The sequence below is a fragment of the Dawidia soli genome (genome assembly GCF_018598185.1).
GTDB lineage: Bacteria > Bacteroidota > Bacteroidia > Cytophagales > Cyclobacteriaceae > Ohtaekwangia > Ohtaekwangia soli.
Genome location: NZ_JAHESC010000006.1, coordinates 115344 through 173014, shown reverse-complemented (window position 1 = coordinate 173014; position 57671 = coordinate 115344). Strand labels below are relative to the sequence as shown.

Annotated in this window: 58 protein-coding genes (1 of these 58 only partly in view); 26 read left to right on the top strand and 32 right to left on the bottom strand. The window is 49.6% G+C overall.

Annotated features, from left to right (window positions below; genetic code table 11):
* Positions 1 to 91: 91 nt before the first annotated feature.
* The 3 genes from KK078_RS06435 to KK078_RS06425 are packed head-to-tail and all read left to right on the top strand — an operon-like array spanning position 92 to position 2053.
* Entirely contained in the window at positions 92 to 427 is a 336-nt protein-coding gene (locus tag KK078_RS06435; protein ID WP_254089425.1) for a helix-turn-helix domain-containing protein, read from the top strand.
* A complete protein-coding gene (locus KK078_RS06430; protein WP_254089424.1) occupies positions 424 to 1350 on the top strand; it encodes a hypothetical protein in 927 nt (308 codons plus the stop codon). Before KK078_RS06435 ends, KK078_RS06430 begins: the two co-directional genes overlap by 4 nt.
* On the top strand, positions 1274 to 2053 hold the full coding sequence (locus KK078_RS06425) for an ATPase (RefSeq protein WP_254089423.1): 780 nt from the start codon (positions 1274 to 1276) through the stop codon (positions 2051 to 2053). Before KK078_RS06430 ends, KK078_RS06425 begins: the two co-directional genes overlap by 77 nt.
* A 135-nt stretch (positions 2054 to 2188) precedes the next feature.
* On the opposite strand, the gene KK078_RS06420 is transcribed toward KK078_RS06425, so the two are convergent.
* The 5 genes from KK078_RS06420 to KK078_RS06400 form a co-directional block, all read right to left on the bottom strand.
* Positions 2189 to 4090: a ubiquitin-activating E1 family protein gene (locus KK078_RS06420; RefSeq protein ID WP_254089422.1), complete on the bottom strand. Its 1902-nt coding sequence runs from the start codon at positions 4088 to 4090 to the stop codon at positions 2189 to 2191.
* On the bottom strand, positions 4074 to 4577 hold the full coding sequence (locus KK078_RS06415) for a DUF7665 family protein (protein WP_254089421.1): 504 nt from the start codon (positions 4575 to 4577) through the stop codon (positions 4074 to 4076). Before KK078_RS06415 ends, KK078_RS06420 begins: the two co-directional genes overlap by 17 nt.
* Complete coding sequence (locus KK078_RS06410) at positions 4574 to 5050, bottom strand: hypothetical protein (RefSeq protein WP_254089420.1); 477 nt, start codon at positions 5048 to 5050, stop codon at positions 4574 to 4576. The genes KK078_RS06415 and KK078_RS06410 overlap by 4 nt, the downstream gene beginning before the upstream one ends.
* Before the next feature lie 347 nt (positions 5051 to 5397).
* Positions 5398 to 5859, bottom strand: a complete 462-nt coding sequence (locus KK078_RS06405) for a hypothetical protein (RefSeq protein ID WP_254089419.1) — start codon at positions 5857 to 5859, stop codon at positions 5398 to 5400.
* Between the two features lie 4 nt (positions 5860 to 5863).
* Positions 5864 to 6970, bottom strand: coding sequence for an XRE family transcriptional regulator (locus KK078_RS06400; RefSeq protein ID WP_254089418.1), 1107 nt, complete (start codon positions 6968 to 6970; stop codon positions 5864 to 5866).
* 865 nt (positions 6971 to 7835) lie between these two features.
* Here KK078_RS06400 and KK078_RS06395 point away from each other — a divergent pair.
* From KK078_RS06395 to KK078_RS06385, 3 genes are all read left to right on the top strand, one after another.
* Positions 7836 to 9170, top strand: coding sequence for an NAD(P)-binding domain-containing protein (locus KK078_RS06395; RefSeq protein WP_254089417.1), 1335 nt, complete (start codon positions 7836 to 7838; stop codon positions 9168 to 9170).
* A 119-nt stretch (positions 9171 to 9289) separates the two neighbouring features.
* Positions 9290 to 9871, top strand: coding sequence for a sigma-70 family RNA polymerase sigma factor (locus KK078_RS06390; RefSeq protein ID WP_254089416.1), 582 nt, complete (start codon positions 9290 to 9292; stop codon positions 9869 to 9871).
* 61 nt (positions 9872 to 9932) lie between these two features.
* The gene (locus KK078_RS06385; RefSeq protein WP_254089415.1) at positions 9933 to 10130 is read left to right on the top strand and encodes a hypothetical protein; all 198 of its coding nucleotides are present in this window, start codon (positions 9933 to 9935) and stop codon (positions 10128 to 10130) included.
* Positions 10131 to 10177: 47 nt separating this feature from the next.
* Here KK078_RS06385 and KK078_RS06380 read toward each other — a convergent pair whose 3' ends face one another.
* From KK078_RS06380 to KK078_RS06350, 7 genes are read right to left on the bottom strand one after another with little or no spacing between them, the layout of a single operon-like run.
* Positions 10178 to 11083: a phosphatase PAP2 family protein gene (locus tag KK078_RS06380; RefSeq protein WP_254089414.1), complete on the bottom strand. Its 906-nt coding sequence runs from the start codon at positions 11081 to 11083 to the stop codon at positions 10178 to 10180.
* Positions 11084 to 11137: 54 nt separating this feature from the next.
* Positions 11138 to 11671 (bottom strand): sigma-70 family RNA polymerase sigma factor, encoded by a 534-nt coding sequence (locus KK078_RS06375; protein WP_254089413.1) that lies wholly within the window; start codon positions 11669 to 11671, stop codon positions 11138 to 11140.
* 59 nt (positions 11672 to 11730) lie between these two features.
* Positions 11731 to 12225 (bottom strand): GNAT family N-acetyltransferase, encoded by a 495-nt coding sequence (locus KK078_RS06370; protein WP_254089412.1) that lies wholly within the window; start codon positions 12223 to 12225, stop codon positions 11731 to 11733.
* Positions 12226 to 12262: 37 nt separating this feature from the next.
* A complete protein-coding gene (locus KK078_RS06365; RefSeq protein WP_254089411.1) occupies positions 12263 to 13324 on the bottom strand; it encodes an ArsO family NAD(P)H-dependent flavin-containing monooxygenase in 1062 nt (353 codons plus the stop codon).
* Entirely contained in the window at positions 13324 to 14373 is a 1050-nt protein-coding gene (gene arsB, locus KK078_RS06360; protein ID WP_254089410.1) for an ACR3 family arsenite efflux transporter, read from the bottom strand. Before arsB ends, KK078_RS06365 begins: the two co-directional genes overlap by 1 nt.
* On the bottom strand, positions 14370 to 14996 hold the full coding sequence (locus KK078_RS06355) for a low molecular weight phosphatase family protein (RefSeq protein ID WP_254089409.1): 627 nt from the start codon (positions 14994 to 14996) through the stop codon (positions 14370 to 14372). The genes arsB and KK078_RS06355 overlap by 4 nt, the downstream gene beginning before the upstream one ends.
* A gap of 46 nt (positions 14997 to 15042) precedes the next feature.
* Positions 15043 to 15372 (bottom strand): ArsR/SmtB family transcription factor, encoded by a 330-nt coding sequence (locus tag KK078_RS06350; protein WP_254089408.1) that lies wholly within the window; start codon positions 15370 to 15372, stop codon positions 15043 to 15045.
* Between the two features lie 177 nt (positions 15373 to 15549).
* Between KK078_RS06350 and KK078_RS30760 the strand changes: the two genes are divergently transcribed.
* The 5 genes from KK078_RS30760 (at position 15550) to KK078_RS06330 (ending at position 21197) form a co-directional block, all read left to right on the top strand.
* Positions 15550 to 15852, top strand: coding sequence for a DUF6660 family protein (locus KK078_RS30760; protein ID WP_394370548.1), 303 nt, complete (start codon positions 15550 to 15552; stop codon positions 15850 to 15852).
* A gap of 61 nt (positions 15853 to 15913) precedes the next feature.
* A complete protein-coding gene (locus KK078_RS06345) occupies positions 15914 to 18085 on the top strand; it encodes a TonB-dependent receptor (protein WP_254089407.1) in 2172 nt (723 codons plus the stop codon).
* 6 nt (positions 18086 to 18091) lie between these two features.
* A complete protein-coding gene (locus KK078_RS06340) occupies positions 18092 to 20005 on the top strand; it encodes a heavy metal translocating P-type ATPase (protein WP_254089406.1) in 1914 nt (637 codons plus the stop codon).
* 357 nt (positions 20006 to 20362) lie between these two features.
* Positions 20363 to 20758 (top strand): MerR family DNA-binding protein, encoded by a 396-nt coding sequence (locus KK078_RS06335; protein ID WP_254089405.1) that lies wholly within the window; start codon positions 20363 to 20365, stop codon positions 20756 to 20758.
* Positions 20759 to 20813: 55 nt separating this feature from the next.
* The gene (locus tag KK078_RS06330) at positions 20814 to 21197 is read left to right on the top strand and encodes a hypothetical protein (RefSeq protein ID WP_254089404.1); all 384 of its coding nucleotides are present in this window, start codon (positions 20814 to 20816) and stop codon (positions 21195 to 21197) included.
* Between the two features lies 1 nt (position 21198).
* Here the strand turns inward: KK078_RS06330 and KK078_RS06325 are convergent, their stop codons facing one another.
* Complete coding sequence (locus KK078_RS06325) at positions 21199 to 21528, bottom strand: YnfA family protein (RefSeq protein WP_254089403.1); 330 nt, start codon at positions 21526 to 21528, stop codon at positions 21199 to 21201.
* 785 nt (positions 21529 to 22313) lie between these two features.
* Here KK078_RS06325 and KK078_RS06320 point away from each other — a divergent pair.
* Positions 22314 to 22724, top strand: a complete 411-nt coding sequence (locus tag KK078_RS06320; RefSeq protein ID WP_254089402.1) for a DUF6943 family protein — start codon at positions 22314 to 22316, stop codon at positions 22722 to 22724.
* Positions 22725 to 22755: 31 nt separating this feature from the next.
* On the opposite strand, the gene KK078_RS06315 is transcribed toward KK078_RS06320, so the two are convergent.
* Genes KK078_RS06315 through KK078_RS06300 form a run of 4 tightly spaced genes read right to left on the bottom strand, consistent with a single transcriptional unit; the run spans position 22756 to position 24317 of the window.
* A complete protein-coding gene (locus tag KK078_RS06315; RefSeq protein ID WP_254089401.1) occupies positions 22756 to 22905 on the bottom strand; it encodes a hypothetical protein in 150 nt (49 codons plus the stop codon).
* Between the two features lie 19 nt (positions 22906 to 22924).
* Complete coding sequence (locus KK078_RS06310; RefSeq protein ID WP_254089400.1) at positions 22925 to 23155, bottom strand: hypothetical protein; 231 nt, start codon at positions 23153 to 23155, stop codon at positions 22925 to 22927.
* The gene (locus KK078_RS06305; RefSeq protein WP_254089399.1) at positions 23152 to 23556 is read right to left on the bottom strand and encodes a DUF5675 family protein; all 405 of its coding nucleotides are present in this window, start codon (positions 23554 to 23556) and stop codon (positions 23152 to 23154) included. The genes KK078_RS06310 and KK078_RS06305 overlap by 4 nt, the downstream gene beginning before the upstream one ends.
* Entirely contained in the window at positions 23556 to 24317 is a 762-nt protein-coding gene (locus KK078_RS06300; RefSeq protein ID WP_254089398.1) for a hypothetical protein, read from the bottom strand. Before KK078_RS06300 ends, KK078_RS06305 begins: the two co-directional genes overlap by 1 nt.
* 213 nt (positions 24318 to 24530) lie before the next feature.
* Between KK078_RS06300 and KK078_RS06295 the strand changes: the two genes are divergently transcribed.
* From KK078_RS06295 to KK078_RS06285, 3 genes are all read left to right on the top strand, one after another.
* Positions 24531 to 24737: a hypothetical protein gene (locus KK078_RS06295; RefSeq protein WP_254089397.1), complete on the top strand. Its 207-nt coding sequence runs from the start codon at positions 24531 to 24533 to the stop codon at positions 24735 to 24737.
* Positions 24738 to 25612: 875 nt separating this feature from the next.
* Positions 25613 to 26188 (top strand): RNA polymerase sigma factor, encoded by a 576-nt coding sequence (locus tag KK078_RS06290; RefSeq protein WP_254089396.1) that lies wholly within the window; start codon positions 25613 to 25615, stop codon positions 26186 to 26188.
* A gap of 2 nt (positions 26189 to 26190) precedes the next feature.
* A complete protein-coding gene (locus KK078_RS06285; protein WP_254089395.1) occupies positions 26191 to 26916 on the top strand; it encodes a hypothetical protein in 726 nt (241 codons plus the stop codon).
* Between the two features lie 12 nt (positions 26917 to 26928).
* Here KK078_RS06285 and KK078_RS06280 read toward each other — a convergent pair whose 3' ends face one another.
* From KK078_RS06280 to KK078_RS06270, 3 genes are all read right to left on the bottom strand, one after another.
* Complete coding sequence (locus KK078_RS06280; protein WP_254089394.1) at positions 26929 to 29352, bottom strand: CHAT domain-containing protein; 2424 nt, start codon at positions 29350 to 29352, stop codon at positions 26929 to 26931.
* 311 nt (positions 29353 to 29663) lie between these two features.
* Entirely contained in the window at positions 29664 to 31637 is a 1974-nt protein-coding gene (locus KK078_RS06275) for a PKD domain-containing protein (protein ID WP_254089393.1), read from the bottom strand.
* Positions 31638 to 31752: 115 nt separating this feature from the next.
* Positions 31753 to 32727 (bottom strand): hypothetical protein, encoded by a 975-nt coding sequence (locus KK078_RS06270; RefSeq protein ID WP_254089392.1) that lies wholly within the window; start codon positions 32725 to 32727, stop codon positions 31753 to 31755.
* Positions 32728 to 32772: 45 nt separating this feature from the next.
* On the opposite strand from KK078_RS06270, the gene KK078_RS06265 reads away from it, so the two are divergent.
* Entirely contained in the window at positions 32773 to 33102 is a 330-nt protein-coding gene (locus KK078_RS06265) for a hypothetical protein (RefSeq protein ID WP_254089391.1), read from the top strand.
* A 32-nt stretch (positions 33103 to 33134) separates the two neighbouring features.
* Here the strand turns inward: KK078_RS06265 and KK078_RS06260 are convergent, their stop codons facing one another.
* Positions 33135 to 33677 carry an EF-hand domain-containing protein gene (locus KK078_RS06260; protein WP_254089390.1) on the bottom strand — a complete coding sequence of 181 codons (543 nt, stop codon included), beginning with the start codon at positions 33675 to 33677 and terminating at the stop codon, positions 33135 to 33137.
* A gap of 387 nt (positions 33678 to 34064) precedes the next feature.
* Between KK078_RS06260 and KK078_RS06255 the strand changes: the two genes are divergently transcribed.
* The 3 genes from KK078_RS06255 to KK078_RS06245 are packed head-to-tail and all read left to right on the top strand — an operon-like array spanning position 34065 to position 39838.
* Positions 34065 to 35201: an efflux RND transporter periplasmic adaptor subunit gene (locus KK078_RS06255; protein WP_254089389.1), complete on the top strand. Its 1137-nt coding sequence runs from the start codon at positions 34065 to 34067 to the stop codon at positions 35199 to 35201.
* Positions 35202 to 35234: 33 nt separating this feature from the next.
* Positions 35235 to 38387 carry an efflux RND transporter permease subunit gene (locus KK078_RS06250; RefSeq protein ID WP_254089388.1) on the top strand — a complete coding sequence of 1051 codons (3153 nt, stop codon included), beginning with the start codon at positions 35235 to 35237 and terminating at the stop codon, positions 38385 to 38387.
* Positions 38384 to 39838 carry an efflux transporter outer membrane subunit gene (locus KK078_RS06245; RefSeq protein ID WP_262898605.1) on the top strand — a complete coding sequence of 485 codons (1455 nt, stop codon included), beginning with the start codon at positions 38384 to 38386 and terminating at the stop codon, positions 39836 to 39838. Before KK078_RS06250 ends, KK078_RS06245 begins: the two co-directional genes overlap by 4 nt.
* 112 nt (positions 39839 to 39950) lie before the next feature.
* On the opposite strand, the gene KK078_RS06240 is transcribed toward KK078_RS06245, so the two are convergent.
* From KK078_RS06240 to KK078_RS06220, 5 genes are all read right to left on the bottom strand, one after another.
* The gene (locus KK078_RS06240) at positions 39951 to 40361 is read right to left on the bottom strand and encodes a hypothetical protein (RefSeq protein ID WP_254089387.1); all 411 of its coding nucleotides are present in this window, start codon (positions 40359 to 40361) and stop codon (positions 39951 to 39953) included.
* Positions 40362 to 40586: 225 nt separating this feature from the next.
* Positions 40587 to 41954 carry a sensor histidine kinase gene (locus KK078_RS06235; protein ID WP_254089386.1) on the bottom strand — a complete coding sequence of 456 codons (1368 nt, stop codon included), beginning with the start codon at positions 41952 to 41954 and terminating at the stop codon, positions 40587 to 40589.
* Positions 41951 to 42634 carry a response regulator transcription factor gene (locus tag KK078_RS06230; RefSeq protein ID WP_254089385.1) on the bottom strand — a complete coding sequence of 228 codons (684 nt, stop codon included), beginning with the start codon at positions 42632 to 42634 and terminating at the stop codon, positions 41951 to 41953. The genes KK078_RS06235 and KK078_RS06230 overlap by 4 nt, the downstream gene beginning before the upstream one ends.
* A 72-nt stretch (positions 42635 to 42706) precedes the next feature.
* Entirely contained in the window at positions 42707 to 43120 is a 414-nt protein-coding gene (locus tag KK078_RS06225) for a response regulator (protein WP_254089384.1), read from the bottom strand.
* 5 nt (positions 43121 to 43125) lie between these two features.
* Positions 43126 to 43707, bottom strand: a complete 582-nt coding sequence (locus KK078_RS06220; protein ID WP_254089383.1) for a CHASE3 domain-containing protein — start codon at positions 43705 to 43707, stop codon at positions 43126 to 43128.
* Positions 43708 to 43928: 221 nt separating this feature from the next.
* Here KK078_RS06220 and KK078_RS06215 point away from each other — a divergent pair, with 221 nt between their 5' ends.
* On the top strand, positions 43929 to 44336 hold the full coding sequence (locus tag KK078_RS06215; protein WP_254089382.1) for a GNAT family N-acetyltransferase: 408 nt from the start codon (positions 43929 to 43931) through the stop codon (positions 44334 to 44336).
* Here KK078_RS06215 and KK078_RS06210 read toward each other — a convergent pair.
* The 6 genes from KK078_RS06210 to KK078_RS06185 form a co-directional block, all read right to left on the bottom strand.
* Positions 44333 to 44548 carry a hypothetical protein gene (locus KK078_RS06210; protein WP_254089381.1) on the bottom strand — a complete coding sequence of 72 codons (216 nt, stop codon included), beginning with the start codon at positions 44546 to 44548 and terminating at the stop codon, positions 44333 to 44335. The two genes, KK078_RS06215 and KK078_RS06210, sit on opposite strands and share 4 nt — an antisense overlap.
* Positions 44549 to 45340: a DUF4249 family protein gene (locus KK078_RS06205; RefSeq protein WP_254089380.1), complete on the bottom strand. Its 792-nt coding sequence runs from the start codon at positions 45338 to 45340 to the stop codon at positions 44549 to 44551.
* Between the two features lie 12 nt (positions 45341 to 45352).
* Complete coding sequence (locus KK078_RS06200) at positions 45353 to 47605, bottom strand: TonB-dependent receptor (RefSeq protein ID WP_262898604.1); 2253 nt, start codon at positions 47603 to 47605, stop codon at positions 45353 to 45355.
* 181 nt (positions 47606 to 47786) lie between these two features.
* Positions 47787 to 48476, bottom strand: a complete 690-nt coding sequence (locus tag KK078_RS06195; RefSeq protein WP_254089378.1) for a LytR/AlgR family response regulator transcription factor — start codon at positions 48474 to 48476, stop codon at positions 47787 to 47789.
* A complete protein-coding gene (locus KK078_RS06190) occupies positions 48473 to 49549 on the bottom strand; it encodes a sensor histidine kinase (protein WP_254089377.1) in 1077 nt (358 codons plus the stop codon). The genes KK078_RS06195 and KK078_RS06190 overlap by 4 nt, the downstream gene beginning before the upstream one ends.
* A 66-nt stretch (positions 49550 to 49615) precedes the next feature.
* A complete protein-coding gene (locus KK078_RS06185) occupies positions 49616 to 50116 on the bottom strand; it encodes a DinB family protein (RefSeq protein ID WP_254089376.1) in 501 nt (166 codons plus the stop codon).
* 143 nt (positions 50117 to 50259) lie between these two features.
* Between KK078_RS06185 and KK078_RS06180 the strand changes: the two genes are divergently transcribed.
* From KK078_RS06180 to KK078_RS06155, 6 genes are all read left to right on the top strand, one after another.
* A complete protein-coding gene (locus KK078_RS06180) occupies positions 50260 to 50511 on the top strand; it encodes a hypothetical protein (RefSeq protein WP_254089375.1) in 252 nt (83 codons plus the stop codon).
* A 45-nt stretch (positions 50512 to 50556) separates the two neighbouring features.
* The gene (locus KK078_RS06175; RefSeq protein ID WP_254089374.1) at positions 50557 to 51468 is read left to right on the top strand and encodes a hypothetical protein; all 912 of its coding nucleotides are present in this window, start codon (positions 50557 to 50559) and stop codon (positions 51466 to 51468) included.
* A gap of 138 nt (positions 51469 to 51606) precedes the next feature.
* Complete coding sequence (locus tag KK078_RS06170) at positions 51607 to 52230, top strand: RNA polymerase sigma factor (protein ID WP_254089373.1); 624 nt, start codon at positions 51607 to 51609, stop codon at positions 52228 to 52230.
* Between the two features lie 86 nt (positions 52231 to 52316).
* Entirely contained in the window at positions 52317 to 53387 is a 1071-nt protein-coding gene (locus KK078_RS06165; protein WP_254089372.1) for a FecR family protein, read from the top strand.
* Positions 53388 to 53617: 230 nt separating this feature from the next.
* The gene (locus KK078_RS06160) at positions 53618 to 56986 is read left to right on the top strand and encodes a TonB-dependent receptor (protein ID WP_254089371.1); all 3369 of its coding nucleotides are present in this window, start codon (positions 53618 to 53620) and stop codon (positions 56984 to 56986) included.
* A 20-nt stretch (positions 56987 to 57006) separates the two neighbouring features.
* Positions 57007 to 57671: the beginning of a RagB/SusD family nutrient uptake outer membrane protein gene (locus KK078_RS06155; RefSeq protein ID WP_254089370.1), read on the top strand. 940 nt of this gene lie beyond the right edge of the window; only the first 665 of its 1605 coding nucleotides appear in the window; it begins with the start codon at positions 57007 to 57009; the stop codon falls past the right edge of the window.

The window sequence follows — 57671 nt, the reverse complement described above, 5'->3', positions numbered from 1 at the left end:
ACATTTTACACACTCTTTACACACTTTGTGTGTATGGACTTGCATTGCTATATCTCTTTCATTTGTCCTTATCAAACTATAAAAGTTACATATGGCAACAGCAAACATTGTTACAATCGAAGATCTCGAAGTCTTCAAAAAGAGCCTTCTCCACGACCTGGTCAACCTCATCACCGAACGCAAAAACACCCCTTCTCGCGAATGGTTAAAATCCCGCGACGTCCGGCGCATCCTCATGATCTCCCCCAACACCCTGCAACAGCTCCGCGAGCGCGGCAAACTTTCGTTCACCAAAATCGGCAGCATCTACTACTATGCCTATGCCGACATCGCCAAAATGCTCGAAGAAAACAAAGCCCCCACACGAGACGAATTCGCAGCCCAATTTGATGATGAGGCACCGATAAAACCTCACAGAAAGGCATGAACTACATCTATCTCATCAGAGATTGGATGCAGGTCATGCGCGAGGACGACCGGACCAAGACCCAGCACTTCGCCCTGTACATGACGTTGTTCCAGGAATGGAACTACAAATTCTTCCGCAACCCCATCACCCTCAATCGGGAGAACATCATGGCACAGGCAAGAATCGGCACAGTAAACTTCTACATCAAGACCATGAAGGAGCTTGCCGAGTGGGCCTACATCCGGTACGAACCGTCCTACGATCCGCGCCAAGGCAGCCGCGTCTACCTTCACGTATTTCGTGATGGTGACGATAATGGTGCCAGTATAGGTAGCGATAATGGTGGTGATATACCTGGCGATACAGGTGGCGATAATGGTGACCATAATGGTACCGATATAGGTGACCGTAATGGTGGCCGTACAGCTAGCGATAGAGGTGACCATAATGGTAGCAGTATAGGTGACCGTAATGGTGGCGATAATGGTCGAGAGACGTTATATAAAACAAATACAAACACTACAAACAAGTTAAACAGTATAAACTCTTATGGCACAAGCAATGAAAATTCAAATTTTGTTAACGATCGGGGGGCGGACCCGTACGCGCAAGCAACTGGTACCGGTAATCATTTTCGGAAAAAAGAAACTTCCGGGGGGCGGGGGGCCGGCCGCGGCCACGACATCCCGGCCTCAGTCCAGGAAGCCCAGGAATACTTCCTCGCCCAGCAGTCCACGACCGACGAAGCCGAAAAGTTCTGCAACCACTACCAGGCCAACGGCTGGCTAATGGGCGGCCGCACGCCCATACAGGACTGGCGTGCCCAAGCCCGCAACTGGATCAAAAACGCTATCAAATTCACCCATGAAAACCGAAGCACCCAACAACCGAAACCAGGTCCCCTCAACAACGGCCCAAAAAATTACGGGGAGCCCTTCTGATCCACTTACTCCGTCCAGCGTTCCCCCTTCCGGGGGAACCGCTGTCGGGCTGGCTACACCTCCCGCCGGCGCCGACGCATTGCTCGAAACAATCGGCGGCTACAGCTTCCAATGGCTTATTCACAACCTGGAGGCCCATGGCCGCAAACAGTTCGGCCCAAGTTTCGCCATCCGCCAGACAGATCACAACCTCATGCGCCGCCTCTTGGTATACTTCCTGGCAGACGCCAACAAAGCCTCTCAGTTGGGCATTGATCTTCACAAAGGCATTTTCCTTACCGGCCCAATAGGCTGCGGCAAAACCACCCTCATGAGCCTAATGCGCCTTATACCCGGCCCCGACCAAAACTTCACCATCAAGCCCACGCGCGACATTACCTTCGAGTTCATCCAGGACGGCTACGAAGTCATCCACCGCTACAGCCGTCTGTCATTCCATGCTCATGGCCCACGTACATACTGCTTCGACGACCTGGGTGCCGAGCAAGCCTTGAAGTACTATGGCAACGAATGCAATGTCATGGCCGAAATAGTCCTTTCCCGCTATGACTTCTACAAAGCCTTCAGCATGCTCACCCACTTCACTACCAATCTTACAGCCAGCGAAATCGATGCTATGTACGGCCCACGCGTTCGTAGCCGCATGCGCGAAATGTTTAACCTCATCTCGTTCGACGACAGGCATAACGACTTAAGACAATAACCGCATTGCACGGGACTCGTCATCCAACTGATCGTACCACCCAACATTTCCCCACAGGGGAGACGCCCGGCGGTACGATCGGAGTACCTCTTTCCTTCGCTCACCGAAAGTTAGATAGGCAACACCGGGCCCCTTTTAAGAATCAGAGATACGCAAGCCAGAAACAACGACCACGCGTTCCCGTTCACGATTTATTGAAAATTGACTATCCTTTTCAACAATGAACTCACAAAGGCCAGAAAACATCTCAGTGGTATATTGTCCCACTACCTCGTAGCTAAAGCTCTGCAATTCTCTTATCGAAAAATACAGATGTGAAAGCTTTACGCCTTGATGATACCCTCGCAATACCTCTGCAATTTCGACACACGCAGCTGCACACCCGGTGAAGGCAGATGCAATTCCTAGAGTGTAGCCACATCCCACAATGTCCTTTGACAGTTTCTCCAATACAGGTGAAGTGTTGTGCACCGAGGTATTGGCCCAAAATTCCGATGGCTCTAAAGCGATGTTTGGAAAGGCGTTGAATCGCACCATATCGAAGTTCAGTCCTGCGCCAAGGCCGCAATCAAGAACAGCCTTAAAATCAGCGATCCTAAAACTTCTTCTTGCTGCTATATTATCAAGACCGGCAAGTAAGATCTGAGGATCTTGTTCTTGCCGAACATAATGGGCATCATACTTTCTCTCTACTATTCGTGTTGTAATTCCGCGTCGTTCAAGCCAGCCCGCAACAATTCTTGTCTTTGGTTTTCCTACACTTTCAAATTCAGAAAGCATTCCCGAGTCTAAATTCCCCAACACTACTTTATCATCGTCTTGAAGCTTGACCTCCAATTCGCCTGGCGTCTTAAAAGGAAAGTGTCCTATAACCCAGGCGTAGGCCTGGCCCAAGTGTCCCAGTCCCAAAGCCCATATTTTGTTTGGGAACGAATGAGGTATTGGCCCCTGCGCTTCTGAACCATTCCATTGTAGATCAGGTCGCCACAGAGAAATACCAGTGACTTCTTGTCCAATACTCATATCGAAGTTCGCCACGCGAAGAAATATTGCCCCAACGATCAATGCACCGCCGAAAATACCTCCTAGAGGAAAACTTTGATCTCCAGGGAGGGTGATTTCGCTCGCCATTGGTGGAAGTATACCGGCCGACCAGTTATTCACTAACAACCCCCAACTTCCATCGGCGGCGGGCACGTTGCCTAGCGTCACCACAGGACAATCAGTCGGGGCTGTCGTAGGATTGACGATCGCTCCCAATTCCATAGCAACCAACGCGAGGTTATTTTGTTTATAGCCAGGCAAAAGAGCTTTTGCATCATTTCTTACTTTTACAAAAACCCCACCTTTAAAACATCGCTTTCCCGCGTTGACCATAGTCAACAGTGCGGCCTGTTCAGATATTGATGATAGAATACTATCCTGGCAAACTATTAACAGCCTATACTCCCGCAACATATCATCAATCTCAGCAAATACGTCCTGACCAAGCATCGCTAACATCGGATCCCGTTCTAAGAACGCAACGGCTAGCCTACTAACAGAATCCCTCTTCATATCAAGAGGTTTCCTAACGTGGAATTTTTCCGTAAAGTGATGTGACGTCCATCGAAATCGATTACCCTGATATTCGTAAGTGCCTACGCTATTAAAATCGCAGACGGCAGGTTGCGCAAAATGCGGTACAATTAAAGCCAAATGACCTTTAATTTTTACCATCGGATTTTCTTCATCAATACCACTCTGTCTTACACTTCCATAAGGATGAGTGTGAACGTCTGCCCTAACGACAAGCCCGTTATCGACACAATAATCCGAAAGCCTTATGAAAGCACGTTGAGTCAAATGTACGCCGCCGGTATCGAAGGAGCCGGGTTCCAGCTCATCGTAATACAATGCCGCAACAATTTCATTTGATCCTTCCTTTGAGAGTAAGAAAGCGCCGCTCTCGGTTTCTCCGTTTCCCCTTAACCTTAATTGTATGTATAGTTCATCCCAAAAGGCTTCAGTCATTACCAATTTATCCTTGTACCCCATGATAGTTTTCTCCGTTTAAAATTTCATGCACTATGGCCAAGTACTGGTCGATCCGGGAAATGCCTGAGCGCCAAGCTACAGCCGGAAAATTTTGCACCCACTCTGGATGTGAAGTTACGCCTCCTCTATCCCAAGGAGCATAGAGTTGGTCAGGTACCGAGAAATTAGACTTGAAGCCTTCGCTAAATGGTCCGGTCACTTTCGGCCAGAGGCAATTTTCCAATCTGCTATTTTTAACTACATCCCAAAAGCAACCAGCCGGTGCGGCGACGTTATAGTTGTCAACGCGAATTTTTAAAAAATACCTTTCAGGAGCAGGGTCCGGTCGGGTCGCGGCAGCAATCCAGAAGGTAGAGAACGGCCATTGCTGGCCGTTCTCGTCTTCTACATTTTTCAAACGATGTTCACCCCAGTAGCCAAGAATTTCGCCCTGGCGATACTCCGGGAGCTGCAAATGAGCTTCAAACAATAATCTATCGGCTGTCATCCTGCAAATGCATTAGGGTCCGCTAGATAAAATTTGATTCCACAGACAGGATAGTCTGAAAAGTACCCGACCGGATAATTACGGTTCACCTTTGAGTTTTGGTCCTCCGTCTCGTAAAGCTCGAGGTTATTGCCGGCAGGGCCGTCTATACATAAACCCTCAATCGCGTCCTTTCTGACGTGCTTAATTAGCTTAGACGGTGGATAATCTCCACTGAACACCTTTCCTGCATAAATAATGGAAACGCGAACTTTTCGACAACGATGGATCACAAAAGCTTTCCGCTCTTTAACCTTAGCGTCCTTCGACAGCTCTTCCGGCTCGTCAAGCAAATAAACTTCTTGGTCTTCTAAGTTGTCGTCTAAACCGACAGTGTTGGGTGATGCTATTTTGATCAGCTCACCAATTTTGGCATGCTCGTCCGAGGTGACTTCCTTTACCACCTTGGACGGCAAATAAACTACTACTTTCATAGCGTTGTTTGTTTGGTCCATTAAATCGACATCCGAATCGAATGACATGCCTTGCATGCCCCGATAGACTTCATCGGCTCTTTGGTCCACCTGAACATAGGTGCTCCTTTTGAAGGCTTCGGGGAATCCTCTTAAGTGGTATTCTTTACCGTTTAAGTGTAAAAGAGGCCCGCTTGGCACCGAATGCGGCTTAGGCGCACTCTGATTTGGACAATAAGGGAAGATCGCGTACTTTTGAATTGCAAATGATTATCAAGTACTCTCGGTTTACCAGACCGGGTGATCTACTTAGAGTCAAACCAGGGGGCCAAACGGTCTCCTGTTTTTTTTATGTTTATGTTAAATGTTTACGTTAAATCACCCCTTCCTAGATCGTCTAGCCAGGGTGGCAAATTCTCAAATTCGTTCAACCAAAAATCTTCGGGTCTACCAACTACGACGTGTTCTCCTTGACGTTCCAGATCGCTATCCTGGAGAACCTGCACATTCATCTGACTAGCAATACCTGCCAGAAAAGGATCAGCGCTGAGGAGCCGCATTTCGTTTACTATACAGTAGTATAATACAATAGCGTCATCTGCGGTCAAGCCTCGTGAATATTTCCGTTTGTATTCGAAGATGATCGTACCAGGAACTTCTTCTTCATCGATAATCTGTATATACCCCATCCACTTATAGGGCTCAAGAAAACTCCGTATGCTACCGGGCAGATTCAACCATTCCGTCTCCAGTACAAAGAACTCGTGTTCTACACCGCCCCCCAGGAAAATCGAGAAAAGCGACTCAGCTCGTCTAGCCACTGCTTTCATTTTTTTACAATGCAATTAGTTCGTTAAACATATCTACACTACCTCCAAGTTGTTCATATTTATCTTGCCCAATTTTGTTTTCAGCGACCGCCCTATAAAGCAACTGTTTGTGTCTTAAGGCCGTCTCATCACCACTGAAATTAACTATACTCTTTCCATCCAGCTCTTCAAGTATTAGTCGTTTCTTTTCCCACGATATAATATTGGCGAAAGCAGCACTTACAAGAATTGCACGGATCGAAATCCCATATTTTTGCTTAATTAGATTTAATTCCTGGAGGCTTATCCCACTTCGTGCCTGCCCGAGCTCACGCCACAGCAGCTCCTTGGGCAAAATCAGCATTGACGCAAAGGCATTACAAATACTCTCAACCACTTCATATTTCACGTGCTTGGGAATTTGCAAGATCAAGTGACCGAGCTCGTGCAGAGCTGTGAAACGCTTCCTGGTTACTTCCTCTATGGCACTATTCAGAACCACAATCGGGTTCCCGTCATAACGAGCACTCAATCCTTCGAATCCTGCAGGTCCTCTGAACTCGACAACCTTAACGCCACGATTTTCAAGCACACCGACGACATTGGCAAAGGGATTTTCATATATACCCCATTTTCGACGAACTTCAAGCGCAGCTTCTTCGGCTTTGTCCTTGCTGTCTATATCGCCCATGCTTTTAACCGGGTTGACGAACTCGATCTTACTATCCAGAATATCTTCAAGTTCGAGAACGTACCGAATTTTGTCGAACGCTACGTGCTTCACCATATCTAAGATCTCATCGTCCAACGAAGCCTCTCGTCTGTACTGAACGCTCTTTTCAAAGCTGGAATCAATGACTTTAAAGCCATAGTTAAAGAGGTCAAATGGCTTAATTTCATTGAACAAGGGCTCAAAGGGAAATTCTAATGCTTTGGCTATTCTTCTCACAACGGCCGTACTTGGACTTGTAGTGTCTTTTTCGTAGCTGGCGAGAGTTTGCCTTGTCACATCGATTTCCTGAGCCAACACATCTTGCGATACTCCGCGGAGCCGCCTTACCATGGCGATGTTGCTCCCGAGGGTGCAGGGGTCTGTTGACGTTTCCATGACTGTTGATGTTGTTTCGGCCATAATTAGCTTGTACTGATATCGGATTTACCTATTTTTTTAGTGATACCACAAAGATGTATGATAAAACTAACATAACCAAAATGAAAAATAATTCAATGTTAGATTTTAATTGTAAACAACTGAAATACAACAGATTGACATAAAACATTTTTTGTAGATCGACGCAATAGTTTGACTCTATTTACCATTCCCATCGACTCCAGCTGCACATTGTCCAATGCCGCCATCCTGCGCTGGCCAACGCCACCCCACCGCACATGCCCACCCGCCCTGTGCCTCCTTCGGCAGGCATCAAGGTAGATAAGGAGCGCTTGCGCGCGGTTGGTTGTGGGGCCGGCACAAAAGGCCCGCCAGGCGCTCCACTTCGTTCCGCCCCTGTCATGCCTTTTGTCCGTCCCCGCTGATAGTATTTGAATGGCGCCGCTTCGCTCTGCCGCATATTGCGGTCAGCTTTGACACAACCACCCGTGCTCGCGCGGTCTTGTCCTGCCCTTATTTTCTGCGGGGGGACCGCAGAGGCAGGCCAAGACCAGGTGTTGGTGCGCGCCTTGATCCTCGCCGGCTCCCCCCGCACCCCCCACTCGCCGGCTCGGGCGCGCAAATACCAAATGCAGTTGCTTACGCCCATGGGGCCGGCACAAAAGTCCTGTCAGGCGCTCCACTCCGTTCCGCACCTGCCAGGCCTTTTGCACGGCCTGAATGTATTGATTTGGCTCCGCTTCGCTCTGCCTAACAACCAAGGCAAGCGTTGCGACACAGTAGTAGACGCCGCCCCTTCCATTGCACGGAAACCCGTAATAATTTTCTCAAATCCTGCATCTTTTTCCGGAAGCTCCGTCTTAACAGTAGCACAGCATATAAGACAATGGAAACAGCAAAATCACTTCCCGTAGCGATCATCGGCGCAGGCCCCGTCGGGCTGGCCGCCGCTGCCTACCTCACCGTCAGAAACCAGCCTTTCGTGCTGTTCGAGGCGGGAGATACCGTCGCTGCCAACATCCTCACCTGGAAACACATTCGCGTATTCTCCCCCTGGCGTTATAATATCGACAAAGCCGCAAGGCAGCTCCTGGAGCAAACCAGCTGGCAAAGCCCCGACGACGAGGCACTGCCCACCGGCGGCCAGCTTTACAAGCAATACTTCAAACCCCTGGCCGACCTCCCAGCCCTCGCACCTCACATCCACCTACAAAGCAAAGTAGTGGCCATCGGCCGCACCGGCCAGGACAAAATGAAAACCGCCGGCCGCGAGCGTCTGCCCTATGCCGTCCAGGTACTTCACAACAACCAGGTCGAGCAGTTCCTGGTCAAAGCCGTCATCGACACATCCGGCACCTGGAACTTCCCGAACCCCATTGGCTCCGGCGGCACGTTCGCCATCGGCGAACAAGAGCACCGCGACAAGATCTTCTACGGCATCCCCGACATCCTCAATACGCACGCCGAACGCTATAAAAACAAGAGCGTTCTTGTCGTCGGCAGTGGCCACTCATCCATCAACGCCGTACTCGAGCTTGACAAGCTCAAAGAACAATACCCCGACACCCAAATCCACTGGGTACTTCGCAAGCAAAACATCCATGACGTATACGGCGGCCAGGAGAAAGACGCCCTCGAAGCACGCGGCGACCTCGGCATTAAAATCGAGCAGCTTGTAAATGACGATCGCGTTAGCGTCTATACCCCGTTCCATATCCAGCAGGTAATAAAGACCGGCGACGCACTCACTATTGTCGGCCTACAAAACGGCATCAAACTCGCGCTTCCCGGCATCGACCAGGTCATCAGCAACACCGGCTCACGCCCCGACTTCAGTTTCCTGCGTGAAGTCCGCCTGAGTATAGATCCTTCCCTTGAAAGCGTCGCACAGATTGCCGAACTCATCGATCCCAACATCCACAGCTGCGGCACCGTCCGCCCGCACGGCGAGAAAGAACTCCGTCACCCCGACCAGGACTTCTACATCGCCGGTTCCAAAAGCTATGGTCGCGCCCCCACCTTCCTCATGGCCACCGGCTATGAGCAAGTGCGCTCTATCGCCGCTGCCATAGACGGCGACCTCGAAGCCGCAGCCAACGTTGAACTTGATATGCCCGAAACCGGCGTCTGCAGCGTCAGCAACGTCCAAACCGCCACCGCGTGCTGCGGCGCTCAACCCGAGCCACAGCAAAAGCCCGCCGTCGCCTCATGCTGCGGATAAATACAACACAGGGTACGACGTTAAGTCCCGCTATCCACGCATCGCTGACGCTTGCTTTCGCTGGCATCAGCGATGCCTTTTACATTTATAGTGCAATGATCGATTAAGATATCCTAAGCATGGAAGTAGCCGAGATATACACACATTTCCGCCAAAGCCTGTTTGCCTACATCCGCAGCAAAACACGCTCAAAGGAAGATGCCGAAGACATCTTCCAGGAAGTCTTCATGAAGATTTCCAACAACGTAGATAAGATCTCGCACGAAGACAAACTCCCCAACTGGATCTTCCGCACCACGCGCAACGCCATCATAGACTACTACCGCGCCAAAGCCGCCACCCCAAACGTCCCGCTGGACGACACCGCCACCACCGACAAACCCATAGAAGAAGACATTGACTCCACCCAAGGCCTCGACCGCTGCATGGGCTGCATGATTAGACTACTTCCAGAAGAGTATAAAGACATTCTCATAGACGCCGAACTCAACGGCATCCGCCAGAAAGAACTTGCCGAAAAGTACGACATGCCATACCCCACGCTACGTTCTCGCGTTCAGCGAGGCCGCGAACGCCTCAAACAGCTGTTCTACAACTGCTGTCACATCGAAGCCGACAGCCGCGGCAACATCCTCGAAGCACACGGCCGCGCAGACTATCACAACCCCTGTCATAACTGCATAAGCAACCAGCAAAAATAGTCTCGTCGCCGCTGCATCATTTTAAAAAACCTCCGTCTTTATAATTGAAAACAGTAAGACCATGGATACATCACTCGAAAACATCCCCGTCATTACCAAGACCAAACCAGCTCCGCGCACGATCGAAGCCCCGGCATCTTCTTGCTGCACGCCAAAAGTAGAAGCCGCTGCCTGCTGCGAGCCTAGCAAGGCGCCGGAAGAAAACAACGGCGCATGCTGCGCTCAACCAACAGACGGCACAGAATGCTGCGACAAGTAACAGAAGCAAGGTGAGGATCAAAACGATCCTCGCCTTGCGTAATATTGTTATCGGCGCACCAGCTTTGGCGACACCGCGTTCCATTCCGCCACAGCCTCGCGAAGATCCTTCTGAAACACCGGGTTCTGCAAATAGTACTGAACCATCTTATACGACAGCTGCCGCGACGCCTCATTATCACTCGGATAGTGAATTCCCATAATCTCCCGCGAGCGCCTGATCTCTTCTGCCAACGCTATAAAATTCTTCCGTTTCTCCGGCACCACCTCGCTCCAGGTAAAGGCCTGCACAAATGCCCACAACGTATGCCCACTCGCAAACGACGGCGAGTTGATCTTCGTCAGTGGCGCCAGCTTCGGCTCCAGATGATAGGGCCGAGGACGAAACAACGTATACTTAATCGTGAACTCCATCACCCGCATATCCTGCATCACACCCTGCAGCAGCTTCGCCACTTTCGGCAGATTCCTTGCGTTCACCTCGTTTCCCATTAGCTCACTCCCCTCAAAAAACAAGTTCGCCAGGTTTTCTTCGTACGACGGATGCGAAGGCACCAGGTTTATCCATGGCCAGTATCCAATGTCGCCCAGGAACCGTACCCGTTTCTCCTGCTCGCTTGTTCGCTTCGCTTGCAGGTCTAGCATATAGTCCAGCTCCTTCCGCACCTGGTCCGAGCTGTTAGCAGGAAACTTCACACTTTCACGAAGGGTTTTCACTTGCGCATCTGTCAGGTAGTACGGCTTTACCAGCAGATACACAATCGCACTACTATATTCCGCCGGCGGATACTTAATCGTATCCATCCACGCTCGTGCCGGGTTCACCGCCGCGCTAAACGCCTGTAGTTCTTTATAGTGATCACTTACCGGCTCGAGTGGCTGGTGGGATTTCTTCTGTGCAACAGCCAGCACACCGGCCGCCAGAAACAAAACAAATAGACTGATTTTTTTCATCTCGTAAACATTTTTGCTCACGAGACGTCGCCCCCTATCGAAAAGACGCAAACTTTAACAACACTTCGATCTATTCTCGCACACAATCACATTGCCGTAAGAATCCAGCTTTATAATAAGCGTTTCATCCATCCTTTCTTTTAAAATCTGCCGCGCACGCTGCACCCGCGACTTCGCTCCGGAGTACGATATACCCAGCCGCTTTGCCAGCTCCAGCTGCGGCATCTTCTCCACGTCCGCCAGCTGCAACGCCTCCCGGTATTTATCCGGCAGCGACGCCATCAGATTTTCCAGGCACCGCGTCACGCACTCATTAAAGTTTGGCGCATCATTCTCCCAATCCAGGTCACTCGCATGCAGGCTCCGCGATTGTTTTCTAAAATGGTCTATAATGGCATTCTTCGTGATCTGATATATCCAGTTCGTGAGCTTATCCCGCTCATGCAGCTGCCCGATCTTGTTCTGCACCTTGATGAACACATCATGCACAATATCCTCCGTCAGCGACTTGTCCCGTACCCGCTTATACACAAAACCTTTCAGCTCCTGCTGGAAAAAATTCAGATTAATACCCACGGTCGATTCCATAGCTATCCTTTAATACTGTTCCACTTCCTTACGACGCAGACCCATTCCAAAAGACGCAACTAAATCCCAACAATTTCACTCCTACGCTCAAACAACACCGTATTCCGCCATTTTCCATCCATTTGCGCAATCCGCTCCCGGTATCCTATTTCCCTAAAACCTGCCGCCTCGTGCAGTTTAATGCTCGCCGTATTCTCCGGAAAGATCGACGCATACAGCGTCCAGATTCCCGCCGCCTCACTTTGTTCCACCAGGTGCCGCATCAGCGTCGTTCCAATGCCTTTTCCAGCATGCCCAGGATGTACATAGATCGTCACTTCCACAACACCCCTATACACCTCTCGCACCGACACCGGCTGCAATCCTGCCCAGCCTACTACCACGCCATTGTCAATGGCAACCCATAGCAGGTGCGCATGAAATTTCTTCAACCACGAGTCAAAGTCGGGCACTGTCGTCTCAAACGTCGCGTTACCCGTCGCAATCCCCAACCCGTATATTTCACTCACCGCAGCCCAATGGCTCCGCTCAAAAAGACTTATAGATACACCCATATTTGCTGTATTGACTTTCCAATAGGCTTGACTTCCCTCACTGCGCCAAAGCCACACCAAGAAAGGCCTTGATCTCGTCTACCGTCGCCTTTGCAGTTCGCCCCACGCCGATCAATGTTGCCGACGCGAAGCCCGTCCAGTTTCCATATCCCACCAGCCAAAGCCCGTCCATCAAATTCGCTCTTGTCCCAGTCGTGTCAACCTTGCCTTCCGCATTGATCACATTCAGCCCCCGCAGATGCGACAGCGAGTTCTTAAATCCCGTGCAAAAGATCACCACATCGATCTTCTCTTCATGGCCATCTGCCCACACCAGCGAATCTTCCGTGAAGCGATCGAAAGGTCGCACGCTTTTCAACACCTTCCTGCCACGCGCTTCTTTTACAGAATCTACCATCACAATGTCACCCAACGACGGTGGCTTATATTGCTTTCCTTGCTTCTGCGCTTCATACACCTGCGTCGCCGCATCAAAAAGAAAGCGCCCATCCACATGGTCAGGTAAAAACCTCGGTTCCTTTTGCGTAATCCACAATGCACCTGTCACCCGCGATACCTCTGCCAATATCTGCGCGCCCGAGTTGCCTTCACCAACCACCGCCACCCGCTTTCCGGCAAATTGCTCCGGTGCAAAGTATTGGCTCGAATGCAGCACCTGCCCAGTAAACAGCGCTCGTCCGTCAATCTCCGGCATATACGGATTCATAAATGATCCCGTCGCACTCACCAGCGCCCGACAGAAGTATGTGCCATCCGAAGTATCAACCTTATACTCATCACTTTCTCGCACCACCTGCCCAACCGTCACCGGTCGCTTAACCACCAGGTTGTATTTAGTCTCATACAGCTTCAGGTATTCAAGCGTAACTTCCCGAGAGGGGTAATAATCACTACCTCCTGTCATAATCATACCCGGCAGCGAGCTCCATTGCGCAGGCGAGAACAGACGAAGCGACTTCCACGCATGCAACCATGATCCACCTGGTTCCGCCTGGTTATCCAGTATCACATACGACAAACCAGTCCGCCGCAGATAGTATCCCACCGCCAGGCCGCTTTGCCCGCCACCGATCACTACCACGTCGTACCGGTTCTCCATCACGATGCCGTTTTCGAAGTATACAATTTGTTTCTAAACCAAAAGGCCAGGTTCACCAGCAAGATCAGCGCCGGAACTTCTATCAGTGGTCCAATCACCCCGGCAAACGCTTGCCCCGAGTTGATGCCATACACACCCACAGCCACAGCGATCGCCAGTTCAAAGTTATTCCCCGTCGCCGTAAACGACACAGAGGCATTTTCCTCATAGTTCGCCCCCAGCCGTTTCGACAGCAGGAAGCTCAACACAAACATCACAAAGAAGTAGATCACCAGCGGCACCGCTATCCGTAGCACATCCAGCGGAATATCCACAATCATCTTACCCTTAAAGCTAAACATCACCACGATCGTGAACAACAGAGCAATCAAGGTCAACGGACTGATCTTCGGTATCACCCGCTGCACATACCAGTCTTCACCCTTTATCTTTTTAAATAGATATCGCGTCAAAAAGCCAGCAATAAACGGCACACCCAGATATAAGAAGACACTTTCTGCAACATCACTCATGCTCACATCCACCACTGATCCGCTGATCCCAAAAAACGGAGGTAGCACCGTAATGAACAGCCAGGCAAACACACTATAAAAGATAACCTGAAACACACTATTCAATGCCACCAACCCCGCAGCATACTCCTTGTCACCTTTCGCCAGATCATTCCACACCAGCACCATCGCTATACAACGGGCCAACCCGATCAGGATCAACCCCACCATATACTCCGGTTTATCTCGCAGGAATACAAGCGACAATACAAACATTAACACCGGCCCTATGATCCAGTTCAAAACCAGCGATAAACTTATCACCCTCACATTCTTAAACACCTTTCCCAGGTGTTCATACCGTACCTTCGCCAACGGCGGATACATCATCACGATCAGCCCCAGCGCGATCAACACATTCGTCGTGCCCACCTGGAAGTTCGCCATGAGCTTTTCCATCGGCAGAAAGTTACCGAGTGCCACGCCGATCGCCATCGCCAGAAAAATCCACAGCGTCAGGTATCGATCCAGGAAGCCGAGTTGTTTTTTATTGCTCATGCTTTTTTCACTTGTGAGAATGCAAATAAGATCTCGCGACCAATTTCCCGCACACGCTCCGCGTATTTAGCCGCCTCCAGCTCAGTGCCGTCAAACGCCTTAGGGTCATCATACCGCAGTGCGATACGTGCCGACGAGCCTAACACCACCGGACAATTCTCGTCAGCATGCGAACACGTCATTACCGCCGCAAAATCTTGATTATGATTAAACGGATCGTCGTATGTTTTCGAGAAGGCAATAACCGCCGGGGCATCGTCGGCAAATCTTACCTCGTAAACTGGGTTGTCGCCGTCCTTCTGTACCGTGATCTTAAAGCCCGTGTCCTGCATCGCCTTCACTGCGCGAGGATTAAACGCCGTCGCCTCCGTCCCGCCAGAGTAACAAGATACGTCCGGTATCCCGTAGTAGTGCGTTGCCGCCTGTGCCCAGAGTTGTGACAAATGACTTCTGCGAGAGTTGTGTGTACAAATAAAATTGAGATACACGGGCTTACCGCTATTCACACGATCTTGCATAAATTGCGTCAACTCGCTTATTACCGGCTTCCGCTCAGCAGGTATCTGATTAAACTCCGCAGTCAACTGCGAAACAGTTTTAGAGAGGTTAGTGGTAAGACTCATATTGTATTATTGTAATATTACGTTATGTCTAGACAAAAAAAATGACTCAACAGCAGTCATTCTTCTTTACATACTTTGAGAACATGTTAATGAATATGTCCCGTGCTTCTTCCCACACCTTTTCGTCGATGCAGTAGTTCACCTTTGGCCCTTCGATCTCTCCCTTGATGATTCCGATTTGTTTTAACTCCTTCAAGTGTTGTGTAATCGTTGACTGTGACAGTGGCAATACATCAACCAGGTCGTTGCAAATACACGTATCATTCGCCAGTATATACTCGAGGATCGCCACCCGTGCCGGATGGTCGAATGCCTTCGCCAGGGTCGCTACTCGGTTTTGGCGTTTCTTAAATAAGTCAGACTTAGTTATACCCATATTGTTATAACGCAATATTACGTTATGATGTTATATATCACAAACACGAACTGCCTCGTTCTGTCAAAATGGGCTGGAATGTCTCAAAAACGCATATTATCATTTTGTAACGATGGCCGATACGGCCAATTCAAACATCAAAAAGCGCCAGAATCATAGAATTTGCTAAATTTGACCGTGCGCATCGTTTATCTCATATTCACATTCTACCTGGCAGCTTTGTCAGTTTACCCGTGTTATGACGACGACTGCTGCGGTCGCGACGAAATAGCTTGTTCAGAGGAACACGATCAGGACGATGATGACGCCCAGACCCCATGTACACCTTTTTGTGCCAGCCGGTGCTGCACATTCCACATCTCTTTTCCCGTCAAACCAGCTATTTATACGTTGTCGGCCACTTCTGAGCTAAACGACGCATATCGGCCATCAACCGCCCCCACTGTTGCCTTGCCCATCTGGCAACCTCCCAAAGTGTAAGCATCCTTCCTCGCTCGTTTCACGAGCCTCTTATTCATTTCAATTCTTTTAACAAAAGTCTATGCGTATACTTTGTATAATCGCCATTACCTTCATTTCATCTATATCCTTTGCCCAGTCCACGTTCCGCGCTATAATAAAAGACAAAGAGTCCAGCGAACCGCTCCCCGGAGCATCCGCCCAGATAGCAAACACTGGCTTAGGAGCCACCGCCAACCAGGACGGGCTGCTTGAAATACAAAACATTCCCAACGGCACATACACCATCGAGTTCAGCTTCGTAGGACACGAGTCCCACACGGCCACGTTCACATTTCCCCTCACGTCGTCGGCAGCTATAGAGATCTCCCTCGAGCCCGGCGAAGAGGAACTCGAAGAAATCGTCGTCTCTTCCACACGCAGCAGCCGCACCATCGCCGACATCCCCACGCGCGTCGAGTTCATCGCCGGCGAAGAGCTCGGAGAGAAAGGCAACATGAAACCCGGAGACATCCGCATGCTCCTCAACGAAAGCACCGGCATCCAAACACAGCAAACTTCCGCCACCTCTGCCAACGCTTCCATCCGCATCCAGGGCCTTGACGGCCGCTACACCCAGATCCTCAAAGACGGCTTTCCACTATACGCCGGCTTTGCCGGCGGTCTCGGCCTGCTACAAACCCCGCCGCTTGACCTGAAGCAAGTCGAAGTCATCAAAGGATCATCGTCTACGCTATACGGTGGCGGTGCCATTGCCGGCCTTGTAAACCTAATCAGCAAACGCCCCACCGACGAGCGCGAGCTTCGCCTCTGGGCAAACGGCACGTCTGCCAAAGGCCTCGACCTCAACGCCTACTACGGCCAGTCGTACGGCAAAGCCGGGCTCACACTCTTTGTCGCCCGAAACAGCAACGAGGCCTACGCCCCTTCCGACATCGGTCTCACCGCCATCCCCGAGTTCCAGCGCTACACCATCAACCCCAAGCTCTTCTTAGAGCTCAGCGAAAACACCCAGCTGGACATCGGCGTAAACTACATCACCGAAGATCGCATCGGTGGCGACATTAAATATATAGAAGACGGCGCCACTGCCGACCACACTTTCTTTGAAAAGAATAACACCGATCGCGTGTCCACACAGCTGTCTTTCTCCCACGCATTTAGCGAGACCGTAAAGCTCAACGTTAAAAATAGCATCAATCATTTCAAGCGTGACCTCATCTCACCCGGTTACGAGTTCAAAGGCTCACAAAACAGCACCTTCTCCGAAGTCAACATATCGCGCCAGGCCGATGCCAGCGAGTGGGTTGGCGGTGTTAACCTGTGGACCGACAACTTCTCCGAAACCCAGCTCACCGCCACGCCATTGCGTGACTATGATCAGACCACCTTCGGTGCCTTTGCTCAAAACAACTTGAAACTCTCCGAAAAGTTTCGCCTCGAGTCCGGCCTCCGTGGTGACTATGTTATAGACTATGGCTTTGCATTTCTGCCCCGCGTCTCCATTCTTTACAAAGCCTCGCCCGCGTTCTCATCCCGTCTCGGCGGTGGCCTCGGCTACAAAGCTCCGAACATCTTCACCGAGCAAAGCGAGCGCCTGCAGTACATGAACGTCCAACCCATATCAACCAAAACCAACAAGCTCGAGCGCAGCTACGGCGCAAACTGGGATTTGAACTATAAAACATCTCTCGCCGATGGAGCCATCGGTTTCAGCGTCAACCATCTATTCTTTTACACCTATCTCAACGATCCCCTCTTCCTGGCCGAATCCTCCCCCGACCAATACCAATTCGTAAACCTCCCGGGCTATACTGACAGCAAAGGCACCGAAACCAACGTCAAGTTAGAGTACGCCGATTTCAAACTCTTCATCGGCTATACCTACACGGATACCAGGATCCACAACAACGGCACCAGCCAGCAAAACCCGCTCACAGCCAAACATAGACTGAACAACGTGCTTATGTATGAGGTAGAAGAAAAATGGAAACTCGGCCTCGAAGCCTACTACTTCAGCCCTCAAACACTAACCGACGGTACCAAAGGCAAAGAGTATTGGATCTGCGGCTTCATGGCCGAAAAACTCTGGGAGCGCTTTTCGCTGTATATCAATTTCGAAAACTTCCTCGATGCTCGCCAAACCCGTTTCGATTCCATCTATACCGGTACCCTCACAAATCCGACCTTCCGCGATATTTACGCGCCCGTAGACGGATTCGTAGTCAATGGCGGAATAAAACTAAATCTTTAACAGGCGATGAAAGATCAGATTGCAAGCCGGGCAACAAAGCCAGTGGTTAAGTCTTCCATCGGCAAAGAATGGCTGATGGCCATATTCAGTGTCTCAATGTTAGGCATCGGCCTCATGCTCGATACCTGGATCAAGCCCGCGTGGTTCTCCTCCTGGACGCGGCTCATTTGGTACGTGATTGCGTACGCATCCGTTGGCGTGCCCGTCCTGATTAAAGCCATAACGCTTATAGCGAAAGGCCAGATTTTCACTGAATTCTTGCTCATGAGCATTGCCACCATCGGTGCCTTCTATATTGGCGAATATCCCGAGGGTGTTGCCGTCATGGTATTTTACGCCATCGGCGAGCTTTTCCAGGACGCCGCCGTCAATCGCGCCAAGCGAAGCATAAAAGCTTTGCTCGATGTCCGCCCCGCCACCGCTTCGGTGTACCGCAATAGCACGTACGTTGAGGTTGATCCCACCCAAGTACAGTTCGGTGAAACCATCCAGATAAAGGCAGGCGAACGCGTCGCCCTTGACGGCGAAATGCTAAGCGAAGGCAGTTCCTTCAACACTGCCGCCCTCACCGGCGAAAGCAAACCTACATCTATCAACAAAGGTGAGACCGTCCTCGCCGGCATGATTAACGAGGCGAGCGTCGTCCAGGTCAAGGTCACAAAGCTTTTCAACGACAGTTCTCTCGCCCGTATTCTCACCCTCGTACAAAACGCACAGGGGCGTAAAGCGAAAACAGAACTCTTCATCCGCAAGTTTGCAAAAGTTTATACGCCTATTGTCGTTTTTCTGGCCATTGGTCTCACATTGCTCCCCTACTTCTTTGTCGAAGATTATAACTTTCATCAGTGGTTATACCGCGCACTCATTTTCCTTGTCATCTCATGTCCCTGCGCGTTGGTTGTTGCCATACCTCTCGGATACTTCGGCGGCATCGGCGCCGGTAGCCGCAACGGCATTCTGTTCAAAGGATCAAGCTACCTCGACCGCATGACTCGCGTAGATACCGTTGTAATGGATAAGACCGGCACCCTCACAAAAGGAACCTTCAAAGTTCAGCAAGTTGTTAGTAAAGGCCTCGAAGAAAAGACATGGCTACCACTGGTCGCGGCGGTCGAGAAACAATCCACGCATCCCATTGCCAAGGCCGTTGTCGAATATGTCAAAGACGCCCAGCTCCCCATACCTCAACAAGTGGAAGAAATCAAAGGTCATGGTTTAAAAGGTATAGCAGACGGCAAAGAAGTACTCGCTGGCAATGCAAAATTACTTCGCAAGTTCAACATCCCCGTCGAAGCTGAACTTGACGACGTCGTCGAAACTATCGTCGTTGCTGCCGTTGACGGGAAACTCGCGGGTTATATCATCATTGCTGACGAGATCAAAGAAGATGCCCAACGAGCAATAAAGCAAATGCACGCCCTTGGCATAAAGACAATCATGCTCAGCGGCGACAAACAGGCTGTCGTGGACAAAGTAGCTGCAACCCTCAACATCGATACCGCCTTCGGCGACCTCCTCCCCGAAGACAAAGTAAAAAAGGTAGAGGAAATAAAGAAGGGTAAGAAAGAAGCATTGGCCTTTGTCGGCGATGGCATCAACGACGCACCTGTCTTAGCGATCAGCGATGTAGGCATTGCCATGGGTGGCCTCGGCAGCGATGCCGCTATTGAAACGGCTGACGTCGTCATACAGACTGACCAGCCGTCCCGCATCACCACCGCCATCATGATCGGCAAAGCCACCAACCGCATTGTCTGGCAAAATATCGGCTTCGCCTTTGGCGTCAAGATCATCGTCATGGCCTTGGGCGCCTGGGGAGTTGCCTCTATGTGGGAAGCAGTATTCGCCGATGTAGGTGTAGCACTGTTGGCAATTTTAAACGCTGTCAGAATTCAACGAATGGCCTTTGAAGACAAGTAGCTCAGCTACTTGTTTTCTCAGTGGCGTTATTGTCTTTACAATCGCAGTCCGCCCTACACGAAGACGCCCTTCTCTTTTGCAAAAAGTAAACCAGCAAAGCGACTGCAAAAAGTGCAAGTATTAAAATTGCACCTCGCTCCAGGTAAACCGTCATCGTGCCCACAGCGCCCAAGCCCAACAACAAGGCCACCGGCGGAAGAATGCAGCAAAGTCCGCAAAGGCTCAAACCTGCCAGGCCCAGTACTTTAGTAACTTTTTTCGAGTCCATGATCGTAACTTTCAGTATTTTAGTGAATCATATCCCAAAGTAAACAGTGAAGTCCACTCCACTGTCAAGGGATTTTAACAAGAAAAGTTATGCTGATAGGAGAAATCGTAAAACGCACGGGCCTGTCTCGCGACACCATTCGCTTCTATGAAAAAGAAGGATTGATTAAGATGTCCAAAAAACAACGCCGGGAAAACAACTACAAAGAGTATCCTGAAAACGTTGTTGATCGGCTAATTCTGATCAAGAGTATCCAGGATCTTGGTTTTACATTGAAGGAAATCGACACCTTCTTCAGCCTCTGGCAGGAAGAAGATGCCTCCTGCGAAAATCTTGTTTACACCCTTGAAAACAAGCTCGTTCAGATCGACACTCAAATACAGAAGCTGACCCAACTCCGTGGCCGCCTTGTTTCTTCCCTGGACAACTGCCGCCGCAACAACTGCGAATTTGAAAAATCAGTACCCACCTGCATTAAATGCTGATATAAATCCTGGTTTTAAAAAACCGTGGAGTATACTCCACCTCGTTATCGTTTGTATGAAAACAATCATTCTCTCCGCTGTACTCGCGACTACCGCAAATGCAGTAGCTGGTCAAACAAACGATAAACAATCCATGAACTCAGCCCCAGTAACATGTAAACTCACTACCCCCGAGTTGCAACAACGTAAGAAAACAGTCATCGCCGAATTAAAAGGCCTTTTATTGGAGAGAACCGAAACTCTCAAAGGAGTGAAATACAAGTTTGAAAATTCCGATAAGATGATCGACCTGGTCGCGAACTTTATAAAGACCGAGCGCATGTGCTGTTCCTTCTTCGACTTCAATCTTTTCGTCTCAGCTGACAATGGCTTTATGTGGCTTGAGCTCTCCGGCCCCGAAGGCACAAAGCAGTTCATTAAAGACGAGATCGACTTTTGATCTATCCGCGTGGCGCATAGTATATGATGCAGACGCCCAACAGCGCAACCAGCGCTCCTATCACGTCGTATCGGTCAGGCGAGTAGTTGTCGAACCGATACGCCCACAGGAGAGACATTGCAATAAAAAAGCCACCATACGTCGCATAAACGCGCGCGAAGTTTGCCGTCTGTAGTGTGGCCACAAACCCATAGCCCACAAGTACGGCTCCGCCGATGATGCCGTACCACACTGATTTTTCCTCCCTCACGTACTGCCACACCAACCAGCCACCACCGATTTCACAAACCCCGGCAATGATGAATATCGTCCACGACTTTAAGATCTCCATAAGTATCCCCTTATAATCTGGCATTAAAATACAGCTTCTTTATAAATCAATGAGCCGTTTTACGAATTCATGTTCACCTCTTTAGCGTAAGCATTTAAACACAGACCAAAGTTACGGGCGTGCGGATCAGAAAGCTACAAGGGTTCGCTGGCGCCCGCTCAAAAGAAAATCTCCACCTTCCGCCACCTCACATGCCAGCCCTTCCTTCAGGTAGTATTTTCTTTTGGCGGCCCTTGCATCTTTCCGACCGGTCCCGTGTGGCCGGTCCATGTTTAAATACATCTATCGTTTACCGATTGGCTCCCGGTGGTTGCTGGTCGGCGTTGCCCCTCGTCGTTGGGCTGCATTCAGTTTTCACTTCGGCCCTTCTCGTCGTTATCGCCACGAGTTTCTACTCGTGCGTGCCTTCTGGCTTGAAGTCTGTATTTCAGAGCTCCCTCGTTAGGGGGCTCTGCCTTTCCTTATCGATACTTAGTTTGGTTTCCCAAAATGAATAGATAAAAAGCAAGCCGATATTGTCGGCAGAAAGAAATCAAAGAGTAGCCAAAGGTGTGCCTGCGGAAGGGCGGAAGTCAAGGTCAAGCCCTCCGGGTTTTGATAAAAAATAGTTTTAGGAATGCGGCGGCTTCGAACGATAACGATACAGTTTCAAAAACTATTTTTTATCAAAAACCTTGACTTCCGCCCTTCCGCAGGCAGTGAATCGGCTTCTCTTTTCTTTTTTTCCTTTTTCTTTTCTCTGGAATTGTGTGCGGGCCCGCGGCAAAATTTAAATGCCGCAATCCATGAAAATCAAAACACACCGAATGACAAAGGAATATTCCGGAGAGTATTTCTTCATCCTGGCCAAAGGAAACAACGCTGGGAAGCCACTTGCAAAACCTTGCCCCAATTGCTTCGTATTCCTGGCCAAAGACGCAGTTGAAAAAGAGCAATTTTACTGGCTCTGTTATGGTCTTTGGGAAGGAGGCTTCTTCCGCCAGTTTTTAACCGGCTCAGTGATTCCGTTTATTCATCTCGACAATCTTCGCCAGGTGATCACAACAGCAGCAGAGAAAGTAGCCGGCGAGGCTGAGAGTATTAATAAGATTATGAATATGATAACGCTACTTACAAAGCACCACGATACCTTATATGAACAGTTGAATTTGATCAAACGAGCGAAGCGTAGTTTGATGTATAAGATTCTGAAATAAAAAAAGCCTCCCATTGGGAGGCCTTTTCATTTTAACGCGAGCGAGTCTTTTTTCTGATCCATTCCATCGCCAGCGATACCAGGAAACTTACGATAGCCCCTATGGCCGAGAGCACGATTGTTTCGATGGCGTTCACCAGGTGGAGCGTGGCCAGGATGGAGGAGAGGGTTCCTCCAATCATACCCGCCACAGCGCTTTCGCTACGGCCCGTCATCATCGAGCTCACTCTCCTTGACGACGGCCGTCTGGCTTACGGCGGTCACTACTGTGCCCGCTACGGCGATATACCCCGCCAGTGTTATTACAGCTGCCGGCAGCGCCACGGGCGCAGCAAGCAGCGCACCGCTGGCTGCAGCCAGGGCCAAACCAACAGCCCGCAGTGTCTTGAAAAACTTTGGCGTGGGCGCCTGCATTCTTTGAATTACATTCATTGTTCTTTCGATTTAATCGTTATAAAAACTTTTTCTTTTCGATCCAGGGCAGCAATCACCAGGTCTTTCAACTTCTCGTTTGCCGCCCGCGATTGGCTACCGCGTCCGGGGCCGGTGATTGTCGTAACAGGCGCAATGCAGCCCAGCAGCTCCTTTTGTGCGTCGTTCGCCGGGTGGATCAATATTCCGCTCCGGCCGGGTACGTCCACAACCAGGAGGTGGTGCCCCCGCTTTTGCGTGTACCGCTTTCGCACTTCATACCGGCCCTCCGGTATACACGAAACACTTCTGCGATTGTCCCGCCACGGCAGCTCAATAGAGGGACAGACCAGCTGCCCCTCGTGTTGAATATGGCCGTTCGTTCCTTCCGGATGGTATACCCGATTCAACTCCAGCTCCATTAGGCACCTCCGTCAACAGCTACCAGCGTTAGGGCATTGTACGCGCCATTTTTGAGCGTATACATCGCGCCGTTGACAACCTGGTAGAATTCCACACCAAACGCCAGGAAGAGCGGCCGCGCGTCCGTTTCGCCAAACGACAGTTCCAGCGAAAGCGCAGCCTGTTGCGCGATCCCCAGTGTTAGTTCCGCACTTGTTGCCGTGTCTGTCCCGTAGTCCTCGTTCTGGAAGTCGATAGATGCACATCCAGCCACCAGCCGCACGTGTGTCGCACCTTGTGGTGCGGCAATCATATTTGCCGGGATGAAGGCCGGTATGTCGATCGTCGCCCCGCCACCGACGCGGTCGATGTTTGCGGTGTAAGGCGCAAAAAATGTCCGGTTCAGCTTCGCGTTTTCGTTGAATTCAAATCCGCGCAGCAACTCGGCCTCGCCGTCGATCACATTGCGCTCGCCGCGCAAGTTGGTCGCATCCGCCTTGATCACCTTCATCATCTCCGCCGTTAGGCGGCTGGGCATCCGCCCGTCCGAGGTGTTGATTGTCAGCGCTCGAAACGCTGTTCGGAGCAGCTTGCCGGCGGTGCCGGCCCTGCCGAACTCCGAACCGTTCTCGCGCGTCCGTTGAAAGGCGGGGTCGCTCTTAATACGTTCGCCGTCCACGCCGCCTTTAGTCCGCGCCAGGAACCCGTCCTGCGCGGTTTTGTAGAAGCTCACGCCTCCCATTTGGCCTACCAGTTTAATTAGGCCTTCTTGTCTTGCCATTTATTATTGTTTCGTTGTCCGTCCTGTTTACATGCCCAGGTCGGTTAGGCCGTCGTTGCAACAACAGCCACAAAAGAATAATGAAAGGCGCGGTCATCAAACGAGCAGGTTCCGTTTCAGGTCGTGTTGTGCCAATTCTTCCTAAATCTTCCGCTTGCTATATTACCCGCCGTCGTCCAGGATGGCGTATACCAACAGCATAGATAAAGTACCATGGAACTCAAACGCGCAGTTATATACTCAAAAGATATAGAGCTCATCACCGGCAAAAGCGGGCGGTACGCCCGTAAGATCATGGCCAGGATGCGCAAGAAGCTGGGCAAGGAGAAACACCAATTAATATCGCTTGGGGAGTTTTGCGCGTATATGGGCCTTCCAGAAGGCGAAATACTTGCGTATCTATCAGGCTATACGCAATGACGGCGGGCAAGAGGTTTTGACGTTTCCCTCAAAAAAACACCCTGCTAAACACGTTAAAATCGTCTCATTTTCGTACATTTATATACACGAATCGATGGCCCGGATTAGATGTATTTTGCGTGTGTCCATTCTGTGTCCATCGCCGTGAGTTCCTTGCAAATGCTTGAAGGTCAATATTTAAGGGAGAATGTTATCATCATCTCACCCCGACCAAAACAAGAAAGCCTTTTCCGCCTCCGGCGGAACGGGCTTTTTTATTTTCCGGATGTCCAAGCGCCTCGCTTGAGCATCCGGAAAATAAAAAGGCCCGCAAGTGAGCGAAGCGAACGGAGGCTTTCTTGTTTTGACTCCCGCCCCCAACGATCACCGAAGGTAATCATCTCACCTTCACTTGAGCATCCGGAAAATAAAAAGGCCCGCGAGTGAGCGAAGCGAACGGAGGCTTTCTTGTTTTGACTCCCGCCCCAACGATCACCGAAGGTAATCATCTCACCTCGCTTCAGCATCCGGAAAATAAAAAGGCCTACAAGTGAGCGAAACGAACGGAGTTTTGACTCCCCCACGATCACCGAAGATAATCATCTCACCTCGCTTCAGCATCCGGAAAATAAAAAGGCCCACAAGTGAGCGAAGCGAACGGAGGCTTTCTCGTTTTTGACTCCCACCCCAAAATGATCACCGGGAGATAATCATCTCATCTCCAACATCGATTTGGTTCAAAGGGATACCGAATCTATCTTTATAACCGCAGTTGAAATATGAAACCAACGCACTGTCAGCCCATGGCGACGCCTAATTTATATACGTACTTCTGATAGCCATTCTATAGCCAACACGACTACATTCATAACCACCGCAATTTCAGAACTATTTTCATGGAACGGAAGAAGCCACATGCCGACCAGCGCTATATCGACGGTATACGCGAGAACAACAGTGAAGTGATTCGGGATATCTATAAAAAATTCTCCGGCAAAGTAGTTGCCTTTATTCATAAAAACAGCGGAGACACCGACGAGGCCAGGGACATTATACAGGAGACCCTGATTACCATCTACCAGCAAGCGAGCAATAACCTGACGCTAACCTGCCCGTTCGACGCTTACTTTTTCCTGCTTTGCAAACGCAAATGGTTTAATAAATTAAAAGAGAAAAAAGGGGTAACAATTACAGAGGAGGCTTTATCTGTTCACGACGACAGCCTGCAGCATGTGTTGGAAACAGAAACTTTTGAAGCAAAAACCGATCTTTTCGAGTCCAAATTCAAGGAACTGGGAGATAAATGCCAGGAATTGCTTCGTTTGTCCTTTACGTTATCCTCCCTGGAAGAGGTGGCCAGCCAACTAAACGTGACCTATGGGTATGTCCGAAAGAAAAAATCATTGTGCATGGGAGCACTGACGGAACTGATTCACAATTCTCCTGTCTACAAGGCGTTAAAAAACAAGTGAGTATGAACGAGGAAATCTATCTATCCTTTGATCGCTACCTGGCCCATGAAATGTCCGCGGACGAGCGCGCTGCGTTTGAGTCAGCATTAGCATCGGATACGGCGCTTGCTGAAAAGTTGCGCATCTATCAGGAAATCCAGGCCACCGTCGGCCCTCGCTACCAACGGGAAGAACAGGAAATTGCCTTCCGGAAAAATCTGGAACGAATCGGCCACGAGCAGCTCGTGGAAAAGACCGGGCGGACGGTAAAGATGACCTGGCATCTATGGGCCGCTGCCGCCAGCATCGCGCTCATTTGCGCCTTCTACTTTTATACCTCTTCTTCCACGCCGGAATATAGCACGTACGCGCAGTACGAACCCCTGGCGCTGGCCGAACGGGGCAGTGAAGACGCTTCTATTCTAAAGGCACAACAGGCTTTTAACAGCCAGCGATATGAAGAAGCGGTGGCTGCGATCGACACGTTATTGATACATGATCGTCAGAATGACGCGCTCCGGCTATACAAGGGGATATCGCTGCTCGAGCTCGACCGCGTGGAGGAGGCCAATAGCCTGTTTACGGAAGTAAGCCGTTCATCCTCTATCTATAAACACAAGGCCTTGTGGATGCTTGCTCTTAGTGCACTGAAGCAAAAAGATTACAAAACCTGTCAGGACTTTCTGAAGAAAATCCCGGCAGATTCGCCGGAATATAAACAGGCACAGGATCTATTGGACAAGCTCTGAGAGAAGCATGTTCTACGCACCGACCTTGTGCCTGCGTTTATACAGGACATATATAATAGCAAAAATGCTCAGCAGCACCGCCGCCAGTGATAGAAAAAGCAATTGTGAAAACGCCGTATCTACCGGTTGTGTTTCCAGGCTTCCATAATACACAAAGCCGGCCCAATAGTACGGCGATTTACGGGTGTTGTCGATGGTCTCATCGTTTAGATAATCCTGCCGCGCCAGCCGTAGAGATTCTGCTTTGTTACCACTGGCAAAGTATTGACGATAAAAGTTACCCATGAGCACAGCGGTAGAATAATCGTTTACTTTCCAGAGGGAGAAAATGGCATTACGAATGCCCGAGAACTGAAAGCCGTGCGCCAGGCTGATGGCACCCTCTCCTTTAACCAAAACACCGACACCTGTTTCACATGCGCTGAGCACCAGCAGATCGGCCTTGAGGTTCAGGCCATAGATGCGCGGCAAATACAGCGTACTGTCGCTAAACATAATGGATGGCGGCGCGGCGTCGATACCGGATGAGGCGTGTGTGGAAAGATGAATGATTCGAAACTGACCGGCCTGTTTTAGAAACGCTTGCTGTGTGGCGGCTTCGTTGAAAAGAAACAAGCCATCTGTTTGATTCTGAATGTCGCCGGCCTCTTTTATAGAATAATCCAATTGTAGGGCACTGTTATGAAAAACGGGAAAAACGCCCAATAAACTTTTTTTATCGAGCGCAACAGGCGGGCTGACGGCATTAGCATAGATCAATGCCGAGGGCTGATAGGCTATTGTGTATCTTCTCAGCAACCACGGAAAATTTTCATAGGTCACACCGGATGCTTTTTCGTACAGCAGTGCATCGAACGGAATGAGGCTCAGTACGCCATCGGGCACCAGGATAATATTTGAGGTGGCGAATGGTTCAACCAGGTGAAGCGCCCGGGCAATCTCAAACGCCAGGCCTTTGTATTGTTCAATCTGATTATTGATGGCCGATGCGTTCGCAAAAAAATCGCGTAGTGCGAGCACGTTTTGTTTTAACATTTCAGATGCATCTACTTTACTCATCTGCACCGAATGTTGATCAACGCGAAATATGTAGAGCGCGCGCGTGCCGAAAAAAAATTCCACTACCGTGGCGCGGTCGGTTTGGAGCCGACGTTGAAGATTCCGCATTACCTGTGGCTGAAAAGAGTCGGTTAGCTTTCGCTGTGGATACTTTTCTTCCAGCGCTTGCGCAATTTCCTTCAGCGCAACGGCATTCGTCGTCTGTTGTGCTATACGTTGGTGAATGTAGACTACATCGGCCTGCCCCTGCTTGAGCTGCTCGGTTACGATCTCACTGGCGAGCATTGCCTGCTTGTACCGTAACTGGTTTTGTGTTTTCACCAATGTATCTTGCTCCTGGCGTTGTCGCCAATAACGATCTTCGCTACTTTCGCGCAGGGTCACTGCCTTAGTTCGCTCGGCAAATTGAAAGGCCTCGATGGCATACCGGCTGTCTTTCGTTTTCTCCAGCAGCCCATACAAAAGTTCCAACGCCTTTTCGGTCACATTTCTGTTTTCCGCTTGCTGAGTCAATTTCGCTTCTTCGTAATTGTAAGTGTCGCGCAACAGGTCTTCAGCCTTAAACCAAAGTTTGTAACAGGCCAGGGATTTAACGGGGTCATTCAATTTTGCGTATGCCTCGGCCATACCGTCCAACGTTTCTTTTATTGCATTCTCTGCATAGAAGGCTGCCGCATCGGGCAGTTCATTTTTCATTGGGTCATACTGCGGAATGAGCCATGTGAGTGCCTGATGATATCGGAGGATCGCTTCGTGATCCCGGCCGCCGATCATTAAAATACCCGCGTGTGTATTGACAAGTTTCGCCAACTCGCGGTTTTTAAAAAGCGGGGCATTCGATACGGCCAACGTTTGCGCCTTCTCTATCCATGTAAGGGCGTTTGTGGGCTGACCCTCGGCGAGGCTGATGGCCGCGTGCAGCGTGTACACATGGACGAGCGTGGGAAGCGCATCAGACCTCAGGTGCTGCTGGTATATCGAAGCTGCGAGGTTTACGTACCGACGAGCTTTTGCAAGCTCGCGAAGATCGACATAATTCCTGGCCAGGTTGTAATACATCAACATCTTCTTTTCAGCCGGCACGGGTGACATTGTTAAGGCCTGTTGTAGCAACTGTATGGCCTGTTGGTATTGACCCGTGTCGTGATAAATAATAGACAGATTAATATAGGCAGAAATGCGCTGTTCATCATTTCCCTGTTGCCCGGCCAGGTAGAGATAACCTTTCACGATATTGGCGGCACTAGTATAATCACCCAGCATACTGTAATTGTTCCCCAGCGGCTTCAGACAGTATTCGATGATGTCAAAATCCGTGAGGGCATGAACAGTAAATAGATGTGAGGCTTTCTCATAGGCAGAAATGCCTTCATACACATTGCCATATTTTGTGAGGTAATACCCCTGGTTACAAAGCAGCACCACATAGGACAGGTGTTCTTCGCGGGAACTTAGCGGCCTCCAGCGTTCTTTCTCGTAGGTAGCAAAAAGAACAAGATTCTTCTCGGTAGGATGCCTCAAATATTCGTCAACAAACGCGTAGGTATAGTTCTCGACATCGTCTTTCTGGCGCAACACAGAAATACTCTCCTCGAACGCACGATCCGACCGTTGCCGGGATTGGGCCAGTCCGAAAGTAAGCGGAAGTGCTACAAACAGCAAACACCAGGATGACTTCATGGCAGGCGTTAAAACTTCCAAAGCACGTAAAACTGCCACTGTTCCCTAGGGGCCGTGAAATAATACGCATATCGAACGCCAGCCGTAGGCCCGATGCGGGCAGATCCCAGGGTAAGATCGGCAAACACGGCCGGGCGGAGGTTGGTAAAGGAAGAGCTTTTCTCGTCTGTACTTTTAAAATTCAGCTCCGGCCTTGGTTCTCTGAAATTCTCTTTTTGTCTTACAAAATAATTTTCGTGAAGAGCTTCCTCTTTTGTCTTTTCTGACAGATTCACACTGAACTGAGCACCAGCACCTACGCCGATAAACGAGTTGATCGTGTACCGGTAGGATACGGGCACGACATAAAGCTCGACGCGGGTGAATTTGTTTCGCTGCGACACATCAAAAAGGTTGACCACTCCGTTGTCTGCTGATACCGTGTCGGCGCGATAAAGTGAGTCCGAGTAGGTGTGAACACCAACCATCAATTCGGCTTGCAGGTAGCCATGCTGTGATTTGAAGGGCGAAAGCGTAACGCCCACAAAACCACTCTTCGAATTGTTCAGACCAGGATAATACATATAACCGGCTTTTGCTCCAATGGATAGACCCGGTTTAAAACGCGTGGTGGCACGGTTCGTTAAAATAGGCTCATTCTTATCGAAGATAATGGCCGTGCGACTCTGTGTTTTACGTTTGGCAATCGATTCCTGAAAGCGTAGCGTATACTTTACAAAACCCTTTGTCGAATCATAATCGACTCCCTCTTTTTGATTACTGCCCGGCAGGTAAATGTTTTTAAAATGAAACAGGATCTGGTTGTTGCGGAAGATCGTATCCAGGCAACTGATGGTCGATTCTTTGTCCGGGCAAATGGGGCAGACGGGATACATGTCCGTTACGTGCAATGATTTCGGATCGTACGCTTCTGGGACTGCTACCTCCAGCTTGATGGAATGTGCCGGGCCTTCCCCGTTGTTCTGAAAACGGATCTTAAAGTCGACGTTTTTGTTCTTATAGAAACGATAGTTCAACCGGGTATCGGATACCGACATTTTATTCGGATCGTGCGATGTGACGATTTCCATCTCCAGGGTTTTACTTTTATGATTGTCCGCCCCCCTATCCGGCACGTAGATGCCTTTTACAGTGATGATGGCGCTGGTATCCTTCAGCATTTCGGGCGTGGTTCGGAGTGAATAAAATACATGGCGTCTCTCCCGTGCTTCCATGTCATTAAACTCCAGCGCGTGTACCGTACGATATTCCGCCCGGGCGGCTTCTAACGCCTGGGATAGTTGCAATAGTGACCCCTCGTCGGACTCCCGATTGCCATCCGGTAAAAGCGATATCGTACGGCTCGCCCACATTGCATGGGGGTCACTTGCCTTTATGCGGGAAGCAACCTGTGGCGCATCCTGCACTTCTTTTTCGCCGTGATGTGTGCGAACTTCCGAGAGCTGGAAATTATCGGCCTTATATTTCTTTTCATTGAAGAACAGGTACAATTTTCCGTGAGCCAGGTTGTCGGTATCATTTTGATAGCTTACGATGACTACCATTTCTTCGCCGGGCACCGGTTCCCGGTTGCTCTTCAGATCAAATCCGTCGGGCAGTAGCGGCTGTATCGGATTAGCGTCGTTAAATGTAATTTTCTTTACAGGCACCTTTTGCGGCCGGCTTGGCGGCGGCTTTCCGTTGTCATAGTTGTTGGTGGTCCACAGTAGTACCGTATGGTCGCCTGATTTTTTGTATACATGTTCGGGTGATGCCTCTTTACTATACTCGCCATCGCCGAATTCCCAATAGAATGTATAGAAGGCTGCCGGCGCGCCAGGGATGGGTTGAAGCGGCGGCGTAATGGCCGAAAACTTCACTTTGTTATCGGCGGCGTCGGATTGTATGCTACTTTCTCTTTTGACCGTATCCTGTTTGACAGCATGCTGGCTAAAACCAGAAAACGAGAGAAGAAAAAGACTGATGACTACAGTGGCTCTCATCAGAATAATTTTATTGTGCAAGATGCAAGTTATTCCATTTTTTCCAATTCCAAAAGTCCCCCTCTCTTAACTGGAGGGGGACTCTACTGGACTACACCTGGTCAGTACACGGCATTTAGGGGAGCTCGTCGATCAGTGTGATCAATGCGGCCTCCGTAATGGGCTGCAGCTCGGTGAATGTTTCTACGTGGTCGGCTCCGATCGTTGCGGACTTGATGGCGTAGTACCACTGCTCGTCGATAACTGACACCATAATGAAGTGCACTTCAAGACCAATCGGAATCTGGCCATAGTGTTCCGTAAAAAGGCCTGTCTCTGAATCATAGCGATCGAACGATGCCAGGGCAGTGGGTTCGCCGTCGTAAGACAGGTAGACTGAGCAATTGGTATTGTCATAGCCTTCCGGCACGTCTACAAAGAGCGTGGTTTTCGGACGAGGATCGTTGTACCAACGGTCAATGTTTGTCCACCCGAATTGATTCTGGAAAATGTTATAAGTAGACTCGCCTATTTTCATATCGCGATCTTGTTGTCTCCAGACGTTTTTGCAAATACCTTCGTCGCATTGCTCCGCGCCCATGAAGGGTTTCATGCCCTGATCTATACCTCCCGTTTTATCGGCAGGAGCTTCGATCTGAAATGTGCCATTCAATACCAATTGCTCGTCTCCTTGCTTCGCATTGACAAAAAACTCGCCACCTGAAACCAACGTGGCGATATTGCCGGAAGCATCTATGCCCTGAGTGGTCATATTTGTGAGCAGCATTTGAGATTTCCTGTAAATCTCCACCAGCTCAATGGTCACGTCACCCGTTACGGGGTCGCCATTTGACTTGAAAAATGAATTTGCGTAGAAAGAAACGATGGTGCCTTCTTCGCCTTCGATCGCTCCGCCCGCGGCGTCGAGTGTAAAGGTTTGTTTCATGGCGGCCACCTGATCCTGGTGCACGGTGCTGATCTTATCATTGGCTCCCGGCTTGATCACTACGGGGGTAGTATCTTTGTCATCATTGTTATCATCGCAGCTTACACTGCCCATGGCAACGAGTCCTGCGAAGAAGAGGGAGGTGAAATAATTTTGCTTTTTCATGGTTTGATTTTTTTGATTACACCCCTAGATCAAACCAATTGAAAATTGTTACCCCTGTTTTGTACACCTTTTTCTTATTCCTCCAAAAAGCGCGAAAATGAGCCAAATAAGCGGATTAATTTTATTTTCAATACGCCAACAGCACGTGATACTACGTATCTCAAGAATCGCGGTCACGAAATCCATGACATTCAATTCTATAAAAACGGCGATTTTTTCACCGTCCTTATTGATGAGGATCTTTTGCTGTGGGATAGGAGTTTCAATCACCTTGAAACGTTTGAAGGAACAGGAACGATTGTTCCGTTCAGTGATGACTTTCTAACGGCGCCTGGCATCAATGGATTGACTGTATATAAATCGAAAACGAAATGAGGTAGTAAAAAGAGTCACTATTCCCCAGGTTCCTAACGGATTTCCCGGCTTTCCTTCCATTCGTACAGCTCTGTATCGGTTACTTTGCCGTCACTATTGGCATCGCTAACATAAAACATCCCGCCCGCCATCTCGCGCTCGGAGATCAGCTTGTCGCCATTCGTATCCCACGTCAGCGCAAATTTGGACGCGAGTATGTGCCTGTCAAATTCAGCACGACCCACACGCTTGTCACGATCATCGTCCCAGGCCTCGAACCGATCGTGAAATAGACCGAAATAGAATAGATTGATTTGCGAGCTGAACTCGTCGCTGGTTAGCATAAAATCATCGTTGTAATCCAGTGAACTAAAGACACCATTTGCCATCTCAGCGTAAGTGATCGGGCTTTTATGATCGCTCCATTCATCAAAATAGCTTAACGCCGTGTAGCCCTGAACAAATTCATTTCGCTCAACAGTGCTATTTCTACTGGCGTCCCAATCAGCAAAAGCCACATAGCGCTTGGGTGCGGCACAAGAGGTCACTATGATCATCAATAAGATGCCTGAAGGAAGTCTGGCTATTGTTGTCATAACTTTTTCACCTTTGATCGACCAAACGTTGACGCTGCAAAAGAACCATTATGAACCCATATCGGATCGCTGTTTCCCCGACAATGTGGAATCAGCAACATGAGTGACTGCTTTCTTCGTCGACATTGTTCCATGCCTTTCCAATAAACTCAAAGATCAAACCAAACGATCCTGAAGGAAAGCAAAAGGAGTTAAATCGAAATTAAATCTACATTAACGCGCCCGCGCGATGCTTGCTGACACTGGAAAAACAAGCGATTAAAATGACATTAAAGAGGCATTAAAGCGACTGTAAAATTTCTTTAAATCTTATGCTTCCACTAGTCTATTCACGTCGTCGGTAAGATTTTTGCACCTCTCCAACTCGAGGCGACTAAATTTCAGACTATGACGATTTACAGGGATTTCCTATTACTGGCATTCACAACGATGTTGCTAACAGGCTGCAGCCAGGGTAACGCGACAAGGTCGGGCGCAAAAAAAATTCCGGAACTGGAGGTGCTTACACTAAAGGCACACGACGTAACGATACCCCGCGACTACATCTGCGAAATAAATGGAGTGGAATACGTGGAAATTCATGCACGCGTACAAGGCTATCTTGAAGATATTTTTGTCGACGAAGGCCAGGTTGTAAAAAAAGGACAACCCTTGTTTCGCATAAGCTCAAACACATACACGGAAATGGTGACAAAAGCAGAGGCAGCACTGCAACGCTCCATTGCCGAAGCCAAGACAAAAAGCCTCGAGGTAGACCGGATTCGGCTGATGGTAGGCAAAAACGTCATTTCGAAGACTGAGCTCGAAGTGGCCGCCGCCCAGAAAGAAGCAGCCGAATCGGCCGTGCGTGAGGCCAAAGCAGTGCTCGAGAATGCACGAATTAACCTGAACTATACTTTCATCCGGGCTCCGTTTGATGGGATTCTCGACCGGATCCCTTTTAAGAAAGGAAGCTTGATCAATTCCGGAACGCTGCTTACTTCCGTGTCGAACATCCAGGACGTATTCGCATATTTTCAAATATCCGAACCCGAGTACCTGCGGCTTCTGGGGAAGGAAACAAAACGCCGCCAATTCAAAAAAGAGCACCAGACGGTTTCGCTCGTTCTCGCGGATGGATCGACCTACCCTTACGAAGGAAAAATTGAAACACTTGCAGGTGACTTCGATCAGGAAACCGGCTCGATTGCAGTGCGGGCAAGATTCCCCAATCCCGACCATACGCTAAAGCACGGCTCAACCGGGAAAGTATTGCTACACAAAACATGGCAAGATGCACTACTCGTACCGCAGGAATCCACATTTGCCATCCAGGACAAAAGCTATGTATATGTGCTCGACGAACACAACGTTGCCCGCGTCCGAAATTTCAGTGCGCTGGCGCGATATGAGAACTATTTCGTCGTGACGGGACTTCGCAAAGGCGACCGCATCATCACCGAAGGCCTGCAACAACTGCGCGACGGCGTTCCAATAAAACCGCGGCAGCATCTCGTGGACACCGTTCGCTTAACACGCTCTTGATGATCTGATCTACTCACATTATTCCGAATAACCATGCTGGAAGTTTTTATACGCCGGCCTGTGCTTGCCACGGCCGTATCGATCCTTATTACCTTTGTTGGAGTATTGGCGCTGGTCAAACTACCGATCACACAGTTCCCCTCCATTGAGCCTCCATCCGTAACGGTCACGGCCAACTACACAGGAGCGAACGCGGAAGTATGTGCAAAAACAGTAGCAACTCCGCTGGAACGTGCCATCAACGGCGTACCGGGCATGACCTATATGTCCTCGGTATGCAGTAACAATGGCATTACACTCATCCAGGTATTTTTCGAATCGGGCACCGATCCCGACCTTGCCACGGTGAACGTTCAAAACCGCGTAACCAGTGTACTGGACGAATTGCCCGAGGAAGTCATCAAGGCCGGTGTGATTACGGAGAAAGAAGTCAGCAGCATGCTGATGTATCTCAACATTACCAGCAGCGACAGCACACAAGACGAAAAATTTGTCTACAACTTTACGGACATTAACGTCCTGCAAGAATTGAAACGCATTAACGGCGTTGGTTTCGTAGAGATCATGGGCGCACGCGATTATGCCATGCGCATCTGGCTGAAGCCCGACCGCATGGCGACCTATAACATTTCGGCCCAGGACATTATTGATGCTGTACAACGTCAAAATATAGAGGCAGCGCCCGGCGCGACCGGCATCAGCTCTGATAAGGAACCGCAGACACTGCAGTATGTACTTCGTTATACTGGCAAATTCACGACAGAAGAAGATTATGGGAAAATCGCCGTCAAATCCGGAGTCGATGGCGCCATCGTTCGTATTCGCGATGTAGCCGATATAGAATTCGGCTCATTGGACTATGACATGATCTCCACCACCGATGGCCGGCCTTCCGCATCGATCATGATCAAACAACGCCCGGGATCAAACGCCCGCGAAGTGATCCAGAACATAAAAACGCGAATGAAAGAACTGAAGTCCACGTCCTTCCCGCCGGGCATGGAATACAATATCGCATACGACGTATCGCGATTCCTCGATACGTCCATCGATGAGGTTGTCAGAACCTTGATCGAGGCGTTCATTCTCGTATCGATCGTCGTGTTTATCTTTTTACAGGATTTTCGCTCGACGTTGATCCCCGCCATTGCTGTGCCGGTATCGCTGATCGGCACATTCTTCTTTATGGACATGTTCGGGTTTTCCATCAATCTCCTGACCTTGTTCGCCCTTGTACTTGCGATTGGCATTGTGGTCGACAACGCGATCGTGGTCGTCGAAGCGGTGCACGTCAAAATGCATGAAGAAAAGCTTTCCGCTACCGATGCCACACGCGCCGCCATGAAAGAGATCGCCGGTGCCATTGTCGCGATTACATTGGTGATGTCTGCGGTGTTCGTGCCGGTCGGTTTTATGACGGGTCCGGTCGGTGTCTTTTATCGCCAGTTCTCATTGACGCTCGCTATTGCCATTGTGATCTCGGGCATCAACGCATTAACCCTTTCACCGGCACTCTGCGCGCTCATGTTACAACCTCAGCTGCCAACATCCCGGCGTAACTGGCTCCACCGTTTTTTCGCGGCATTCAACAGCCGCTATTCTGCACTGGAACAAGGATATGGCAAACTGCTTACCCGCATTGCCGGCCGGCGCATGCTTATCACACTGTTGCTGATCGGTTTCATCGCTGCCACATTCTTCCTCAACAGACTGCTGCCGTCCTCGTTCATCCCAACGGAAGACCAGGGCATGATCTATGCCAATGTGACCCTACCCGCCGGTGCCACCGTGGAGCGCACACAGAAAATACTCGAAGATCTTCAGCGCCTGGCCCAACCGGAAAAAGCTGTCGAATCCGTTTCCACGCTCGCGGGCTATAGCCTGATGACCGAATCAGCAGGCGCCTCCTATGGAATGGTGATGATTAATCTTCGCCCATGGCACAGTCGCAGGCAATCCGTCGACGAGCTGATCGACGTTTTGCAAAACAAAGCATCAACGATTGCCGGCGCAGACATCCAGTTCTTTCCGCCGCCAGCTGTACCAGGCTTCGGCAACGCCAGTGGCTTTGAGCTCAGGCTTCAGGACCGCACGGGCGGACCTTTACTTCAAACTTCCGACATTGCGGAGAAGTTTATCAAGGCCCTGAATGACCGTCCGGAAATACAAAACGCCTTCACCAGCTTCGATCCTAACTTCCCCCAATATCTGCTTCACATGGACTACGACAAAGCCACCAAACTTGGCGTATCCGTAAAGAATGCTATGGAATCATTGCAGACACTCGTGGGCAGCTTCTACGCCTCGAACTTTATCCGCTTTGGTCAGATGTACAAGGTCATGGTACAAACCGGCCCCGGATTCCGGAGCGACCCGCGCGATGTAATAAAGCTATACGTCAAAAACGACCATGGCGACATGGTGGCCTTATCCAGCTTTATTACCCTGGAACCCACCAACGGTCCCGAGCAACTGACGCGCTACAACATGTTTACTTCCGCTATGATCAATGGTGAGCCCGCACCCGGCTATAGCAGCGGCGACGCCATCGCCGCAGTCGAGGCCGTCGCCGTGGAAATGCTCCCGCGCGGCTATACGTTCGACTGGTCCGGAGTCTCCCGCGAAGAGATCAAATCCGGCAACCAGACGCTGATCATCTTCATGGTCTGTCTGTTTTTTGTCTACATTCTCCTGTCCGCACAATACGAGAGTTACTTGCTGCCGCTGTCAATCATTCTGTCGTTGCCGGCCGGTATTGTAGGCTCTTACCTGTTTCTGCTCATGGCCGGTCTTGAAAACAATATCTACGCACAGGTCGCATTGGTCATGCTCATAGGACTGCTCGGAAAAAATGCCATCCTGATTGTAGAGTTTGCCATTCAGAGAAGGAATGAAGGGCAATCTGTACTCCAGGCTGCCGTCGCCGGAGCAGCCGCACGCCTTCGCCCCATCCTGATGACATCGCTCGCATTTGTCGCCGGATTGATACCGCTCTGTATTGCCAGCGGCGCAGGGGCAATCGGGAACCGATCCATCGGCATGGCCGCTGCCGGTGGTATGATCACAGGCACGTTGTTCGGCATCTTCCTGGTGCCAGGCCTGTATTTCATCTTCGAATCTTTTTCAACGTATTTGAGACGCCGGCGCACGGCGCATGCTCTCAGCCACGAGAACCATACTACATGAAAACTATATTGTATCCAGTACGCCACATCCTCCTGGGTTTGTCATTACTGACTGTATCCTCCTGCAAGGTCTACATGACAACACCCCAGGTAGCAAACCCCCTCCCGTCTTCGTTCGGTCAGGTGTCAACGAATGATTCACTCACCATGGCCGCACAACAGTGGCAAACCTTCTACAGCGACACATGCCTGACGGCACTTATCAGCGCCGCCTTGCAACACAATCCCGATATACAAATCGCCATGGAAAACATCCATGTAGCGCACAGCATGTATGCAACCACACGCAGCAAGCTCTTTCCGCGTATTGACGGCGTGATCAGCGCACGGGTTGACAAGTTCGGCGAGTACACCATGAACGGAGTGGGCAACGATGATACGAACCGTTCGGAGACATTACCCGACGACAAGAAGCTTCCAGCTCCATATCCCGAATTTTTTACGGGTGTAAACTTCAGTTGGGAGGCAAATTTATGGGGCAAACTCTCGAATCAACGCAGGGCATCGCTCGCTCGGTTTATGGCCTCAAAGGAAGCCCGACACGGAGCCTCGACCATGCTCATTAGCAATGTGGCCGAATATTACTACACGCTTATCGGCTTGGACCAGGAGAAAAAGGTCCTCCAACAAAACCTTGAACTACAAGAGATGGCCTTTGACCTGGTAAAGGTCCAAAAGCTCGGTGGCAAAGTCACCCAGCTTGGCGTAGATCAATTCGAGTCACAATTACTAAACACCCGGGCACGACTGCTCCAAGTCGACCAACAGATCCTCGTTACAGAATCCATCCTCAACCGATTGGCCGGCCGCTATCCACAGTCCATACGGCGTTGGACGATCAACGAGTATGATTCCATCCTTGAAATATCCGTCGGTGTCCCCGATCGACTGATTTATCGGCGTCCCGACGTAAGAGAGGCCGAGCTTAGTCTACAGGCAGCCGGCGCCGATGTAGCCGTTGCACGCGCCGCATTTTACCCAGGCCTCTCACTCTCGGCGGCCGCCGGGTTCTCGGCTTTTACCGTCTCGAAATGGTTCCTTACACCCGGCTCTGCCGTTTATAGTCTCGGCGGAGGCTTAACCGCGCCAATTTTCCAACGCGGCAAGATCAAGGCACTGTTCAATGCCGCCAATGCAAAACAACGCATCGCCATGGCAGAGTATCAGAGATCGCTTTTAAGCGCTTACCAGGAGGTCTATTCGGTAGCACATAATCACTATAATCTCGTCCAACAGATTGACCTGAAAGAACAGGAAGTAGCCGTACAGCGGCGGGCGTCGGTAACCTCCAATGATCTTTTCAGCGTCGGCTATGCCAATTACCTGGAAGTGATAACATCCCAACGCAGACTATTGGATGTCGAGCTGGAATTAGCTCACCTGAAAAGGAATGTACTCCAAAATCGTGCAGTCCTTTACCGGGCACTGGGAGGTGGATGGTCGGAAAGATAAGCCGACGTCTTTCCCTAACAAAACCGCCGCGCTGTTTGCGAATGACACATGAAAAGACCTGGCATTTGCCAGGTCTTAACGAATCCAACTATTAAACAAGCGAGGGTCAAACTCAGTTAAGGCACATTCTATAGCGGTCCTGAAAGCAAAGACTCAACACATTATGAACGCTCCAGTAATTATAAGGACGGAAGAAAATAGCAAACGCCCCCATTTCCTGGAGCAGCCCGATCTTTTCGGGAACCGGCTCCGGAGAGTGAATAATAACAGGAACATTTCGCAGTGATGAAACTTTTTTCGACTCACGCAGGAACTCGACGCCATTAATGCCGATCATATCGAGCTCAACAAAAATGTAATCAGGCGCAAGTGAATATTGTTCAAGAAACACCAAGGCGTCTATCGCATTGTCCGCCAACATAAAATCGGCATTCGGCGCCAGATCGCTTAACACGTCGATGAACACGACATGATCCCGCGGATCGCCACTGATCAGTAAACATGACTTCGTCAGTAAATTCATACACTAATTAGATAATCCGGCATGACACATGTCATGCCGGAGAACTCTAAACTTGCCCAACAATAAGAACTCTTCTTCTACAAGGAACGACAATTTGACCATCCCCAAAACGATAAATAATTAAATCGAAATTAAATCGGGATTAAAGCCTTTGACCATCCCCCCCGGCAGCAGCCTCCTCGGGGCGGCGAATCGGAGCAAGAAAAATGAAGACATCCCGATCTATTATGCCCGAATGGGAAGTCGCAAAATAAACTCAGTTTCTACTCCCGCCGGTGAATTCACGGTAATCGTTCCGCCGTGAAGAGAAACGATGCGGTGAACCAATGATAATCCGATGCCAGATCCCTTTACCTGGCGATGATTGTGTCCACGAAAAAAAGGCTCAAAAACACGCGGCAGCTGATCGCCGGGAATGCCGCCGGCATTCTCAAATTTTACAATAACCGAGCCGCTATCGCCCGACGTGAGCGTAATGTCAATCCGATGATTAGGTGAATATTTGCAACCATTGTCCACCAAATTCAGGATAACAACTTTCATGAGTTGCTCATCCCCGTGAATGGCGAGTGCGTCTGATTGCAGCGCAAGATCAAATTCGATATTGATAAGGTAATGCGGGTAAGCCTTTAAAAGTTCCTCTTTTACGTCCCACAGCAGATCATCGATACGCAACAATGAAAAATTCATTTCCGGCCGCTCAACACTGGTTTGCGCCAGGATCAACAACCGTGTAGAAATATCGTTGAGACTACGAAGCCCCATACGGATGGATTGCAATACATTCACATAATAGGCTGGATCCCGTGGCTGTAGCAGGGATACTTCGATCTCCGCAGACATGGCAGTGATCGGCGTCTTGATCTCATGCGATGCATTTGCAATAAAGTTCTTCTGCGATGTGAACGCACTTTGTAATCGTTCAAGCATACTATTGAACGTTTGTGACAATTTACTGATTTCATCACGCTTGTTGCCTTCATCCAAACGTTGATTGAGATTCGCTTCTGTGATATCACTCACCTGGTTGACGATACGGGAAATCGGATGCAACGCCCGGCCTGCATAAAGCCACCCGAGAATAGATACCAGGATAACACTGATACAAAAGGTACCCGTCAAAACATTTCGGAGATTTCGCAACGCGTCCCGCCCATAAACATCGGTAGCGGTCGCCACCACGGTATACGCGTTCGCGGCGTCGCCAAAAATGAACGCACATCCCTCGGCAGTGCCCTTTTGGAAACGGACCTCTTGCACGCGCCCCACCCGCTGACGAATATCGCGCTCAATTTCCACCGGTGGCATGCCGCCAGATCGGTACACCTCTACGTCCTTGTCGTCATAAATAATAATGTATTGATTGGGCAGGCTGGCCGGATTGTTCTGCTCCAATCTTCGCAACAACGTCGCATCGACTTCCTTAACCTCCCTCAAAATCTTTGCAGTATTCACGGCCCGGTTCCGCAGACGGCGGTAGAAGTCCTCCGCGCGATAATTATCCGACAGGAAGTATACCGAAAGGCAAATTGCCGAAAGGACAACAATCACCAAGGAGAAGAACAACAACGTGAGGCGACTCCTGATATTCATTCATCCTTACTTAAAACGTAGCCCATACCGACACGTGTGTGGAGAAGCTTTACATTGAAATCCCGATCGATTTTGTTTCGTAACATATTGATATAAACCTCTACAACGTTCGTGCCCGTCTCGAAACGAATACCCCAGATTTTTTCAGCAAGTTCAGCCCGGGAAACCACACGCTCGGGATTGCGCATAAAAAACTCCAATAGCATAAATTCCTTCGCAGAAAGCTTAATACTCTTATCGGACCTGGAAGCAACCTTCTTTTCAAGATCGAGCTTTAAATCTTCATACCGCAGCAAGCTCCCAAAGATGACGCCTGCAAGCGCAGGTCGTCGCGCCAGCGCCCGCAAACGCGCCGTCAGTTCTTCAAATTCGAAAGGCTTTAATAGGTAATCGTCAGCCCCCGCGTCAAAACCGGCGACCTTGTCGGCAGTGGTACCCAAGGTAGTCAACATCAGCACCGGGGTTGCCGGCTTTTCCTGCTTCAGCATCTTACAAAGATCAAATCCATTTATACCAGGAATGACAATATCCAATAGTATGACGTCATAATCACGACTCAGGGCAAGTCGTTTGCCTATAGCTCCGTCATACGCGACGTCCACCAGAAATAACTGCTCCTCCAGCCCCTGCTTAATCAGCGCAGACACCTGCACTTCGTCTTCAATAACAAGCACTTTCATACTCCGTCAAGTTACCAATTCCCACGAAAAGGAAAAGCATGTCGCTAGCTTTTAGCCTGTGGAAAATCGGCGTCAGATATTCATCAAATCGATCATCAGATTAAATGAATCGCTTGACAGGCGGTTTTCCAACCGCAGTGGTTTTGTAATGATGCCGGCAATTCCGGGTTGAATAGCAGCTTCAATCTCTTCACGTCTGCTCGCACCGGTTAACACAAATGCTTTGATCTTTCGCCACAGTCTATGTTCCTGCAAAAGTGCATGAACGTCAAGTCCATTCATTTTCGGCAAGTCAAGATCCAGTAAAATTATGTCCGGCAACTCGTCGGGAGCATGGTCACAGGCTTTGAGCTTGTCGAGTGCTTCCTCTCCGGTGCTCGCAATCGTCAGACGATGAAGGATTCCTCTCCGCTCAAGAGTACGTCTTATCTCCATTTGGTCCAAAACGTCATCCTCGACTACCATAATATGAATAACACGTTGCATCGATGTCATTTAATTTCAAGTGTTTGGTGAAAAGATCCGCCACTTGCCGGTCCCGACAGATAAGCCTCGCGTGTCTGATCCAGAAGATCAGAGAACTTCCGTTGAATGCTCAATCCCACGCCCACTTCCTGTTTTACGAATTCCTCTTGCTTATATAAATTCTGAAAATATTGCTCGCCGTCTTTACCCTCAACAACGGCATCCTTCGCTTTAAGAAGCGGCAATGCCACCTCGTCGATCCAGTATTGTTGCAGCTCGCGTATATCGTCCAGCAATATCTTCTGCTCCGATCCCTCCGGCACAAGCCGCCCCAACTCATGAAGCGCTATGTTATTATCAGCTACCGCTTTTTCATAGATATGGCGTGAGGCAACTTTGCCGGTTAAGAGGTAATTGCGAAGGCCCCCGGCCATACGTCTGAAATTGCGTTGAAATCGTTCGCCCTCATTCCCAATCTTAGCCGATCGCGAAAGCTGCGCTACATCCTCCGACATCTGGCGCATTTGAAGATAGCGCACGTATAGCGTCACAGCGACAATTACCGCTGTTATGAAGATGCCTGTCAGAAAAATCCGAAAGCCTTTCATATGATTGCGTCTTGCCAGTCCAAAATAGGACGCACAGCAAAACTAGCCGTCTTCAGGGTCCGGGCAAACTCACCGGGAGTAGTTTAATACCGATTTAACCTCGCTTTAATCTCGATACGGCTCCCTAGCCCCCATCCTGCGCATTATTCACATTGTCAAAGTAGGTACGGCGCACAGGTCATACTTGCTCCGATCAGTCGACGACGGCTATCTTTGGGTACATGGAGATCCGACAAATTACCGCAAAAGACACCTGGGCCATCCGGCACCAGGTCATGTGGCCCAACAAACCGTTTGACTATGTGAAGCTGGAGGAAGACGAGCAGGGACTGCACTTTGGCGTATGTGATGGAAACAAGCTCGTATCCGTCATTTCCCTATTCATGGACGGCGACGAAGCGCAGTTCAGGAAATTTGCCACGCGCACCGAAGTGCAAGGAAGAGGATATGGCACGGCACTTTTGAGGCATCTGGCTAACGAAGCTCGCATCTATGCCATTCGGAGGCTCTGGTGTAACGCGCGTACCGCAAAGGCTGCGTTTTATGAAAAGGCAGGATTTCGTAAAACCGACAGAACGTTTAAAAAAGACGGTATGGATTATGTAGTGATGGAAAAATTAACCCCTTAAGAATCCAGCATACGCCGACATGTAAAGCCCGCTTCGTTTAATTTGCCTTGAAGCATATCAGAACAAACACCATTGCCAACGATTCGTAAAACGTGGTCGCAATCCTCCAGATCAATCGTCCATTTCACCACGCCAGGAATATCCCCCAGTACAGCACCCAGCATTTCTAAATCCGAGTGCTGTATATTGGTCACAAAAAGAATGATACTCATTTACGGGATCGTAACACTCCTCACCGCCACCGTATGAGCCGAAAACACACCCAATGCTCCATTCGAAATATTGCCAGGTGGATTATTGGGCGTAGTCCCACCGCCGGGCCCCGTGTCACCCATTAAAGCCAGCGTCGTGTAATACAATGCTACCGCGGCATCCACACATTGCATCGTAAGGGTAACCCGGTCACCCGGTTGTAAGTCCAGCTTGTCGTCGTCCATTTCGAGCCTGAGCTTATTGACAAGACCGTTCCTAAGCAAATCATTCTGGATCATATGCTGATTAAAGAGCTTGTCATTCTTGGACAACACAAACCTGTAATTATTTCCTTCCACCATGGGATCAGTGTATACCGGTATCAGTTGATACTCTATATCGCCGCCGATACTAACCTGTCCAACGTTGAGGGAATCAAATGGAACATAGTGCGGCATCATACTCCGTGCAGTGTAGGTCTGTCCTTCTACTACCACCGTCAATGTGTATGTCCTCCCTTCCACACCTTCCAGGAAGCTGGTAGCGTACGTTCCGCCCCCTTGAGGAACAAGGGTCTCGCTATGGCCGCCGTCGTCACCGATCATCACCTGGGCATTGTCGATTGCAGGATACTCCCCCGATTCCGACAATCCTATAGACTTCGAAATTCGTACATAGTACGGACCGGCTTCATTGTTAATATTGCCCTCGATCACAAGCCTGGACTGATTACCCTTATAATCCAAATCGATCACTTTCTCGCAACCTGTAAAAAGTAAAGCAATAAATAATAAGTTGACTATATTTCTCATCGTTTCTTAATGCTAAAACTTGAAATTATACGTTACGCTGGGCACCCACCGAAAAAGCGAGCTCTGCACCGCATCGATCTTTTGTGGATTATGCTTATTCTCTTCAAAACTTATGCTGTAAGGATTCTGGCGTCCATAAACATTGTACAGGCCGAAGCTCCACGAGCTTTGGTACTTTCGCCTGGCAGGCCTTTCATAGGTAACACTGAGATCCAGCCGATGTGTGGCCGGCATTCTGTCTGCATTGCGGTTGCCATATTGGTAAACCACCATGTCATTCAAAACATATTTCCCCGTGGGAAATGTCACAGCATTGCCGGTAGTGTATATAAATGTACCCGATAGCGTCCATTGCGGCGACAGCTCGTAAACGGCAACGACTGACACATCGTGGGTTCGATCTTGCTTCGCATTATACCATCGACCGTTGTTGATACCGTCTATTTTTCTTTCCGTTTTAGAAAGCGTGTAACCGATCCATCCGGTAAGTTTGCCCTCTTTCTTTTTCCACAGGACTTCAAGACCGTACGCCCTGCCTTTGCCAAACAACAATTCACTTTCGATATCCGGAACAGTATTTATGTCAGCGCCATCCCGAAAGTCAATTTGATTCCGCATGGTCTTGTAATACGTCTCGGCATTTAATTCATACGCATTGTCCTTAAAATTCCGGCTGATCCCCAGGCTCACCTGATCGGCAACTTCCGGCTTTATATTATAACTGTTTCCGATCCACTGGTCCGTAGGACTCCCCCCGGTGGAGTTACTCATAAGATGGAGGTTCTGCGTGTTTCGGGCATACCCCGCCTTTAAACTGGCCGTGCTGTTCAGCATGTAGTTCATCGACAACCTAGGCTCCCAGTTGTAATAGGTCTTGCCGACGCCACCTTCTGCCAATGTTATCGACTGGGTCAGCGCATTCCCCTGATAAACATGGTAGGTATCCCCCCCTAAAATGCTGTAAAATGAGAACCGCAGGCCGTAGTCAAGCTTGACCCTGTCCGACGCCTCGTAGGAATTGCTTACATATACTGCATTTTCCAACGCCTTACGCCCCTTCTTGTCACTGACAATATCTGTCCCTTCCGCCTTGGTGGGGGTAATGGTATGATGTATCACATTAAAGCCGAACTGGATGGTATTCCGGGAATTAGGATACAGCGAAAAGTCCTGCTTCAGGTTTACATCTTTGATATTAGAATTGTAATTCACCTCGCTCCCTTCCGTTTTGAAGCTGACGTTAAAATCATAATCGCTGTAAATGAAAGAAGTATTTGAAAATAGCTTGCTGCTCAGGATACTGTTCCACCGCAATGTGCCGGTAACATTTCCCCAGTTGCTCCCCAGAAAATTGGATACATCCAGTACGTCTTTTCCAAAATAACCTGAAAAGTATAGCTTATTCTTACTGTTGATGGCCAGATTTCCCTTGGCGTTCAGGTCATAGAAATACAACTGAATATCCTTAAAGTCAGAAGAGAGCCTCGCAAAAAGGTCGGCATACGTACGCCTGCCCGAGATGATAAACGACGATTTTTCTTTCTGAATAGGCCCCTCCACGGTCAACCTACTGCTTATCAGGCCAATGCCGCCACTCACCCGGTATTTATTGTTATTCCCTTCCCGCATCTTCACATCCAATACCGACGAAAGACGCCCTCCAAATTGCGCGGGGCTGTTGCCTTTGATAATAGTGGCATCCTTAATGGCATCACTGTTGAATGTACTGAAGATCCCCAACAAGTGTGATGCATTGTACACCGGCGCTTCGTCCAACAAAATAAGGTTCTGGTCGGTGGCACCACCTCGAACGGAAAAGCCGTTGCTCCCTTCGCCGCTGGATTTTACCCCGGGCAACAGCTGGATGGTTTTCACCAGGTCCTTTTCACCAAATACCACCGGAATTTTGGCGGCGGTTTGAATATCCAGCACCTCCGTACCCATGGTCGCCGTCGTCAGGTTCTCGTCGTTTCGCTTGGAGCTCACTACTACTTCTTCCAGCACTACCTCGTCCGACAGATCGACACCGATCATAACGTTTGACGTCAATTCAACAGGGATCAGCTCCTGCTTGTATCCGACATAAGAAACGAGCAGGGTGTAATTTCCCTTCGGAAGCGACAGTGAATAAAAGCCATACGAATTGGTGATCACCCCCACCGTGGGTTTTTCAATCACTGTCACGCTCGCCCCAATGAGTGTTTCGCCCGAAGATCTTTGTTTGACCGTTCCGCTGATCGTGTATTTTGATTGTGCCCGCAACATCGTTGCTCCAAATAATAGAATGAAGAGCTCTATTATCACTATTACTGCTACTCTTTTGTGTCCACTCATGAAATCCAATAATTGGTTAGTTCCGATCATGACCCAAAAGTGGGCGCAAAAACCACGTTGTAAAACTTTTTGAGAAGAAGAGAAAGAGTTGCGCGAAGAATGAGGGTTCTTACTACTGCGCGTAGCGCTTGAAAAAATCATCGGCATAAGTCCTTCCTATCGGAAACTCCTTGTCGCCGATAAAAATGGTAGTTCCTCTAACGGCCTCTATGCGGCTAAAAGGCAGAATGAAACTCCGATGCACGCGAATAAAATCAGCACCGAGTTTTTCCATCATATCTTTCATGGGCATTCGGGCCACGATGGTCTTCCGATCTTTGATGTAGATCTTGAGATAATCCGCCAGGCCTTCAATGAACAGGATATCTTCCAACGGAACTTTCACCAGGCTGAAATCGGCTCGAACGAAGATATTCTTTTCGGAACTCTGATTTTTGCTGTTAATGTAATCGAAGTATTCCTGCGCCTTTTTGATCGCTTGTGTAAAACGCTTCTGATTGATGGGTTTCAGCAGGTAATCGATGGCATTCAATTCGTAACTGGTCACCGCGTATTCGCTGAAAGCAGTCGTAAAGATCACCATCGTGTTCTGTTCCAACGACCTGACCAGGCTGATGCCGGTCATAGAGGGCATTTGTATATCACAGAAGATCAGGTCGACAGGAAACTTCCGCAAATGCCTTAATGCTTCGTTCGGTTGTGTGAACGTTTTCTGCAGATTAATAACGTTACTTTTATCGCACAGCGACTGGATCACGGTTAGCGCTAACGGTTCATCGTCTATGGCAATAGCATGTATCATTGCAAATTAATGTATAAGGAAACAAAAAATTCCTTTTCCGTATCATTGATAACCAGCATATTCTTCGAAGGATAGATCAAATTCAGCCGATGTTTTGTATTTTCGATTCCCAACCCGCTTCGCGCTGAAATATCACGCTGCACATTAACTTTATTATTCAACACCTTCAACTGAACTTCGTTGTTATTTATCGTTATTTCAACCTTGATACGGCTTTTTTGCTCTGAATTTACACCGTGCTTAAAAGCATTCTCGATGAACGGGATCAGCAGCATGGGCGCAATCTTCAATGGCGGGATATCGCCCGGGCTATGATACTCCAGCTTTACACTTCTATCCAAACGAATCTTCTGCAACTCAATAAAATTGGTGATGTAGTTTATCTCATCTTCCAGCAGAACAAAGTCTTGTTGGATATCTTTCATAGTATAGCGCATCATTTCCGAGAGCTTGTCGACCATGTCTGCCGCCTTGGGCGAATCGTCAATCGCCGTGGCGTAAATATTATTCAGCGTATTGAAAAGGAAATGGGGGTTGATCTGTGATTTGAGTGACGCAATTTGCGCCGAAAGCTTCTCACTTTCCGTTTGTTTTAACCGGTTGTATACCGTCCACAAAATAGAGGACACGATTGCCAGGAGCCATAACGAGATGGCGTTGATGATGATAACGGGAATAATCTTCTCGCTCGCCGGATGTTTTTGAGCCAACGTCTCGGAATTAAAATCCGAGAGAGAGAATATCGCGCTCAGGATCAGGAATGCCGTCACGATCGCCATCAACAGGAACAAACAATAGAGCCAATATTTCTTTGCCAGCAAAAACCGCGGAATGAGCAGAAAGTAATTGAAGTAGAATATGATCAACAGCACGGCACTTAACGCCACGCAGAGCAAAAGATACTTAGTATCAGATTCCGGATACAACGAGCCGAAGATCTGATCTGTTGAAACATAAGGAATGACCAGCAACAATATCCAGACTAAGGCATGTACCGCAATGGCGAACCGTTTAATTTTCATAACTACCGTGTAAGTAATCCGCAAACCAAAGGTATGTTTCTTTCGTCTCAAAAAATTTGAGATAAAGGGTGACACTTTGCGGAAGTATAGCATACCTCCTCTCCAATTACCTGATTATCAAACGACATCATGCTCTATCCACCACAAATACGCGTCATAGTCCGTGACAGGTATTTCTCCTGTTATGCCCAGCGCCCGGCACATCGCAACGACCTGGCCACGGTGGTACGAGCTGTGGTTGACTACATGTAGGATATATTCGTATCGGCGCTGGGTACTGTCGGAAACCCGGATTCTTTCAGTCAATTGTTGTTCATTCAAGGCCGACAGGCTGCTCGCCAGCTGCCGTGAGCTTACCACCAGATTTGCAATAACATGATCGACCGCGTTGCCCTCCGCCGGCAGTTTAAATTCATTGATCTGCTCTTTAACGATCACATCATACCAATAATTTTGTGCTGCCAGAATATGCTGAAGCGTCCGATCGATCGTCCCGAAGCTTGAACCTGTTTCTTCATAAAGAACGCCCGGGTCTATTGTCAACAACCAGGCAGTAAGGCGTTCGTTAGCCCACAGGTTGTAGCGGACGAAGCGGGTCGTAAGTTCCTGGAGGTACATGAATAGCATGATCTTTACAAAAAGATGGACATTTAAACAGAAATATCCAATCTTCTGGGGACGCTTCCCGTCCCACAGCAGCTGATACGGTTGCCAATGGGCCGTACTTTGGCTAAATTTCCCGCAAACAACACATTCCCGCTATGTTTGAAGGGTCGGATTTTCCCAGGTCGCTTGACGAAGAAACGTTTAACCTCTGGCTGGAGAATGGTCGTCAGAGCAAAATAGGCTACAACTATCTGCTTATTGTTTGGGACGAATATGAGTCGGAATATCGGGCCGTCTATGTCGAAAATCGCAAGGAAATCGGCAGCTATGAAAATTACAAGGAATCAACGGGCCGCGAATCGCTTGTCGCTGCGTATGATCTCTATTCGGAATCGAGAATTGCTTAAATGCTGATCGGTGTGCAACCATCTTAGCAGGGATATGTTTCCAGTATGAAAATAATATTGATCATCTTCGGAGTAGTGTTGGGAGTATTGCTCGTTATATTTCTAGTACTGGCAGTCGCGGCTTTCAACAGACGACCCAAATTCACCAGGAAAGGATTCACACCCTTAGAAAGAAACCTAATCGAAGAGTTCTGCGTGATGTTCTCCCCAGATATCCAGGAAAAGATCCGTCTACAAGTTAAATACTTCGAAGGCAAGAGAAAATGGAGACAGTACTGGGGCAAAAGCATGACCCTCGAGCTATATGATGACAAGGAAGTCCCCTTGCCCGAAAATGCAATATATGCCCGAAAAGACGAAGGCAAAATAGCCACCATACGCTTTAGTGTCAACCGCGTAAAGTACAGCATCGAGTTCAAGACCTACGACGGTCGTATCTGGGGGTGGGCTATCAGACCTAATCCGAAAAAAATTCAAAAAGGTTCAGCGATTGAGATTAGTAGTAAAAAGATCAATAACGATCCCGCAGAGAATACCGACGCCTACTACGAGAAAAAAGTATTCGAAACTATACCAGCCTTTCAGGGTATCTTGTTGGAACTGCAGGCCTGCTTTAAAATAATGGAAGCCAATCATCCGCTGAGGCCTGCTCAACGGCAGTTCTTCGAAAAGAATATCCTTTCAAAACTACCTCCCGACTATCTCTCCATCATAGAACAAGCAGAAGGAATCTCATTTGATCAATTCAGGATCCTGGGTATCTCCGAAATCCAGGACATTTCGCTTGATGATGGCAACTATAACCAACTAATTGAATTTGACGATGGATCCATCGCGGTAAAGGAGGGAAACAAAAAAGGCGATCTTTTCTATCTCCATCACTCCGGGCAAATTGATCAACTGGGAACCGATCTTGAATTAGTGATTCGGAAAAAATCGAAAGACTATCTGCAATAGGTCACGCAATCCAGGTTTCGACTCCAACGAAAATAGACCTTACAGTCACCGCAATCGTAGCAAATACCATATACACACGTTTGAATTCAGATAATATTTTTAATATTGTACGTTGCCTGACTTAACCTTGCTACGTTCATGGATGCACTAAACCAGCCTGGGAACAGAAACGAGCCTGGCTTTTTTGTTGCCAAGACACCGTTGGCCGCAGAAGAGCAGGAGCTATGGCGCTTGTTCCGGGGCGGTAGCCGGCAGGCCCTCAACGTTATTTTTGATTGTTATGCCCGCACGCTGTATTCTTACGGCCGGAACATCACACCCGATCAGGCACTGATCTCCGATTGCATCCAGGACGTTTTTGTTGAGCTGTGGACGAAACGCGGGAATTTGTCAGAAAGCGTCGTATTGTTAAAATTCTATCTCATCAAATCCCTCCGCCGTCGCATACTGCGACGTCTTTCTTCTGATAAACTCTCGCTGGGTGAACAACACATTCCGGAAGAATATGACTATACCGTAGAGTTCACCATAGAAGTCGACCTCATACAAGAGCAATTCTCGCAAGAAGTATCGCAACAACTGAAGAGCTCCCTGGCGGCGCTCAGTCCCCGTCAACAGGAAGCGATCTATCTTAAATTCTATGAAAACCTGGGCTACGATGAGATTGCCCTGGTAATGCAAACCAACGTCAAGGCAGTGTACAATCTGGTGGGTAAGGCCCTTATTTCACTGCGTCAGGTGTTGCGGTTGCCATCTCGCTGACGCTTGATCTTTTTCAAAAAAAACTTCCAAAACCGGGAGTAATAACGTTTGCACAGGTCTCTTTATAGGCAAAGGCCCTAGCCACCATGCACTATAAGGATTATACCGTCGAAGATTTTATCCAGGACGAATACTTTCAGCAATGGGTCTCATCTCCCAATGAGGCCCTGAATCAATATTGGGATTCTTTCCTACGCCACTATCCGCAACAAGCTGCTCGTGTCGCGGAAGCCCGGCAGTTCTTAGAAGCAATGAATTTTAAGCGCCCGGTATCCGACGCTTATATAGAGAACATGCGTTTCGATATGAATCGTCGCATCGATGAGCTGGAACAAAATACGACTTCAGCCTCGATAACCCCGGCCGCCACCACGCCACGGCGGCGCCGCATACTCTACTGTGCCGCCGCGGCATCGATCTTGCTGGCCGCAGCAGTGTTTGGCTACCGCACCTGGATGCCGGCCGGCATATCGCTTGCCACATCGCATGCCTGGAATGAGCAACGCTCGCTGAAAGGCGAAAAGGTCCAGATCACACTCGGTGATGGTACGACGGTCTGGCTGAACGGAGAAAGTACGTTGCGGTATGCAAACGACTTTGCCCACCAGGACCTTCGGGAAGTATACCTGGAGGGTGAAGCATTCTTTGACGTTGCCGAGAACAAACACAAGCCGTTTATTGTCCATACATCCGACATTGCCATCCGCGTATTGGGCACGGCATTCAACGTAAAATCGTATCTCAACGACAAGTCGGTCGAGACCACCCTGGTACGCGGCAAGGTGAGCATTGCCAATCAGAACACCCCTTCCCGGGAGCCGGTAACTTTATTACCCAACCAACAGGCCACGTTTTCCAAAAAATCGCAAGCGCTCACGCTCGCAAAAGCTGTCAACACAGAAAAATATACCGCCTGGCGTGAAGGCTGGATTGTCTTCGACGACTTGCCTTTTAGCGATATCAAGGCCACGCTCGAGCGTTGGTACAACGTCTCTATCGATGTGCAGAGTGAGCATTTTGGGAGCTGTACCTTTTCCGGAAAGTTTCAAAACAAATCGCTGGAAGAAATACTCGCGATTTTTCAAAACACAGCATCGATCACCTATCGCCTGGAAGGCAACCGGGTGCTGATCACGGGGGGATCATGCGAAGAATGATACCGATGCCAAAACCTAAAAAAAGTCGCCAATGAAATAATAGACCGCGCTAAAAAAAGAATCGGGAGGTGTTGGAAGCACCCCCCGACCTTAAACCCGGCTGCTCCAGGAGCCGCCGGGGTGTAATAAAATGACTCACACTTTATTAACTAACCAAAACTATGAAAAAATTTCTACTGAAATGCCTTTGCCTGCCGCAAAGGTGGTTCAGAACCCTATCCTTCTTGCCTATGATGCTGCTGATGCTATTATCGCTCAATACATTCCAGATCCAGGCTGCTGATACGGTTATCAAGCGTGAATCGATCTCTATCGAGTTCCGCAACATTTCGCTGAAGGAAGCATTCCACACGCTGGAAGAAAAAACGAACTATCACTTCTTTTATAGCACGAAGGCCGTCGACGACAAACAAATCATTTCGTTGTCGCTGCGCGACGAGAACATCGAAACGATCGTAAACGAGCTGCTGCGCGTCATGCCCGGCGTGAGCTACAGGATCCGGGGCGACCAGATCATGTTAAAAAAACAACGTAACACCCCTACCGAACCAGCCGCCCAACCCGAAACATCCGAACCCGCAACAACACCCGCGACTATCGCTGCTCAACCTGAACCACCTTCTTCCGTGGTCACCTACCAGATCACCGTATCCGGACGGGTCACGTCTGAAACCGGCGAAGGCATGCCAGGGGTAAGCGTGCTTCAAAAAGGAACCGCTAATGGCACCTCGACCGATGTGAACGGCGATTACACCTTGTCAATCTCCGAAGGCGACGCCGTGCTGCAATTCTCCTTCATCGGCTATCTGACACAGGAAGTGGCCGTCAACAACCAAACACGCATCGACCTGGCTATGCAACCCGACATCACCACACTGAGTGAGATCGTCGTTGTAGGGTACGGCACACAGAAGAAGATCAGCGTTACCAATTCAGTAAGCCAGGTTCAAAGCGAAGCAATTACACAACGGCCCGTCACTACACTCGGCCAGGCCATGCAAGGCCGCGCGCCCGGGCTGACCGTAATCGACCAGGGTGGCATGCCGGGCCGCTCGACCACAACGATGCGCATACGCGGGGTGACGAGCTTGCCCAACAATAACAACCCTACCAAGAACAACGCGCTGGTGATTGTAGATGGTATCGAGCAGTCGCTGGATTATATCAACCCCAACGACATCGAGTCGATGTCGATTTTGAAAGATGCCGCTTCTACGGCGATCTACGGTTCGCGCGCGGCCAACGGCGTAATCCTCATCACCACCAAGCGCGCAAAAGAAGACCGCGTGACCGTAACATACAACGGCTACTACGCCCTCCAGAACTCGGTCAACAACCCCGAAATGATGGACGTCGCATCGTACATGCGCCTCCAACAAGTGGCCTTCCAGAATGCAGGGCTGGCTGCTCCCGATATGTATTCCGATGCATCGATCCAGGAATGGACAACCAGCTCCGACCGCGAAAAATACCCGCTACCAAACGTATGGTATGACGAGCTGTTCCACACCGCCCCGCAGTTTAGCAACAACATCGCCGTTGCCGGTGGCAGCGAAAAGTTCAAGGCTCGAATGAGCGTACGCAACATGCGTCAGGACGCCTTGCTGAACGGTTACGATTTCGACCTGAAGGAAGTACGTTTGAACTCCGACTTCCAGATTTCCAAGAAGATCAGCGTATCGGGCGACTTGAACTACCGTCGTATGCGGTCCACCGCGCCGACGTTGGAAAGCACGATCTATGACCGCATATTCCACGGTTCGCTGTTTACCGTACCGAAATACTCCGACGGCACCTATGGTTTGAGTTCGCAGGGGCATAACCCGTTGATGTATGCCGAGATGGGCGGCAAGTCCAATCAGTACACGCAGAATATCATCGGCAACATCAGCGCCAGCTGGACGATCGCCGAAGGACTGAAATTCACCACGCAATTCTCGCCCCGAATCATCCTGACGAGTAAAAAAGATTTTGCAAACTCCTATACCAATCTTGACAAGACCAGGAACATCACCAAGGCAGTGCCAAACAACACGCTTAACGAGGCGCGCATCAACGCCACCGAGTATACTATCAACAACCTGCTGACGTATCAGAAGGCCTTTGACAAGCACGATCTCTCGGCGCTGGTGGGCTACTCGGAGATCTCCAACGTTACCGACTCTTTGTCAGCGTATCGTGAGCGGTTCTATAACAACAACATTCAGTCGATCAGCCAGGGCGCTAACGACGGCACCAAGAACAACGGCGGTAATGACTCGAAGTGGGGGTTGCGTTCATACATGGCACGCGTAAACTACTCCTACGCCGACAAATACCTCTTTGAAGCCAACGGTCGCTACGATGGTTCTTCACGATTCACCGGCAGCAACCAATATAGTTTCTTCCCCTCCTTTTCGGCGGGATGGCGTATCTCCGAAGAGTCGTTTATGAGCGGCATCAGCTTCCTGCAAGAGTTGAAGCTTCGCGGTTCATGGGGCAAGACCGGCAACCAGGCTGTAGGCCTCTACAGCTACTACCAGTCGCTGAATGCTTCGGCCTACTCGTTTGGAGGCACATCCGTAATAGGATATAAACCTACCGTACTGGCCAACCCGGATATTACCTGGGAGACGACCACACAAACCAACGTGGGTATCGATGCCCAGGTGTTGGAAGGCTTGACACTCTCATTTGACTATTATAAGAAACGCACGGATGGTATCCTGATCAACCTCCCGATCCCTGCGGCCGTGGGCTTTGCCGCACCCCCGCAAAATGCCGGTGTTGTCGATAACAAAGGTTTTGAGATCGTTTTGGGCTACCGGGGCGAGGTACGCTCCGCATTCAAGTATAACGTAGAAGGCAATATGTCTGTCAATAATAACAAGGTGGTGAGCCTGGCAGGCACCGGTCCGTACATCTCGGGCAACGATATCGACCCGCGGTATATCATTAAAGAAGGATTGCCCATCAATGCACACTGGGGCTACGCGACCGGCGGGCTTTTCCAAACACAGGAGGAAGTCGATTCCTACCCTACATATGCCGCCAACACAAAACCAGGCGATGTAAAATACCTGAATCTGAACAATGACGATGTGATCAATGCCGACGATATGACCATGATCGGCAAATCGTTCCCGCGCATCACGTTCGGTATGAACATCAACATGAGCTATAAGAATTTTGAGTTGGCACTCTTCTTCCAGGGTGCCGGTGATGTCGACACACGCCTTTCCGGTGCCCTGGCCGAGATGGGTAACAATGAAGGGTTCGTTTCGGATGTCGTAACTGGCAACTACTGGACGCCCGAAAACCCGGGAGCTAAGTTTCCACGGCCTGTCAAACGCGACTTGCGTAACGTCAATACCTCGGACCGCATGATCATCGACGCATCGTACCTCAAGCTGAAAAATGTACAGTTGACGTACAACTTGCCACTGCCGCTCGTCGAACGCATACGACTGACGCGCGCGAGTGTATACGCTTCCGCTACCAACGTACTGTCGTTCTCCAAGCTGAAAGAGTGGGGCCTCGATCCGGAAGTCGGTTCCGGCCGTGCTTTGTACTATCCGCAAACGTCGTTGATGACGTTGGGACTTAACCTTCAGTTTTAACAAACTAACCAGAAATCAACATGACGCTTAAGCAATATATTATCGGCACTGCACTCCTGGCGACAGCACTGTGCAGCACCCGTTGCACGGACGATCTCTTGGATACCGTTCCAAACGACCGCCTGGCGCAAAGCTTCTTTTGGAAGACCGAAAACGATGCGAAGTTTGCCGTGAACGCCGCCTATCCATACCTGGATGACCCCAACCGCATCTTCCGTCGCGACGCCTATTCCGACATCGGCCACGTAAACGAATTCTTCTCGGTCAATGCGCTGGTAGAACAGAACCTGGATGCTTCCAGCTCCGTCGTTGCCGAAGAATGGACCTTCGCCTACAACGGTATCGCGGCCGCAAACTTTGTGCTGGACAACATCGACAAGATTCCGGTTACCGATGCTAACACGGCTGCCCTGGCACAGTATAAAAGCGAAGCGCGGGTATTGCGTGCATACCAATACATTAAATTGGTGGGCCTGTTCGGCGATGTACCCCTAGTAAAGAAGAACATTTCGATCGAAGAGGCCCGCCAACTGACGCGCACACCTTCCAACGAGATCTGGGACTTTGTCGACGCTGAGCTTCACGAGGCTGTCGACGGACTGAAGGACACTTATCCCGCCGCCGACAAAGGCCGGATGACCAAGGGTGCCGCGTTGGCCCTGGCTGCCCGCGCCAACCTGTACGC

Coding starts and splice junctions, on each gene's coding strand:
- KK078_RS06435 (WP_254089425.1), top strand. CDS start 92: ATGGCAACAGCAAACATTGTTACAATCGAAGATCTCGAAGTCTTCAAA.
- KK078_RS06430 (WP_254089424.1), top strand. CDS start 424: ATGAACTACATCTATCTCATCAGAGATTGGATGCAGGTCATGCGCGAG.
- KK078_RS06425 (WP_254089423.1), top strand. CDS start 1,274: ATGAAAACCGAAGCACCCAACAACCGAAACCAGGTCCCCTCAACAACG.
- KK078_RS06420 (WP_254089422.1), bottom strand. CDS start 4,090: ATGGGGTACAAGGATAAATTGGTAATGACTGAAGCCTTTTGGGATGAA.
- KK078_RS06415 (WP_254089421.1), bottom strand. CDS start 4,577: ATGACAGCCGATAGATTATTGTTTGAAGCTCATTTGCAGCTCCCGGAG.
- KK078_RS06410 (WP_254089420.1), bottom strand. CDS start 5,050: ATGAAAGTAGTAGTTTATTTGCCGTCCAAGGTGGTAAAGGAAGTCACC.
- KK078_RS06405 (WP_254089419.1), bottom strand. CDS start 5,859: ATGAAAGCAGTGGCTAGACGAGCTGAGTCGCTTTTCTCGATTTTCCTG.
- KK078_RS06400 (WP_254089418.1), bottom strand. CDS start 6,970: ATGGCCGAAACAACATCAACAGTCATGGAAACGTCAACAGACCCCTGC.
- KK078_RS06395 (WP_254089417.1), top strand. CDS start 7,836: ATGGAAACAGCAAAATCACTTCCCGTAGCGATCATCGGCGCAGGCCCC.
- KK078_RS06390 (WP_254089416.1), top strand. CDS start 9,290: ATGGAAGTAGCCGAGATATACACACATTTCCGCCAAAGCCTGTTTGCC.
- KK078_RS06385 (WP_254089415.1), top strand. CDS start 9,933: ATGGATACATCACTCGAAAACATCCCCGTCATTACCAAGACCAAACCA.
- KK078_RS06380 (WP_254089414.1), bottom strand. CDS start 11,083: ATGAAAAAAATCAGTCTATTTGTTTTGTTTCTGGCGGCCGGTGTGCTG.
- KK078_RS06375 (WP_254089413.1), bottom strand. CDS start 11,671: ATGGAATCGACCGTGGGTATTAATCTGAATTTTTTCCAGCAGGAGCTG.
- KK078_RS06370 (WP_254089412.1), bottom strand. CDS start 12,225: ATGGGTGTATCTATAAGTCTTTTTGAGCGGAGCCATTGGGCTGCGGTG.
- KK078_RS06365 (WP_254089411.1), bottom strand. CDS start 13,324: ATGGAGAACCGGTACGACGTGGTAGTGATCGGTGGCGGGCAAAGCGGC.
- arsB (WP_254089410.1), bottom strand. CDS start 14,373: ATGAGCAATAAAAAACAACTCGGCTTCCTGGATCGATACCTGACGCTG.
- KK078_RS06355 (WP_254089409.1), bottom strand. CDS start 14,996: ATGAGTCTTACCACTAACCTCTCTAAAACTGTTTCGCAGTTGACTGCG.
- KK078_RS06350 (WP_254089408.1), bottom strand. CDS start 15,372: ATGGGTATAACTAAGTCTGACTTATTTAAGAAACGCCAAAACCGAGTA.
- KK078_RS06345 (WP_254089407.1), top strand. CDS start 15,914: ATGCGTATACTTTGTATAATCGCCATTACCTTCATTTCATCTATATCC.
- KK078_RS06340 (WP_254089406.1), top strand. CDS start 18,092: ATGAAAGATCAGATTGCAAGCCGGGCAACAAAGCCAGTGGTTAAGTCT.
- KK078_RS06335 (WP_254089405.1), top strand. CDS start 20,363: ATGCTGATAGGAGAAATCGTAAAACGCACGGGCCTGTCTCGCGACACC.
- KK078_RS06330 (WP_254089404.1), top strand. CDS start 20,814: ATGAAAACAATCATTCTCTCCGCTGTACTCGCGACTACCGCAAATGCA.
- KK078_RS06325 (WP_254089403.1), bottom strand. CDS start 21,528: ATGGAGATCTTAAAGTCGTGGACGATATTCATCATTGCCGGGGTTTGT.
- KK078_RS06320 (WP_254089402.1), top strand. CDS start 22,314: ATGAAAATCAAAACACACCGAATGACAAAGGAATATTCCGGAGAGTAT.
- KK078_RS06315 (WP_254089401.1), bottom strand. CDS start 22,905: ATGATTGGAGGAACCCTCTCCTCCATCCTGGCCACGCTCCACCTGGTG.
- KK078_RS06310 (WP_254089400.1), bottom strand. CDS start 23,155: ATGAATGTAATTCAAAGAATGCAGGCGCCCACGCCAAAGTTTTTCAAG.
- KK078_RS06305 (WP_254089399.1), bottom strand. CDS start 23,556: ATGGAGCTGGAGTTGAATCGGGTATACCATCCGGAAGGAACGAACGGC.
- KK078_RS06300 (WP_254089398.1), bottom strand. CDS start 24,317: ATGGCAAGACAAGAAGGCCTAATTAAACTGGTAGGCCAAATGGGAGGC.
- KK078_RS06295 (WP_254089397.1), top strand. CDS start 24,531: ATGGAACTCAAACGCGCAGTTATATACTCAAAAGATATAGAGCTCATC.
- KK078_RS06290 (WP_254089396.1), top strand. CDS start 25,613: ATGGAACGGAAGAAGCCACATGCCGACCAGCGCTATATCGACGGTATA.
- KK078_RS06285 (WP_254089395.1), top strand. CDS start 26,191: ATGAACGAGGAAATCTATCTATCCTTTGATCGCTACCTGGCCCATGAA.
- KK078_RS06275 (WP_254089393.1), bottom strand. CDS start 31,637: ATGAGAGCCACTGTAGTCATCAGTCTTTTTCTTCTCTCGTTTTCTGGT.
- KK078_RS06270 (WP_254089392.1), bottom strand. CDS start 32,727: ATGAAAAAGCAAAATTATTTCACCTCCCTCTTCTTCGCAGGACTCGTT.
- KK078_RS06260 (WP_254089390.1), bottom strand. CDS start 33,677: ATGACAACAATAGCCAGACTTCCTTCAGGCATCTTATTGATGATCATA.
- KK078_RS06255 (WP_254089389.1), top strand. CDS start 34,065: ATGACGATTTACAGGGATTTCCTATTACTGGCATTCACAACGATGTTG.
- KK078_RS06250 (WP_254089388.1), top strand. CDS start 35,235: ATGCTGGAAGTTTTTATACGCCGGCCTGTGCTTGCCACGGCCGTATCG.
- KK078_RS06245 (WP_262898605.1), top strand. CDS start 38,384: ATGAAAACTATATTGTATCCAGTACGCCACATCCTCCTGGGTTTGTCA.
- KK078_RS06240 (WP_254089387.1), bottom strand. CDS start 40,361: ATGAATTTACTGACGAAGTCATGTTTACTGATCAGTGGCGATCCGCGG.
- KK078_RS06235 (WP_254089386.1), bottom strand. CDS start 41,954: ATGAATATCAGGAGTCGCCTCACGTTGTTGTTCTTCTCCTTGGTGATT.
- KK078_RS06230 (WP_254089385.1), bottom strand. CDS start 42,634: ATGAAAGTGCTTGTTATTGAAGACGAAGTGCAGGTGTCTGCGCTGATT.
- KK078_RS06225 (WP_254089384.1), bottom strand. CDS start 43,120: ATGCAACGTGTTATTCATATTATGGTAGTCGAGGATGACGTTTTGGAC.
- KK078_RS06220 (WP_254089383.1), bottom strand. CDS start 43,707: ATGAAAGGCTTTCGGATTTTTCTGACAGGCATCTTCATAACAGCGGTA.
- KK078_RS06215 (WP_254089382.1), top strand. CDS start 43,929: ATGGAGATCCGACAAATTACCGCAAAAGACACCTGGGCCATCCGGCAC.
- KK078_RS06210 (WP_254089381.1), bottom strand. CDS start 44,548: ATGAGTATCATTCTTTTTGTGACCAATATACAGCACTCGGATTTAGAA.
- KK078_RS06205 (WP_254089380.1), bottom strand. CDS start 45,340: ATGAGAAATATAGTCAACTTATTATTTATTGCTTTACTTTTTACAGGT.
- KK078_RS06200 (WP_262898604.1), bottom strand. CDS start 47,605: ATGTTGCGGGCACAATCAAAATACACGATCAGCGGAACGGTCAAACAA.
- KK078_RS06195 (WP_254089378.1), bottom strand. CDS start 48,476: ATGATACATGCTATTGCCATAGACGATGAACCGTTAGCGCTAACCGTG.
- KK078_RS06185 (WP_254089376.1), bottom strand. CDS start 50,116: ATGTACCTCCAGGAACTTACGACCCGCTTCGTCCGCTACAACCTGTGG.
- KK078_RS06180 (WP_254089375.1), top strand. CDS start 50,260: ATGTTTGAAGGGTCGGATTTTCCCAGGTCGCTTGACGAAGAAACGTTT.
- KK078_RS06175 (WP_254089374.1), top strand. CDS start 50,557: ATGAAAATAATATTGATCATCTTCGGAGTAGTGTTGGGAGTATTGCTC.
- KK078_RS06170 (WP_254089373.1), top strand. CDS start 51,607: ATGGATGCACTAAACCAGCCTGGGAACAGAAACGAGCCTGGCTTTTTT.
- KK078_RS06165 (WP_254089372.1), top strand. CDS start 52,317: ATGCACTATAAGGATTATACCGTCGAAGATTTTATCCAGGACGAATAC.
- KK078_RS06160 (WP_254089371.1), top strand. CDS start 53,618: ATGATGCTGCTGATGCTATTATCGCTCAATACATTCCAGATCCAGGCT.